Source organism: Streptomyces sp. NPDC046881 (assembly GCF_040645015.1).
GTDB lineage: Bacteria > Actinomycetota > Actinomycetes > Streptomycetales > Streptomycetaceae > Streptomyces.
On record NZ_JBEYXJ010000030.1, the window covers coordinates 1 to 57193 of the forward strand.

The following is a 57193-nucleotide window of genomic DNA, read 5'->3' on the forward strand; positions in this document are numbered from 1 at the left end:
CCCGCTAATACTTTTTTTTTTTGGGTTGTTTTTTTTTTATGTGTTTTGTTATCCGTTACCCCATCACCGCCGGCGGGGGGGGGGGCCCGCCCCCCCCCCCCGCGGACGTGTTGCGACCCTTGAAGCACAGCCCGCGAGGTCCCTCCCCACGAGGGCCCCGCCCGGGGCTCACCGGATGTTCGCCATGTCGTTCCTCCAGAACCGGGCATTCGACGGCCCTGCGGGCCGGCGGTGGACGAACTGCGGTGCGGATCAGGGCGGTTGGCCGGCCGCCCGACCCGCGATGGACGACGTCGTGCCTCCAGAGTTGCCCACCGGAACCCCGGCGAACCATCACAGAAGCCGTGATTCGCACGGACGCGTGACGCCGGGCCGATAAACCCACATAGATCTCTTTCGTCACTTCTGCCATGGAAACGAGCGGTACGGACGCCCGCCCGTGCAGGCCCCAGCAGAGATGAATCGTTACTGCACGATTCCGGCCATTCGCGCCCGCCCCCGCGCCCCGACTCGGCCCGCCCTTCCCTTTTTCGAACGCACGTACGAACATGGAGCCATGGCCACCACCGACCGGCAGGCCACGACGCTGGCCCTCGCACACGCCCTGTCAGCCGCCGAACGCGGTCTGGCCGTGATCCCCCTGTCCCGGACGAAGCTCCCGGCCCTGCGCTCCCCGCATCGCGACGACCCCGCACCGGGGCGCCCCTGCCACGGCGCGTGCGGACGCTTCGGCCACGGCGTGTACGACGCCTCCACCGACCCCGTCCGCATCCGCGAGCTCTTCGCCGCCGCGCCCTGGGCCACCGGCTACGGCATCGCCTGCGGGCTGCCCCCGTACCACCTGATCGGCGTCGACCTGGACACCAAGTCCGGCACGGACTCCTCGGCCGCCCTGCGCGAACTGGCCCTGCGCCACCTGTTCACGATCCCGGAGACGGTCGTCGTCCTCACCCCGAGGGGCGGCCGCCACCTGTGGCTGACCGGCCCGCCGGACACCGTCGTACCGAACTCGGCCGGTCGGCTCGCCCCCGGCATCGACATCCGGGGCGCCGGCGGCTACCTCGTCGGCCCTGGCTCCCGCACCGACCACGGCGTCTACACCACCGCGCCCGGCACCGCCCACCTGGCCCCGGCCGCCTGCCCGCCGTCCCTGCTCCGCCTGCTGCTGCCGCCGCCGCGCCCCCACCAGCCGGCGCCGCCCGCCCCCGGCGACCACGGCCGCGGCCTGGTCCACTTCGTCCTGACCGCCCACGAGGGACAGCGCAACACCCGCCTGTTCTGGGCGGCCTGCCGCGCCTACGAGAACGGCATCGGCCCCGCCCTGGCGGAGCCCCTCACCGAGGCGGCCCTGCACACCGGCCTGACCGAACGCGAGGCCCGCGCGACGATCGCCTCGGCGGCCCGCATGACGGGCCACCACCCCTGACGCCCCGAGCCGGGACCTACCGGGCGACCGGGTTCTGGACCCGCTCGGTCTCGTCCTGCACGAGCAGGGACAGCAGGGAGGCCACGGAGAGGCCGGCCTCCGCCGGGTGGCGCAGCACCTTGTCCGGCTCGATGCGGTAGGTGTTCGTGCGCCCGTCCCGGGTGTGGGAGAGGTAACCGTCCTGCTCCAGATCGGAGATGATCCGCTGGACGGCGCGCTCGGTGAGCCGGCAGCGCGCGGCGATGTCACGGATCCGGACGTTCGGGTTGTCGGCGATGGCCGCCAGTACGCGCGCGTGGTTGGTGATGAACGTCCATCCGGTGTGAGGTTCGGGCACTCCAACCATGCCCAGCATTTTAAGGTACTCCGTTGCCGGAACCCAGTTACATGACATATTTTTCACGTATTCGATGACCGGGTCCGCGATGGAGCGCCACGGAAGGAGCCTGAGGTGTCCTGGGATGAAGCCGTCATGCCAAGGCCCGCGAGCAACGCCGCCGGGAGACAGCGGTCCGACCGGGCCGGCGGGCAGGCCGCGGGGGCGGCCGTCGTTCAGTACGAACGGCGGGACGCCTGGGTCGTCGCCCCGCACGGCGCCTACGACCTGCACTCCATCCCGCCTCTGGCGGACGCCCTGGACGCCGCCGCCAGGAAGCATCCGAAGGTGGTCCTGGACGCCTCCGGTGTCGACTTCGCGGACTCGACGTTCCTCAACCTGCTGATCCTCACCCACCAGACGGGCACCCTGCGCGTGGCCGCACCGCCCCGGCAGCTCCAGCGGCTCTTCGAGATCACCGGAACCAACGCCGTCCTGGAGATACGCGAGACGGTGGACGAGGCCGCCGTCTCCTGAAGCCCGCCCCGGACCGGGGTCCCGGCCGGCCGGGGGCGACGCCCTCAGGGCCGTCGGCCGCGGCGCCGTACGATGCGGCGAGATCGGATGCCTGGCCTGTCCGGCCTCGGGTATCCGGATGGTGCACCACAGCACCAGCAAGGATCTTCGCCACTGGTAAGGCAACAGCAATGGCCATCCCGCTTGGGCAGAAGGCGGCAGATGACCGGGCCGGGGAGCGGCGTGAGCCCGTGCGGTTCAGTGCGGCCTTCGCCGCGGGCGCCGCGCGCGCGGCCGACGGGCGGAAGGCGCTCCAGGCCGTCCTGGCGCGCGCCGCGAACGTCGGGCACCCGCCCCTCTCCCCGACCGCGGTCATGGACGCCGAACTCGTGATCAGCGAGCTGCTGACCAATGCCATACAGCACGCTCCCGGCCCCTGCGGGGTCGTTCTGGAGCTGTCCGACGCCGAACTGTCGGTCACCGTGTGGGACACCTCGCCCAGGGAACCCGTACCCAGGCCGCCGGACGAGCGGCGTGTCGGCGGACACGGCCTCCACCTCGTACGCGTCCTCAGCCACCGCTTCATGACCGCGTCGCACGCGCTCGGCAAGCAGGTCGTCGCCCAGCTGCGCCTGCTCCCCGACCCGACGCGGGGTGCCCTCTCCGGTCCGTGACTTCCCCGGTGAGCCAGGAGGTCGGATCTCCGCCACGGGGGCATAAGGGAAGGGAAACCTGAAGCCGTCGCGCGGCGCTCCTCCTGCGGCACCGCGGACGGGGACCGATCTTCCGGAGGCGAGGACATGACGGAGCCGAAGACGGCGGAGACCGGCCCCGCCCGGGCACGGGGAGTTTCCGACGCCCGGCTCACCGACGCACTGAACGCCATCGGGACGGGCGCCTACGTCGCCGACGAGCAGGGCCGCATCATCGCCGTCAACTCCCTCGCCGAGCGCCTGCTGGACCGGCCCGCCGAAGACATGATCGGCCAGGACGCCCACGAGCTGCTGCACCGCGGGCCCCAGGGACAGCCGCTGCCCGCCACCCGGTGCGGCATGCGGCCGGCGTTCCACGCCGGGCGCCCGGCACAGGGCGAGGAGGACTACTTCGCCCGGGCCGACGGCTCCGTCCTGCGCGTCTCGTGGCTGATCGCTCCCTACGCCATCGCCGGCCCCGGAGCCGGCACCCTCGTGGTCTTCCACGTTCCCGAGGCGGTGCCGAGCACCGAGCCGCAGCCGGACCAGGCCGCCGAGCGGATGAGCGAGCTGGAGCGGCTGGCCCTGCTGGCCGAGACCACCACCCAGCTGACCTCCACCTTCGACGTCGACGAGGCGCAGCGCCGACTGGTGCGCCTGGTCGTGCCGCGGCTGGCGGACTGGGTCGTCATCGACCTGATCACCGAGCGCGACGAGGTGTGGCGCACCGCCGTGGTCCAGGCCGACGGCGACACCCTCGTGCACCACGAAGACCTTCAGGGACCGATGCCGCCGATCCCCCAGGAGTCCCCGATGCCCCTCTCCCGGGCCCTGCGCGGCGTCGCCTCCACCCTGGCGGGGCCCGAGACCTACCAGGGCGCCCCGGATTCCGGGATCGCGGTGGAGCAGCGCCGCCTGTTCGACGCCACCGGCATCCACTCCGCGGCCATCGCCCCCCTCCGCAGCACCCGCGAGGTCCTGGGCGCCCTCACCCTCGGCCGCGCCGAGAAGCCGGGCAACTTCACCAACGCCGACCTGCCGCTGATCGAGGACATCGCGCGCCGCGCCGGTGTCGCCCTGGACAACGCCCGCCTCTACCAGCGCCAGCGCGCGGTCGCCGAGACCATGCAGAACCACCTGTTGCCGCAGATGCCGAGCGTGCCCGGCCTGCAGATGACCGTCCGCTACCTGCCCGCCCCCGACGCCTCCCAGGTCGGCGGCGACTGGTACGACGCCTTCACCCTCTCCGACGGCGCCACGGCGCTGGCCGTCGGGGACGTCGTCGGCCACGACCTGGAGGCCGCGGCCGGCATGGCCCAGCTGCGCAACATGCTCCGCGCCTACGCCTGGTCCCAGCGGGAACCCGCCAGCCGGATCGTCGAACGCCTCGACGAGGCGGTCATGCCGATCACCGACGTCGGCATGGCCACGCTCATCTTCGCCCGGGTGACCGAGACGGACGACGGACACTGGCAGCTGTCCTGGACCAACGCCGGCCACCCCCCGCCCCTGCTCATCGACCGCAACGGCCTGGCCCACTACCTCACCGACGGCCACGGTCTCCTGCTGGGCACCGGGGTCTCCGCGCCCCGCCCCGACGCCACCGCACTGCTGCCGCCCGGATCCACGCTGCTGCTGTACACCGACGGCCTCATCGAAGCGCCCGGCCAGACCCTGGACGAGGGCCTGCACCGGCTCCGGCAGCACGCGGCCGCCCTCGCCCACCGGCCCCTGCCGTCCTTCACCGACCAGCTGCTGCGCCGCGTCCAGCCCCCCGGCATCGACGACGTCGCCCTCCTCGCCCTGCGCACACCTCCCCAGGGGAACGCCGGCTGACGGACGTGTCAGGAGGTGAGGACGGAGATCCCGTCTCCGAGCAGTTTCAGTCCGAGGACGAAGAACAGGACGGCCATCACGGCGACGTTGTGCCGAGCCGCCCAGTCCTTCCAGTTCCCGAGCGTGGTCCTGGCCCGTTCCCCGCCGAGGAGGAAGACACCGAGCGGGACCAGCAGGCCGAGCGTGGCGATCACGACGAAGACCGCCAGTGATGCGATCTGCTGCCCGAGAGGAAGACCGGCCGAGCCGATGGCGGCCCCCGCGGCGATGGTCAGCGGGGCGTTCTTGGCGTTGAGCACGGCCAGGGCCGCTCCGAGGCCGAAGACCTTGACCGGGGTGAGGCGGTCGATCGCGCCCATCCACTTCGGCAGCTTCGCCTGCGAGGGATCCTTCGGGCGCCGCCGCCACTGCCGGGCACCGAAGAAGAGGAGGAGCAGGCCCAGAGCGAGCTTGAGGGCCCCCACCCAGGTGGCCGGCTGCTGGTGCGCGGAGGCACCCGCCGGGGAGGCGATCGCCAGCATCACGGCGCCCAGGGCCGACAGTCCGAGGACCCAGCCGACGGTGAACAGGATTCCGTTGAGACGCCCCCGGGGCGTGGCGAGGACGAGGATGACGGCGATGACCGGAAGCGGGCTGACCGCGACGCCGGCCGCCAAACCCAGCACGTCACCGAGGACTGCGCCCATGGTTGCCTCCAGCTGGGATCAGGGTGACGATCCCGTGAGCAATGGTTCGACGGGGAGGAGACCCGGTCGCCTGCCCTGCGTGTGGGGTTCTCGTGCGGAGGTTGCGCCGCGGCTTCACGGCCGCGTGGAAGCGGCGGACCGAGAGATGACGACCCCGTGCTCAGCACGCACGGCCCCGTCCCATCTTCCTGCGCCCGGCTCGATCTGTCCTGGCAGCTTGGGCTCGTGCCGCATTCCTCAGCGGTCAGGATGCGAGGCTGTACATCCGTGGTGAGCATGGACCTGTGAGGGCGACGGTGCCCGGGGCGTGGGTGCTTGGTGACCCTCACACCGATCCGTGGCAGGGGAGTTTCACGATGACTGCAACGGCACAGGCGAATCAGTCGGCTCACCCCGAGCGTCCGGGCAGGGCGGATGGGGTCTGCAGCGAGTTCACCGTGTTCACGGAGATCAAGCCCGGCCATGCGGACGCGCTGCGGAGGGATCTCGCCGCAATGGCCGACGCGGCAGAGGACGAGAGGGTCCATGCGGCGGTGCGCCAGATCGGTACCCTGCACGACGCACGGCACGTGATCTTCGACAACGACACACGGTTCATGTTCGCCAGCGTCTTCGACGGCTCGTGGGACGCGTACATCGACGACTTCGCCAAGACGGTGGTCGGCGAGCGCTTCGACAAGGTCTTCTCGCACAGCGTGGGGTTCCCCGGCGTCAAGGACCCGGGGGCGAAGGACTGGTTCATCGCTCACCAGGCGCCCGCGAATGTCTTCGTCAGCGCCTATCCCGACCTGACCGTGCAACAGATCTACAAGGACCACCGCGTGGAAGAGGCGTTCGAAGAGGTGTTGGACACTCCCGAGTTCCGCGCGGCGCTGGAGAATCCGGCCAACGAGGAGCTGGTGAACACGCCTGCCTTCCAGAAGCTGCTGGAAGAAGCCTCGGCCTAGAACCGGCCACAGCTGTCCCACAGAGCTGCGGCCACTTGGGTGAGCAGCGCCGACGGGCGCAATCCAGCCCTTGGAGGGCTGTCCGGACAGGAACCGATGCGGAGGCCCCGACGGATTATGAGCACGGCAGACAGCGGCAGCGCGGCTGGTGTACGCGTGGAGATCGAGGACGTCCAGAGCGGGGCACTGCGCCCGCGCCCCGTCCCCTACGAGGGACAGTTCCTCTTCCTGCGCGTCGACGACCGCCACGCCGGACGGGCCCTGCTGCGGCGGTTGCTCCCGCTGACCTCCGGCGGCCTGCCGAGCGTGGACCGGAGCCGGGACGCCTGGGTGGCTGTGGCGTTCACCCATCAGGGGCTGCGGGCCCTGGGGGTGCCCCAGGAGTCGCTCGACAGTTTTCCGCAGGCCTTCCGTGACGGCATGGCCGCCCGGGCGGAACTGATCGGTGATGTGGGCGAGAACGCCCCGGCCCACTGGGAGGAACCGTTCGGGTCGGGCGACGTCCACATCGCGTTGAGCGCCCTCGCCTCGGACGCGGCGCAGCTCGGCCGTGAGCTGGAGCGGGCCCGGGTCGCCTACCAGGAAACGCCCGGTGTCCGGGTGATCTGGGAACAGGACGTCCACCAGCTGCCGACCGGACGCACCACCTTCGGGTTCCGGGACGGCATCAGCCATCCGAACATCGAGGGTGTCGGACTGCCCGGTTCCAATCCGCAGGAAGCCCCCATCAAGGCCGGCGAGTTCTTCCTCGGGTACCCGGACGAGACCGGCAATCTGCCTCCCATGCCCAGCCCTGACGTGCTGGGACGCAACGGCACCTACGTCGCCGTCCGCAAGATCCACACGAACGTGGCGGCCTGGCGCCGGTACCTGCGCGACAACAGTTCCAACGCAGAGGAGGAAGCACTCCTGGCGGCAAAGATGGTCGGACGCTGGCCGAGTGGCGCGCCGCTGACGCTGACGCCGGAGCACGACGACCCGGAGCTCGCCGCGGACCCGCAGCGCGTCAACAACTTCCTGTACCGGGAGCACGACGACCGCGGCCTGCGGTGCCCGGCCGGTGCGCACATCCGCCGGAACAACCCCCGGGATGCCACCATCATCGGCGACGCACGGATGCACCGGATCATCCGCCGCGGCACCACCTACGGGCCGCCGCTGCCCGAGGGCGTGCTGGAGGACGACGGCGCCGACCGAGGCCTCGTGGGCGTCTTCATCGGAGCCCACATCGAACGGCAGTTCGAGTTCATCAAGTCCGAGTGGGTCAACGACGGCAACTTCATCGGCTACCCCGGCGAGCAGGACCCGGTGGCCGGCCATCACGGCGGAAGCGGCAGCGTCACCCTTCCCGGCAAGCCGGTCCGCCGCCGCCTGCGGAACCTGCCGAGCTTCGTGGTCACCCGCGGCGGCGAGTACTGCTTCGTACCGGGGCTGCGTGCCCTGCGCTGGCTCGCCGAACTGGAGGACTGAAGGGCAAACCCACCCCCGAGGCGCGGTCTCGCTCTCCGACGAGAGGTCGAAGCCATGGCAGCACAGTTCGTCCCCTACACGCCTGACGTCGAGGTACAGGATCCGGACTTCGACCAGCACGTGCGGACGGTGATCGAGAGGACCGAGAAGTACATCGCCGAATCCGTCCAGGCGGGCGGCACGGGACAGGCCCTGCGTGACGCCCATGCCAAGGGGTACGGACTGGTCCGCGGGACAGTGGAGATCCTCGACGGACTGCCCCCCGAGTACGCCCAGGGCATCTACGCGACGCCAGGAACTCACGACGCACTCATCCGCTTCTCCAACGGCTCGCCGCACGCCGGAGCCGACGCGCGCCTGGGCGCCGCCACCGGCCTGGCGCTGAAGATGTTCGACATCCCCGGCCCGACCCTGCTGGAAGACGAACCGGACACGGGCACCTTCGACTACGCCAACATCAACGGACCGGTCTTCTTCTGCAACACGGTCGAGCACTACCTCTTCATCCAGGAACTGTTCCTGAACGCGCCGGCCTACTTCTCCCAGGGCCGGCCCGGCGCGCACCGCTTCTACACCGAGTTCGTGACCGGCAAGGGAACGCTGGACCGGGACGACTGGGCATGGGACGAGTTCCTGGCCTTCCTCCGCCTGTCGAAGACCCCTCCGGCAAATGTGCTGCTGTCGAGCTACTGGACGATGGGCGCGGTCAGGCACGGCGACTACATCGCCAAGGTGCGCATCACCCCCGACCCGTCCGCCGCCGCCGCGGTGGTCCGGCGCACCATCGACCCGACCTCGGCGGCCGAGGTCTTCCGGCCGGCCCTGCAAGCCGAACTGCAGGAGCGGCCCTACGCCTTCGACATCCAGGTCCAGCTCTGCATCGACCTGGAGCGCATGCCGGTGGAGGACACCACCGTGGAGTGGCCCGAGCAACTGTCGCCGCCCGTCACCGTGGCCAAGCTGCGGCTGGCACAGCAGGACATCTCCGGCCCGGAAAACCTGGCGAAGATGGACTCACTGTCCTACACGCCCTGGCGGGTCACCGCCGAGCACGCCCCCCTCGGCAACATCATGCGAGCCCGCAAAGAGGTCTACCGGCACTCCTCCATCGCCCGCCACAAACTCAACCAGCAACCGCGCACAGAGCCGCGCAGCGCCGACGAGGTACTCGGCCCGCCCCGATGACACCAGCCGCAGCCGCTGTCAGAGGTGAGCCGAGGTACGCGCAGAGGGGGTGCCCCTGAAGCTGGGGCACCCCCTCTGACCTGCAACATCTATGACCTGCGCGGAGGCGGTGGGATTTGAACCCACGGTGACATCGCTGCCACGACGGTTTTCAAGACCGTTCCCTTCGGCCGCTCGGGCACGCCTCCCCGCGCCACCGGAGATCGACGGCGCGGGTACAGATTACCGGCCCGCCGCCGGATCGCGGGGCGGTGGTAGCCGTACCGGGGCGGTCAGCTGTCGCCCTCGCGTGCGGCCAGCGTCAGTTGCGCCGTGTGCTCCTGGCCGCTCCGCTTGTAGGTGATCGTGACCTTGTCGCCCGGCTTGTGGGTCCAGATCTCGCCGATCAGGGTCGGGCCGCTGTCGATCACGTGGTCGTCGAGCTTGGTGATGACGTCGCCGGGCTTGAGGCCCGCCTTGTCCGCGGGGCCGCCCGACTCGACCGCGGCGGAGCCGCTCGTGCCCTGCTCGGTGATCTGGGCGCCGTCGCCGGAGTCCTCCAGGGAGACGGAGGCGCCGATCTTGGCGTACACCGGCTTGCCGGTCTTGATCAGCTGCTGGGCGACGTACTTGGCCTGGTTGATCGGGATGGCGAAGCCCAGTCCGATCGAGCCGGACTGACCGGAGCCGAAACCGCCGCTGCCGGTGGACTGGATCGCGGAGTTGATGCCGATGACCGCGCCGGAGGCGTCCAGCAGCGGGCCGCCGGAGTTGCCCGGGTTGATCGACGCGTCCGTCTGCAGCGCGCTCATGTACGACGCCTTGCTGGAGGAGCTGCCGTCGCTGGAGGCCACCGGGCGGTTCTTGGCGCTGATGATGCCGGTGGTCACCGTGTTGGACAGCCCGAAGGGGGCGCCGATGGCGATGGTCTCGTCGCCGACGGCCACCTTGTCGGAGTCACCGAGGGCGAGCGGCTTGAGGTCGGAGGGGGCGTTCTTCAGCTTGACGACCGCCACGTCGTAGCCCTGCGCGTGGCCGACGATCTCGGCGTCGTACTTCCTGCCGTTCGGGAAGGTGGCCGTCAGCTTGCCGCCGTCCACGGCGTCGGCCACCACGTGGTTGTTGGTGACGATGTGGCCCTGGGTGTCGAAGACGAAGCCGGTGCCCGTGCCGCCCTCGCCGTTGTTGCTCTCCGCCTCGATGGTGACCGTGCTGGGCAGCGCCCTGGCGGCCACGCCCGCGATCGTCCCCGGCGCGCGCTTGATCTGGGCGGCGCTGCTGTCGGAGGAGACGGTGGTGGAGCCGCGGTCGTCCCGGTCCTTGGCCAGGGTGTAGCCGAGGCCGCCGCCCAGGCCGCCCGCGACCAGCGCGGCCACCAGGATCGCCGCCACCAGGCCGCCGCGTCCGCTGCGCGGCTTGGGGGCGGGCTGCTGGTAGGAGGCGCCCCAGGCGGCGCCCGGGCCGCCCGCGCCGCCGTCGCCGTAGGCCGGGGTGGCCGGCGGCGGGGGCCAGGAGCCGTCGGGGGCCGCGGGGGTCTCCTGCGGGACGGGAGGCAGGGGGGCGGTCGGTGCGTTCCCCTCGGGCGCGTGTCCCTGCGGGGAAGCGGTGGGAGAGGCCATCGGCACGGGAGGTGCGGACGGCGCCGGGGGTACCGCGTTGCCCTCGTTCTCGGTGCTCACAGGTCTTCTCCTCGGTCCACGCCTGTTGTCGTCGGTCACGCCGGTCGCACTGTTCTGCAGTCAGCTTTTCCCACGGCCCGTCAGAGCACCATAAGCGGTGGCTGTGGGTCCGCCGGTCCCCTTTACATATGTTTATATAGGATCTTTCGCGCAAAGGTTTTATAAACGAGCGCCCAGCGTCCTGGGGAGCGTCCCGTGCCGCCACGTCTACCCGGTGACGGTGGCACCATGACGCGGTGACCCACGCACGACAGCACACCACCCAGGTCGTCGCCCACCGCGGCGCCTCCGAGGACGCTCCCGAGCACACCCTCGCCGCCTACCGGAAGGCGATCGAGGACGGCGCGGACGCCCTGGAGTGCGACGTACGGCTGACCGCGGACGGACATCTGGTCTGCGTCCACGACCGGCGGGTGAACCGCACCTCCAACGGCCGCGGCGCGGTCTCCGCCCTGGAGCTGGCCGATCTGGCCGCCCTCGACTTCGGCTCCTGGAAGACGCGCGAGGCCTGGCGCGGGCGGGACGAGGAGCCGGACTGGGAACACCGGCCGGAGGACCGCGAGGAGACCTCCGTCCTCACGCTGGAGCGGCTGCTGGAACTGGTCGCGGACGCCGGGCGGCGGGTGGAGCTGGCCATCGAGACCAAGCACCCCACGCGCTGGGCGGGCCAGGTCGAGGAGCGGCTGATCGCGCTGCTGGAGCGGTTCGGCCTGGAAGCGCCGGCCTCCGCCGCCGAGTCGCCGGTCCGGATCATGAGCTTCTCGGCGCGTTCGCTGCACCGCGTGCGGGCCGCGGCCCCGACGCTGCCGACGGTCTACCTGATGCAGTTCGTCTCGCCCCGGCTGCGCGACGGACGGCTGCCGGCGGGCGTGCAGGTGGCGGGTCCCTCGATCCGCATCGTGCGCAACCACCCCGCCTACATCGAGCGGCTGAAGCGGGCCGGGCACCAGGTCCACGTGTGGACCGTGAACGAGCCCGAGGACGTCGATCTGTGCGTCGGGCTGGGCGTCGACGCCATCATCACCAACCGCCCGCGCGCGGTGCTGCGGCAACTGGGCCGCTGAGCCGCCCGGACGCCGCCCCACAGCCGCCCCGAAGCGCACCGTACCGGTCACTTTCGGACAAGGTTCGTCACAGGGAGTGCACCGGCGCGTTCGCTGCGTGCACGGCCGTGCCGAGTGCGTCACCGGAAGGGGATTGGCCGGTTTCCGGTACAGGCCAAGAGGGCATCCACTCCGTGGCGTGGGGCGAAGGAGGTCTCGGGGGTGGCGTTGGTGGTGGCACAGGAGGTGCCCACGTCGTCGAGCATGGCCGTACCCCATGGCCCTGCGGGCGTGGGCAAGGCACGGCACCGGATGCGGGCGCAGCTCCGCAGCGGTGGCGTAGCGGAATCGGTCATCGACGACGCCGTACTGATCCTTTCCGAACTTTTGAGCAACGCCTGCAAGCACGGGCGCCCCTTGGGGGACGCGCCGGCCGGGGACGGGGACGTGCTCGCCGCATGGCGCGTCGACCCGCACGGGCGGCTCATCGTGGAGGTCACGGACGGCGGCGGCCCGACCCGCCCGGCGCCGGCCACCCCGTCGGTGACCGCGCACGGCGGCCGCGGGCTGAACATCATCACGGCCCTGGCCGACGACTGGGGCGTCCGCGACGACGTCCAGGGCGAGGTGACGGTCTGGGTGGTGGTCCACGAGGACGTCCACGACCCCGATGCCGGCTGCCACCGCGACGCTTTCGCTACGCGCGTCACGCACGCGGCGCTGCCGGGCCTCCCGGCGCTGCCCGGCCTGGACTTCACGGAGGCGTTCGAGGACATGGACTGAAGGCGCGCCCGCCCGGAAGGCGCCACCGACTTCACACCACCGGCGTCGAGCGCGCGTGCGTTGTCCACAGGTTCCCGTCGGTCATGGTCCGAACGGCTAGGCTCCCGACGTACGAGAAGAGCCGTAACCGGGAGACACCCACCATGGCCAAGAAGCGACCCCAGACGAAGGCCAAGCCGCAGCCGATCGACGGGGAGATCCCGGTTGTCGGCGCTCGCGAACCCTGCCCGTGCGGCAGCGGCCGGCGCTACAAGGCCTGCCACGGCCGGGCCGCCGCGCACGCCGCGACCGAGCTGGTGCAGCGCCCGTTCGAGGGGCTGCCCGGCGAGTGCGACTGGGTGGCGCTGCGCGAGCTGGTCCCGGCGGCGACGGCCGGGCTGACCCTGCGGGAGGGCCTGCCCGAGGGCGTCCCGTCGGTCACCCTGGCCACGGTGCTGCCGATGGCCTGGCCCGCGCTGCGCCGCGACGACGGCTCGGTCCTGATCGGCCTGCAGAACGACACGGCGTCCGGCGACATCAGCCGCGACCTGGCCGACACGCTGCTGCGCGCGCTGGAGGCCGAGCCCGGCACCCCGGTGCAGGGCCGCCGCGCCCCCGCCGACGGTCCGCGGCTGCAGGACCTGCTCGACCCGGAGGGCGCCTTCGAACCGGTCGTGCACAGCGGCTTCGAGTTCTGGGTGCCGGACGCGGAGAACGCCACCCCGGAGGTGGCCGCCTCCCTGGAGCGGGCCAACGCCGCCGCCATCCCGACCGTGAAGCTGGCCGGCGTGGACGCGGCCTACTGGTGCGAGACACCGGAGAAGAACCACCTGCGCTGGGTCATGCCGCACCCCGAGGAGCAGCTTCTGGACGCCCTCGCGCGCCTGCACGCGGCGGGCCGCTCCAGCCTCGGCGAGGGCACCCGGCTCGTCGGCTCCTTCCGTGCTCACGGCCTCACCGTGCCGGTCTGGGACCTGCCGAGCGGCACCTCCGCCGAGGACGTGGAGAAGCCGGCCGCCGAGTTCGCCGAGCGTCTCGCCGCGGCCCTCGCCGTCCGGGAGCCGCTCACCCCGGACGAGCGCCGGGCGCGCGGGGGGCTGACCAACCGGCAGGTCACGCTCAGCTGAGGGCCCGCGCGCGTCCGTCACGGCTGACCGGTCGGTCAGCCGTGACACCCGGTCGCGCGGCAGGTGACTCCTGTCACAACTCCCGGTTCGGTCAGGGAAATCGGTGTCCGAATAGCCAACCCGGAATTTGCGAACCGCGGATCTCTTGTTACCGTTCCAGTAGCCCGGTTGCTGGTGCATCCCCCGTCGCCAGCAACCGGGCCTTTCCATGCCCGCGTCCGGCACCCGGTGGCACCGGCGACAACTCCGGTGCGCGGATCAGGAGTTGCTGCCCGAGCGGAGCAGCAGCGCCCCGTCCGCGCCGCGCTCGGCGAACTCGGTGACGGCCGTGTAGCCGCCCGGTCCGCCCCGGCTGCGCTCGCGCGGTGTCTCGCAGGTGGCGGGCTCGTCGTCGGCCCCGGTGACGCAGCGCATCTGCACGCTCCGGCCGCCCGGGCCCATCAGGCTCAGCACGGACTCCAGCGACTCGCCGGTGGCGTTGCGGTAGTAGGTGCGTGCCCAGGTGTCCTCGCCCTGCGTCAGCACACAGGTCTGCGCCTCGATGCCGTCGGGCGAGGTCAGCTCGGGGCCGCAGCGGGCGGCGGTGGCCAGTCCCAGGCCGAGCGCGCGGGGGGAGCCGTGCGCGGTGCCCGGGCGGGGCCCGGCGTCACCGCGGGAAGCGACCGGTGCGGAGGCCCGGCCGGCGTCGCCCGTCTGCCCGGCGGACGCCACGGTCAGCGGCAGGGCGACCACGGCCGCCACGACGCTCACGAGGGTGAGCAGACGCAGCCGTCGGGGATCCCGCCGTGGGGCACGGTGGCCGCCGGAATGTCGCAGCATAGGCGGACGATAACGAGCGAGCGGGGCCCGGCCGCCCCGCCCGCGCCGACACCCCTACAACTCGGGCGCGCTCACACCCGTACGAGTGAGGGCGTCGACCACGGCGTCCACCACGGCCTCCACGTCCGGCACCCAGGGCGCGGCCGAGCCGGGCAGCGGGGCCCGCTCCCAGCGGACGGCGCCCTGGCCGGTCTCGGACGGGGGCAGCGCGACGTAGCCGCCCTCGCCGTGGAAGCGCAGCGAGCCGGGGACGAAGTCCTTGGCGTACAGCAGTTCGCCGAGCTGTTCCATGGAGTACGGCTTCACGAGCAGCGACCAGCGGGTCGGCGCGGCGATCACCGGGCCGAGCCGCATGCCGCGCCGGTCGAGCAGGGCGAGGGCGCGGGAGGCGGCGAGCGCCGGCAGGCTGACCGCGCAGGGCGCGTTGCCCCCGGTGGCCAGGATGATGGGGGCGCTCGGCCGGTTGGTCCACCACCAGCGCACCATGCGCGCGTCGGTGGTGGCCGCGAGCAGGCCGGGGTCGAAGGGGTGCGCACCGGGCACCGTGCACTCGGGGTCGGGGCAGGCGCAGCGGGCCCGCCCTTGCGGGTCCGGCGCCACACCGGGGAGAACCGGCCACTGCCATTCCGCCGCGAAGGTCAGGGCCGCGCCGATCAGCTCGGGCCTCCCGCCGTTCCGCCTGGACAGAAGCCTGCGTCGCCTTCCGAGGATCTCGCGCATGAGCGCTCGTTCCTTTCCGTTGCACCGCTGGCAACACCGTGGGCCACATCACACCATGTGTCGATCACTTCACTGTGCGTACCTGTTGGCGCATCACACCCCTGCGCACGGCATGGGGAACCCCGAGGGGTCGAGCGTTGGCCGCGTCCACGTCCATAGTGCGTCTATCAAAAGCACGGGCGTGGCGTGGGGGTGGCGAAGTCTGGCGTTTTGCCGTCGCGCGTATTTCTCTCCGCCTCCGCCACGGGAGGATGGGGCTCGGTCGTCGGTGGCTATGACGCCCGGGTCCGTCGCCAGGTTCCGGGTGGTCCCCAACCACCCCTGGCCTTCTCCGAGTACGTACCCATCACGACCGCTGTGACGCTCCGTCGAGCAAGGCCAGTCGACCGCAATGGACCGATACCTAAGGCAGTTTTTAGCCAACTTGGCAGTAAGGCAAGGGGTTCGGGAAAACCCTTCCCCGACCCATGGACACCAGGAATCCCCGCAGGACAATGCTGGACATCCCCTCACGAGTGCGTGTACATGTGGAGACACTGCTAGCGGCGCAGAATGACATGGGGGTTCGCGATGCTTTTGAGCAATACGCACCGGTCTGAAGGCCGGACGCCATGAACGCCCCGCACCCTCCGAAAGTGGCTGGAATCGATCCCACGGTCCCGACGCCCGCCCACACTGCGCCCGCCTCTTCCGCCGCCGGCGCCGCCTCCGTCCCCGCCCCCCACGCACCCGCCCCCGGCGCCCTGCTGCAGGACCGGCTGGCCGGCTGGGTCTCCGATCTCACGACCCTCCACGAACTCACCGAGCGCCTCTCCCGCACCCACGCCCTCGACCCCGCCCTGCACGAGCTGCTGCGCGCCGGAGCCGCCCTGGTCGGTGCCCGCCGCGGCCTGGTCGTCCTGGAGCCCGCCGACGGCTCCGGCCCCCGCACCACCCTCGGTCTCGGCCTCGGCCGCGCCGACCTCGGGCACCTCGAGACCGTGCCGCGCCGCGCCCTGCCGTACGACACCCGCGCCGAGACCGTCCACCCCGACCTGTTCGCCGAGGACGGCCTGGACCCGCGCCACCGCGAGGTGGCCGCCCGCCTCGGCTACGCCGCCAGCTACGCCCTCCCGCTCGCCACCGAGTCCGCCGGCCGCCTCGGCGCCGTCGTCTGGCTCTACGACGAGCCGGCCGAGCCGGACGCACGCCGGCGCCACCTCGCCGGGCTGTACGTCCGGCACGCCACCGAGCACCTGGCCCGGCTGCTGGAGGTGGAACGCACGCGCGCGTGCATGGCGATCATCACCGGGGAGCTGCTGCCGTCCCGGCTGCCCCGGGTGGCCGGCGTCCAGCTCGCCGCCCGGCACCGCACCGGCCCGCGCGGCGGCGGCGACTGGTACGACGCCCTGCCGCTGCCGGACGCCGCCCTCGGCCTGTCGGTCGGCTCGGTCACCGGCTCCGGGCCCAGCGCGGTGGCCGCCATGGGCCGGCTGCGCGCCTCCCTGCGCGCGTACGCCGTGATGGAGGGCGAGGACCCGGTCGCCGTCCTGTCCGACCTGGAGCTGCTGCTGCGGCTGACCGAGCCCGCCCGCTGCGCCACCGCCCTGTTCGCCTACTGCGAGCCCGCCCTGCGCAAGGTCACGCTGGCCGGTGCCGGGCACAGCCCGCCGCTGCTGGTCGGCGAGCGGCGCACCGAGTTCGCCGAGACCTCCGTCTCGGCCCCGCTCGGCATGCTCGCCTGCTGGGAGGCGCCGAGCGTGGAGATCCAGGCCGAGGCCGGAGAGACGGTTCTGCTCTACACCGACGGGCTGCTGCACCGTACCGGCGACCCGATGGACCGCGCCTTCGCCCGGCTGCACGCCGCCGCCGCGGGCGTCCCGCGCGCGGTGCGGCACGATCCGGGCGCCGTCGCCGACCACGTCCTGCGCGCGGTCCTGCCCGACGGCCTGGACGCCGCCGACAGCAAGGAGGACGTGGTTCTGCTCGCGGCCCGCTTCGACTGAGGGGGCCCCGGCCGAGCGGTCCGGCCTGCCGGCATGACCGGGCATAACAGGTCATCCGGCCCCGCCCGCTCGCGGTACGACCGTACGATGATGGAGGTCCCCGCTCGGCCACAAGCAGGAGCGTCGCGGGCCCCGGGGGAGATCAATGGCGTATCGAGGAGGATCACGTGTCCGACGAGCTCAACCCGGCTGTCCCTGACTCCGCCACCGCGGAGGGCCCGGAGACCGAGGCCGAGGAGACCGTCAAGCAGCGGAAGAACGGCCTGTACCCGGGCGTCTCCGACGAGCTGGCCGAGAACATGAAGTCCGGCTGGGCCGACACGGAGCTGCGTGACCTGGAGCCGATCCCGCAGGCCGCCGAGACGGCGCGCCGGCGCGCCGCGCTCTCCGCCCGCTTCCCGGGCGAGCGCCTGGTGATCCCGGCGGGCAACCTGAAGACCCGCTCGAACGACACCGAGTACCCCTTCCGCGCCTCCGTCGAGTACGCCTACCTCACCGGCAACCAGACCGAGGACGGCGTCCTGGTCCTGGAGCCCGGGGACGGCGGCCACCAGGAGACGATCTACCTCCTGCCCCGCTCCGACCGCGAGAACGGCGAGTTCTGGCTCTCCGGCCAGGGCGAGCTGTGGGTCGGCCGCCGCCACTCGCTCACCGAGTCCGAGGCGCTCTACGGCATCCCGGCCGCCGACGTGCGCGAGCTGGCCGACAAGCTCCGCGAGGCCACCGGCCCGGTCCGCGTGGTGCGCGGCTACGACGCCGGCATCGAGGCGGCCCTGACCGACAAGGTCACCGCCGAGCGCGACGAGGAGCTGCGCGTCTTCCTCTCCGAGATGCGGCTGGTGAAGGACGGTTTCGAGATCGGCGAGCTGCAGAAGGCGGTCGACTCGACCGTCCGCGGCTTCGAGGACGTCGTCAGGGTCCTCGACAAGGCCGAGGCGACGAGCGAGCGCTACATCGAGGGCACGTTCTTCCTCCGCGCGCGCGTGGAGGGCAACGACGTCGGCTACGGCTCCATCTGCGCGGCCGGCCCGCACGCCTGCACGCTGCACTGGGTGCGCAACGACGGCCCGGTCCGCTCCGGCGACCTGCTGCTGCTGGACGCCGGCGTGGAGACGCACACGCTGTACACCGCCGACGTCACGCGCACGCTGCCGGTCAACGGCACGTACAGCGAGATCCAGAAGAAGATCTACGACGCCGTGTACGACGCCCAGGAGGCCGGCATCGCGGCCGTGCAGCCGGGCGCCAAGTACCGCGACTTCCACGACGCCGCGCAGCGCGTGCTGACCGAGCGGCTCGTCGAGTGGGGCCTGGTCGAGGGCCCGGTCGAGCGCGTGCTGGAGCTGGGCCTGCAGCGCCGCTGGACCCTGCACGGCACCGGGCACATGCTCGGCATGGACGTCCACGACTGCGCCGCCGCGCGGACCGAGACGTACGTGGACGGTGTTCTGGAGCCCGGCATGGTGCTCACCGTCGAGCCGGGGCTGTACTTCCAGGCCGACGACCTGACCGTGCCGGAGGAGTACCGGGGCATCGGCGTCCGGATCGAGGACGACATCCTGGTGACGGAGGACGGCAACAGGAACCTTTCGGCGGGCCTGCCCCGCCGCTCCGACGAGGTCGAGGCGTGGATGGCCGCGCTGAAGGGCTGATTTGCGTTTGAATGGCCGGGTACCGGGAGGTGCCCGGCCATTCGGCGTGCTGGTTTCGTCGGGGGTGGCCGGTCGTGCCCGGGCGGCGGAGCCGCATATCGACACAGTCCCGCGCCCCGAGGGGCGCGGGCACTGACGGGGGTGGGATACGTGGACGACTTCTGGTCCGGGGTCGGTGTCGACCTGCATCTGGAACCGGACTCGGTGGACGGCCGCCGAGTGGGTCTGGAGCGGGCGCTCAGGGACGCCGTGCGCGACGGGCGGCTCGGCCCCGGTACCCGGCTGCCCGCCACCCGGCGCCTCGCGGCCGACCTGGGCATCTCCCGGGGGACCGCCAAGGCGGCGTACGACCAGCTGGTCGCCGAGGGCTATCTGACCGCCCGCCAGGGGTCCGGCACCCGGGTCGCCGAACTGCCGGTCGTGGACGCCGAGGCGCCGCAGGCGCACGCCCACGCGCGGGCGCCGCGTTTCGATCTGCGCCCGGGCAGCCCGGACGTCGGCGCGTTCCCGGCGGCCGCCTGGCTGCGCGCGCTGCGCCGGGCCATAGCGACGGCCCCCTCGCTGGCGTACGACTACGGCGACCCGCGCGGCCGGATCGAGCTGCGCACCGCGCTCTCCGGCTACCTGGGCCGGGCCCGCGGGGTGCTCGCGCCGCCGGAGCGGATCGTCATCACCTCCGGGTACGTGCAGGGCCTCGCGCTGCTCACGCGCGTGCTGGACGGCGCCGCCGTCGCCATGGAGGACCCGGGGCTGCCCTTCCACCGGCAGGTGGTGCGGCACAACGGCGGAACGGTCCTGCCGGTCCCGGTCGACTCGCGCGGGGTGCGCCCCGAGGAGCTGGGCGGGGCGGCGGCCGTGGTGGTCACGCCGGCCCACCAGTACCCGACCGGGGTGACCCTGCACCCCGAGCGGCGCCGGGCGCTCACCGACTGGGCCCGCGCGCGGGGCGGCCTGATCGTCGAGGACGACTACGACGGCGAGTTCCGCTACGACCGGCAGCCGGTCGGCTCCCTGCAGGGCATGGCACCGGGCCAGGTCGTCTACCTGGGCACCGCCTCCAAGACGCTCGGTCCCGCGCTCCGCCTCGGCTGGATGGTGCTGCCCCCGGACCTGGTCGACGCGGTCGCCGACGCCAAGCTGCACAGCGACCACCACACCGAGACCATCGGCCAGCTCGCCCTCGCCGAGCTGATCGACAGCCACGCCTACGACCGCCATGTGCGCGCGTGCCGGCTGCGCTACCGGCGGCGCCGGGACCAGCTGCTGGACCGGCTGGGGGCGCGGCGGAGCGTGCGCGGGATCGCGGCCGGGCTGCACGCGCTGATCGAGGTGCCGGACGAGAGCGAGGCGCTGGCCCGCGCGGAGGCGGAAGGCCTGGCACTGGGCACGCTCGGCGAGCACTGGCACGCCCCGGACCCCGGCCGGCCGCAGGGCCTGGTCGTCGGCTACGGCACCCCCCGGGAGCGGTCGTACCCGGAGGCCCTGGAGGCGCTGGCGCGGGTGCTGGAGCCCGCCCGCCGGCCGTCACGCCGTGAGCAGTGAGGGATCCTTCTTCCACTTGAGGATCTTGTCGAAGCTGACCACCGTCCCGCCCCGGCCGGGCCTGGCCCCTACGTGGACGTGGTCGGCGAGTTCGCGGATCAGACACAGACCGCGGCCGTGCTCGGCGTCCGGGCGGGCCGGCCGGGGGTCCGGGGGGCGCGCGAAGCCGGGACCGGAGTCGGAGACCTCGATACGGCACGTCTCGCCGTCGAGATACGCGGTCACCCGGTACGCCTCCGAGGTGCCGGGCCCCGTGTCCCCGCCGTGCTCGACGGCGTTCGCGCAGGCCTCGCTCAGAGCGACGGACAGGTCGTAGGAGATGTCCGGGTCGACGCCCGCCGTCTCCATCGTGCCGATCAGCAGCCGCCGGGCGAGCGGCACGCTGGCGGCCTCGCGCCGCAGATGGAGTGACCACCAGATGCTCATGCTCCAGCCTCCTGGCCGGCTCGACATACCGTTACGTATTGCCGCCCGTAGGCGGTCATAAGCACTCCGTCGACGTGAGTCCGCCCATACGGCCGATGCGCCATGCGAGGAATCGGTGTATGAGACGCGGTGCGCACGGGCCGGACCGTGCGCCCCTGCCGTGGGCGGCGGGCCGGGGCAGTGCGATGATGAGGCCGCCATGTCTGCCCCCCACCCGCGCACGGCGCGTCCCGGAGCCGGGCTCCGGATCCTGCGGGCCGCGGTGTTCGCCGCGGTCTGCGTCGCGCTGGCCGCGTGCGGGCACACCCTGGCCTCCTGCGCGGGCGTCCCGCTGTGGTCGCTCGGCGCGGGCTTCCTCGGCACGCTGCTGGTCGCGGCACCGCTCGCCGGGCGGGCCCGGTCGCTGCCGGGCATCGCCGCGCTCCTCGCCCTCGGCCAGACCGTGCTGCACACCCTGTTCGGACTGGGCCAGCACCAGGTCACGACGGCCGGGACGCCGACCGGGGCGATGGGCGGGGTGCTGAGCGACAGCGCGCTGGTCGAGCGAGCCACCCGGCTGCTGTGCGGGTCGGCCCCGGCCTCCGTCACCCCGGGGCACGCCTTCCGGCTGCTGCTCGACGCGCGTCTCATCGACCGCGCCGGCCGGCCCACGGCCGCCCTGGGCACCCTGGAGCACGCGCACGACGTCACCGGCGCCTCGGCCGGCCTGCTGCCCTCGCTGCCGATGCTGCTCGGCCATGTACTCGCGGCCCTCGCCGCGGGCTGGCTGCTGCGCCGCGGGGACCTGGCCGTGCTGCGGCTGATCGAGCTGTCGGCGCATGGAGTCGCGGAGGGGGCGCTCGTACGGTCCCTGCGCGCTGCGCTCGCGCTGGCTCGCGCCCTGTGCGCCGGGCTGCTCCCCGCCGCCGGGACCGCGCCGCGCGGCCCGCGCCCCGACCGGGACGAGACACCGGCCCCGCACACCGCCGTACTCCAGCACACGGTGATCCGGCGCGGCCCGCCCGCCGCCGCCCTCCTCCTCGCCGCCTGACGCGGCCACCGCTCCCCTCCACGGACACGGACCCCGGTGCGCCGCCGTCGCGCGGCACGCGCGCGTGCGCGTTTTTCCAGGTACGGCCAACACGCCGGCCCCGCTCGCGCGTATCCCTCTTCACCACCGGACCTCACTCAGAGTGGAGTGCTTCCTTCCATGAAGGCTTCTCGTATCGCCGCCGCCGCTGCCGCCGCGGGTACGGCCGTTCTGGCCCTGTCCGCCCCCGCCTTCGCGCACGTCTCCGTGCAGCCCGAGGGCCCCGCGGCCAAGGGCGGTTACGCGGTCGTCGACTTCAAGGTCCCCAACGAGCGCGACAACGCCTCGACCACCAAGGTCGAGGTGAACCTCCCGGCCGACCACCCGATCGCCTCGGTGATGCCGCAGCCGGTCCCCGGCTGGAAGGTCGAGGTCACCAAGTCCAAGCTGGCCAAGCCGCTCACCATGCACGGCGAGAAGATCGACGAGGCCGTCACCAAGGTCACCTGGACCGCGGACGGCAAGGGCATCGAGCCCGGCTACTTCCAGAAGTTCCCGCTCTCCCTGGGCGCCCTGCCCGAGAACACCGACGAGCTGGTCTTCAAGGCGGTCCAGACGTACTCCAACAAGGAGGTCGTGCGCTGGATCGAGGTGCCCCAGGAGGGCAAGGACGAGCCGGAGAACCCGGCCCCGGTCCTGGAGCTGTCCGCCGCCACCGGCGACCACCACGGCACGGCGAGCGCCGAGAACACCGCCGAGAAGACCGAGAAGACGGCCGCCGCCAAGGACTCCGGCGACGACAGCGACACCACCGCCCGCGTGCTCGGCGTGGTCGGCATCGTCATCGGTGTCGCCGGCGTGGCCTACGGCGTCCTCGCGGGCCGTCGCCGGACCGCCGCCTGAGCCTTTCTTCCGCCGCGCGCACCGGGCGTCGCGTGATGCCGTCACCCGACGGCACGCCCGACCCCGGTGCGCGCCGGAGTTCACACATCTGGGACATTTTTCTATGCGCACCAAGACGCTCACCGCGGCCGCACTGCTCGCCGCCGCCACCCTGACCCTGTCCGCCTGCGGCTCCGGGGACGACTCCGGGTCGCCGGTCTCCGTGGTCTCGGGAGGATCCGGCGCGGGCAAGGCCGCCACCGTCCTCGACCAGCCCTTCACCAAGCCGGACCTGGTCCTCACCGACACCCGCGGCAAGCAGTACGACCTGCGCAAGGAGACCGAGGGCCACCCGACCCTCGTCTACTTCGGCTACACCCACTGCCCCGACATCTGCCCGACGACGATGAGCAACATCGCCGTCGCCAAGAAGGCACTGCCCAAGGCCGAGCAGAACGACCTGCGGGTGGTGTTCGTCACCACCGACCCCGGCCGCGACACCCCCGCCGAGATGGGCAAGTGGCTCAAGGGCATCGACCCCCAGTTCATCGGCCTGACCGGCGACTTCGCCAAGATCCAGGCCGGCGCCCGGACCCTGGGCATCTCCGTGGAGCCGACCACGAAGGACAAGAACGGCAAGCTCGTCTCCGTGCACGGCACCCAGGTCGTCGCCTTCTCCCCGAAGACCGACGCCGGTTACGTCCTGTACGGCGAGGACACCTCGGTCGACGACTACACCAAGGACCTGCCCAAGCTCGTCCAGGGAGCCAAGCCGTGAGGCGTCGGGCCGCCTTCCTGGCCGCGGGCGCGCTCACCGGCGCCCTGGCCCTCACCGGCTGCTCGGGCTCCGGACCGGGCCCGGAGCGGGCCGAGCTGTCCGTCAGCGCCTCGTACATGCCCCAGCCCGTCTCCGCCGACATGGCCGCCGGGTTCCTGACGATCACCAACAAGGGCGGCACCGGGGACGAGCTGACCTCGGTCAGCAGTGACGTCGCCGGCGAGGTCACCATGCACAGCACGACCGGCGGGGCCATGGCGGAGAAGTCCTCCTTCGCCATACCGGCCCACGGACGGCTCGTGTTCCGCAGCGGCGGCAACCACCTGATGTTCGAGCAGCTGAAGCGGGCGCCGAAGCAGGGCCAGAAGGTCACCCTGCACCTCGGCTTCGCCAAGTCCGGGCCCCTCACCGTCGAGATGCCGGTGAAGGCCACCACGTACAACCCGTCGACCGGCCACTGAGGGAGGGACCACCGTGACCCGGACCATCACCCCCCGCCTGCGGATCCTGGTGCTGCTGTTCATCACCGTCACCGGCGCACTGCTGGCGGGCGCGGGACCGGCCTCCGCCCATGCGGCGCTGACCGGCAGCGACCCCGCACAGGGGGTGGTGGCCGACAAGGCGCCCACCCAGGTGTCGCTCACCTTCTCCGAGAAGGTGGCGTTGAACGACGACTCCCTGCGCGTCCTCGACCCCAAGGGCAGGCCGGTGCAGACGGGCAGCCCCGCCAACGTGAGCGGGACGACGTACGCCGTGCAGCTCAAGAGCGGCCTCGCCAAGGGCACCTACACCGTCACCTACCAGGTCGTCTCCGCCGACAGCCACCCCGTCGCCGGCGCCTACACCTTCTCCATCGGGGCGCCCTCGCAGACCGTCGTCTCCGGCACCGGGCCGGCCGCCGGCGGCGGAGTCGTGGGCGGGCTCTACGCGTTCGGGCGGTACGTGTCGTACGCCGGCTTCATCGTGCTCGCCGGCGGCGCCGCCTTCGTGCTCGCCTGCTGGCAGCGCGGCGCTGGCGTACGGCCCCTGCAGCGGCTGGTCGTCGGCGGCTGGGTCGCGCTGACCGCGGCCACCCTGTGGCTGCTGCTCCTGCGCGGCTCCTACACCGGCTCCGGGAAGGTCGCCGACGTCTTCGACCTCGACCTGCTCGGCCAGGTGCTCCAGACCAAGACCGGTGCCGCCCTGGTCTCCCGGCTGCTGCTGCTCGCCGCCGCCGCGCTGTTCGTCGCCGTCCTCTTCGGCACCTACACCCGCCGCGAGGACGGAGAGGACAAGCGCGACCTGACCTTCGGGCTCGCGGTCGGCGGAGTGGTCGTCGCGGCCGGGCTCGCGGCCAGCTGGGCCATGGCCGAGCACGCCTCCACCGGGCTCCAGCCGGGCCTCGCCATGCCGGTCGACGTCGTCCACCTGCTGGCCGTGGCCGCCTGGCTGGGCGGCCTCACCGCCCTGCTGACCGCCCTGTACCGGGCACCCGCCGACATCCCGGTCGAGGCCGCCGCCGTGCGGCGCTACTCCCGGGTGGCCTTCGGTTCCGTCCTCGCCCTCGTGGTCACCGGCGTCTACCAGTCCTGGCGGCAGCTCGGCTCCTGGTCGGCGTTCACCGAGACCCGCTACGGACAGCTGCTGCTGGTCAAGATCGCCCTGGTGGCGGTGCTGGTCGGCATCGCGGCCGTGTCCCGGCGCTGGACCGGCCGGCTCACCGACCCGGTCGCCCGTACCGGGAAGGCGACGCGCAGGACCCAGGTCCAGGCCCGCAAGGAGCAGGTCGCCGCCTCGCAGAAGGCCGGCGGCGGCAAGGGCGGCGGCACCGGCGCCCCCGACTCCGGACGTGCCGCCCAGCTCGCCCGGCAGCGCGCGGCCGTGGACGCCGCCCGCGAGAAGCGGCTGCGCGACGCCGACCCGAACCGCTTCGGCCTGCGCCGCTCGGTGCTCGCCGAGGCCGGCGTCGCCCTCGTGCTGCTCGCCGTCACCACCGCGCTCACCCAGACCGAGCCGGGCCGCACCGAGCAGGAGGCCAAGGCGGCCACCTCCGCGTCGGCCGGCTCCGACACCTCGGCGACGTCCGGCGCGCTCACCCTGGACATGCCGTTCGACACCGGCGGCGCCGACGGCAAGGGCGTCGTCAGCATCGACCTCGACCCCGCGCGCGTCGGCGGCAACGAGATGCACGTCTACGTCCAGCGGCCCAACGGCCGGGCCTTCGACGTCCCCGAGGTGAAGCTCTCCTTCACCCTGGAGGCGAAGAAGATCGGCCCGCTCCCCGTGAACCCCGACCACATCGCCACCGGCCACTGGTCGGCGAACGGCGTGCAGATCCCCATGGCCGGCGACTGGAAGATCGCCGTCACGGTCCGCACCTCCGACATCGACCAGGTCACCGTCTCCAAGAACGCGCAGATCGGCTAACCGCACCATGCCCGACCAGTCCGTCCCCCAGGCCCGTACGCCCGAGGCGCCGCCGGCGCGGCCCGCACCCGTCCCCGGCACCGGCGGCATTTCGCGGCGCGCCCTGCTGGGCACCGCCGGCGCCACCGGCCTCGTGCTGGGCGCCGCCGGCGGGGCCGTGGGGTACGCCGCCGCGCCCGCCGGGGCCACCCCGCTGACCTCGGTGGGCTCCGACCGGGCGATGTTTCACGGGAAACATCAGCCCGGCATCACCGAGGGCCTCCAGGCGCGCGGCCATCTCGTCGCCTTCGACCTGGCGCCGGGCGCGGGCCGCAAGGAGGCAGCGGCCCTGCTGCGCCGCTGGTCGGCGACGGCCGAGCGGCTGATGGCGGGCGAGGACGCCCCGCACGGCGACACCGGTGTGGCCCGGGACGCGGGCCCGTCCTCGCTGACCGTCACCTTCGGCTTCGGCCACGGTTTCTTCGGCCGGACCGGCCTGGAGAAGCAGCGGCCGGCCGCCCTGGACCCGCTGCCGGCCTTCTCCTCCGACCAGCTCGACACGTCCCGCAGCGACGGCGACCTGTGGGTGCAGATCGGCGCGAACGACGCCCTGGTCGCCTTCCACGCGCTGCGCGCGATCCAGAAGGACGCGGGCTCGGCCGCGCGGGTGCGCTGGCAGATGAACGGCTTCAACCGCAGCCCGGGCGCCACCGCCCACCCCATGACGGCCCGCAACCTCATGGGCCAGGTCGACGGCACCCGGAACCCGAAGCCCGCCGACGCCGACTTCGACCGGCAGATCTTCGTGCCCGCCTCGGGCGCGCCGGCCTGGATGGCGAACGGCTCCTACGCCGTCGTACGCCGGATCCGCATGCTCCTGGACGACTGGGAGAAGCTGTCGCTCGCCGCCCAGGAGCAGGTCATCGGGCGCCGCAAGGCCGACGGGGCACCGCTGTCCGGCGGCGACGAGACCACCCCGATGGACCTGGAGAAGACCGACGCGCACGGCGACTACGTCGTCCCGCGGAACGCGCACGCGCGGATCACCCGGCCCGACCAGAACGGTGGCGCGGCCATGCTGCGGCGCCCGTTCTCCTACCACGACGGCATCGACGCGGACGGCACGCCCGACGCCGGTCTCCTCTTCGTCTGCTGGCAGGCGGACCCGCTGCGCGGCTTCGTACCGGTGCAGCGCAAGCTCGACCGGGGCGACGCGCTGTCGAAGTACATCCGGCACGAGGCCAGCGGCCTGTTCGCGGTGCCGGGCGGGGCGGCGAAGGGCGAATACGTGGGTCAGCGGCTGCTGGAGGGGTGAACCGGGTTCAAACCACCCGGTCGAGTGGCATTCATGAGACACGTGCAACGGGTCTCCCCGCGGCCATTAGGGTGAGTGACATGCCAGCGAGCTATGCCTATCTCGGCCCGGAGGGCACCTTCACCGAGGTCGCTCTGCGCACGCTTCCGGAGGCGGCCACCCGGGAGCTGATCCCGTACGTGTCGGTGCAGTCCGCGCTGGACGCGGTGCGGGCCGGCGAGGCCGAGGCCGCGTTCGTGCCGATCGAGAACTCCGTCGAGGGCGGCATCACCACCACCCTGGACGAGCTGGTCGCCGGCGAACCGCTGATGATCTACCGCGAGGTGCTGCTGTCGATCACCTTCGCGCTGCTGGTCCGCCCCGGCACGAAGCTCACGGACATCAAGACGGTCTCCGCGCACCCGGCGGCCCAGCCCCAGGTGCGCAACTGGCTGCGCGCCAACCTCCCGGACGCCCTGTGGGAGTCGGCCGCCTCCAACGCGGACGCCGCCCGGCTGGTCCAGGAGGGCCGCTACGACGCCGCCTTCGCGGGCGAGTTCGCCGCCGCCCGGTACGGCCTGGAGGCGCTGGAGACCGGGATCCACGACGCGGAGAACGCGCAGACCCGGTTCGTGCTGGTCGGCCGCCCGGCCCGGCCGGCCGCGCCCACCGGCGCCGACAAGACCTCGGTGGTGCTGTGGCAGCGCGACGACCACCCCGGCGCGCTGCGCGACCTGCTCGGCGAGTTCGCCTCGCGGGGCATCAACCTGATGCTGCTCCAGTCCCGGCCGACCGGCGCCGGCATCGGCAATTACTGCTTCTGCATCGACGCCGAGGGCCATATCGCCGACCGGCGGATGGCGGAGGCACTGACGGGACTGCGGCGGATCTGCCTCCAGGTCCGCTACCTCGGTTCCTATCCCCGTGCCGACATCGCACCGGGCGAGGCCGGACCGACGCCGCCGGGCACGTCGGACGAGGAGTTCATGGCGGCGGCGGACTGGGTGGCGCGCTGCCAGGACGGCCGGTTCTAGCCCCTCCACCCTCGGTCCGCACCCGGTCGTACCTGCATACGAACGTTATCCACAGGAGTTATCCACAGGCGCCCTTCTCGACCTGGGGACAAGTCGACAGGACAGGGCCACCGGGTCGACAAATCGCCCTGGAACCCCCGACGGAGGCCATCCGCCCCTGGGTCACCCTTCGTCCACCTGTTTCCTTTGGTTCATCTTTTGGGGCGACCGTTTTCCACCCGAACGTGGGTGTCGACAGGGTTTGACCCGGGAATTCTTCAGCGCGTTCGCGCTTTCCGGAGTGATCAATTCCGAAATCCACAGACCTTCCACACAGCCTGTGGATAACTCTTGGGAGGGTGTGGATTCCTGTGGACAACCGGGCCGCCAAATCCCGTTTCCCCCAAGGGAATCGGGTCAACCGGGCGCCTGGGGCCTGCTCCGTCCCAGGGAGTGAGACACTTTTCCCTTGACGCACACCGTGGACGTACGGGGCCTGACGGAGTGACACGCTCGGCAATTAACGCATAACGGACGGTAAGCCGCGAATCAGAACTCCCCGGAATAGTGATTCGTGAGCCACGACCCCGCACCGGTAGCCTTGGCCACGTGATTGACCTTCGCCTGCTCCGTGAGGACCCCGACCGTGTGCGCGCGTCCCAGCGCGCCCGTGGAGAGGACGTCGCGCTCGTCGACGCCCTCCTGTCTGCCGACGAGCGGCGCAGGTCCTCCGGCGTCCGCTTCGACGAACTGCGCGCCGAGCAGAAGCAGCTCGGCAAGCAGATCCCCAAGGCCACCGGCGACGAGAAGGCCGAGCTGCTCAAGCGCGCCGAGCAGCTGAAGGCCGACGTCAAGGCCGCCGACGCCGAGCGCGACGCGGCCGACGCCGAGACCCAGGAGCTGCTGCTCCGGCTCGGCAACCTCGTCCACCCCGACGTGCCCGTCGGCGGCGAGGAGGACTTCGTCACGCTGGAGACGCACGGCACGATCCGCGACTTCGGTGCCGAGGGCTTCGCGCCCAAGGACCACCTGGAGCTGGGCCAGCTGCTCGGCGCCATCGACGTCGAGCGCGGCGCCAAGGTCTCCGGCTCCCGCTTCTACTTCCTCACCGGCGTCGGCGCCCTGCTGGAGCTGGCCCTGGTGAACGCGGCCATCGCCCAGGCGACCGCCGCCGGCTTCACGCCGATGCTGACCCCGGCGCTGGTCCGCCCGCAGTCCATGGCCGGCACCGGCTTCCTCGGCCAGGCCGCCCAGGACGTCTACCACCTCGACAAGGACGACCTGTACCTGGTCGGCACCTCCGAGGTCCCGCTGGCGGCCTACCACATGGACGAGATCATCGACGCCGACCGGCTGCCGCTGCGGTACGCGGGCTTCTCCCCGTGCTTCCGCCGCGAGGCCGGCTCGCACGGCAAGGACACCCGGGGCATCTTCCGCGTGCACCAGTTCGACAAGGTCGAAATGTTCTCGTACGTCGCGCCCGAGGACTCCCAGGCCGAGCACCAGCGCCTGCTGGAGTGGGAGAAGCAGTGGCTGACCTCGCTGGAGCTGCCGTTCCGCGTCATCGACGTCGCCTCCGGTGACCTCGGCTCCTCGGCCGCCCGCAAGTACGACTGCGAGGCGTGGATCCCGACCCAGGGCAAGTACCGCGAGCTGACCTCGACCTCGGACTGCACCGAGTTCCAGTCCCGCCGGCTGTCCATCCGGGTCCGCGACGGCAAGCAGGTCAAGCCGCTCGCCACCCTCAACGGCACGCTGTGCGCCGTACCGCGCACGATCGTGGCGATCCTGGAGAACCACCAGCAGGCCGACGGCTCCGTCCGGGTCCCCGAGGTGCTGCGCCCGTACCTGGGCGGCCGCGAGGTCCTGGAGCCGGTGTCCCGGTGAGCTTCCCCTACGGGCTCGTCGCCACCGACCTCGACGGAACGCTGCTGGGCCCGGACGAGACGATCTCGCAGCGCACCCGTGACGCGCTCGCCGCGGCCACCGCGGCGGGCGCCGCGCACATCGTCGTCACCGGCCGCGCGGTCCCGTGGACCCGGCACATCCTGGACGACCTCGGCTACGACGGCCTCGCCGTCTGCGGCCAGGGCGCCCAGGTCTACGACGCCGGGTCGCACCGCCTGCTGACCTCGGTCACCCTGGACCGGCAGCTGGCGGGCGTGGCCCTGGCGAAGATCGAGGCCGAGGTGGGTCCGCTGTATCTGGCGGCCAGCCGGGACGGCCTCGACGGCGAGGTGCTGGTGGGCCCGGGGTACGCGGTCACCGGCTCGCTGCCCGCGACCCCGTTCACGGACGCCTCCGACCTCTGGACGGCGCCGCTGAACAAGATCTACATCCAGCACCCGACGCTGAGCGACGACGAGCTGGCGGACGCGGCCCGGCGGACGGCCGGCGGCTTCGTCACGGTGGCCATGGCGGGCGCGGGCATCGTCGAGCTGCTGCCGCTCGGCCTGTCCAAGGCCACGGGCCTGTCGCTGGCGGCCCGCAGGCTGGGCCTGAAGGCCGCCGACACGATCGCCTTCGGCGACATGCCCAACGACATCCCGATGTTCGCCTGGGCCTCCCACGGCGTGGCCATGGCCAACGCCCACGAGGAACTGAAGGCGGTGGCCGACGAGGTCACGTCGTCCCACGAGGAGGACGGCATCGCGGTGGTGCTGGAGCGGCTGCTCGGCTAGCGGGGCAGCGCGCCGCCCGCCCGGTCACGGCAGGTAGCGGGCCAGGGCCAGATAACTGTCGGCGTCCCCGGCGGCCACGATCCTGCCGTCGGCCTGCACCGCGACGTCGCGCGCGTGGTCGGACGCCCCGGGGGAGAAGTCGGTGACCACCTTGCCGTCACCGGAGAACCCGGTGTCCAGGCCGCCGTCCGTGGTGTAGCGCGCCAGGGCCCAGTCACCGCCCCGGGTGCCGGCGGCGACCAGCTCGCCGTCGGACTGGAGTGCCAGGTCGTGTGCGCGAGCGCCCGCCGCGAACGTCGTCGTCACCTTGCCGTCCCCGTCGAACCCGGAGTCCAGGGAGCCGTCGGAGTTGAGCCGGGCCAGCGCGAACCGGCTGCTGCCGCCGGAGGGCGTGACGTACCCGGCGACCGCCATGTCACCACCCGGGACGAGCACCAGCCCGTACCCCTGGGCCTCCCCGCTGAAGCTCACGACCCGCTTGCCGTCGCCGTCGAACCCGGAGTCCAGGCTGCCGTTCGCGTTATAGCGGACCAGGGCGAAGCCCGGCCGGTAGCCGGGGTTGCCGAGTCCGACACCGCCGGCGACGACGATCCGGCCGTCGGACTGCACCGCCACGTCCTGGGCGATCGAGATGTCGCCCCCGGAGAAGTGCGTGGTCAGCCGGCCGTCGCCGCTGAAGGTGGGGTCCGGGTTGCCGCCGGAGTCGTAGCGGGCCACCGCGATGTCACCGCCGGACTGGCCGACGGCGACGATCCGGCCGTCGGACTGCACGGTGACCGCGTAGGCGTCGGCGGCGCCGTCGTCGCCGAAGTCGGTGATCGTACGACCGCCGTCGCCGAAGCCGGTGTCCAGATCCCCGTCGGGCTGGAAGCGGGCCACCGTGAACCAGCAGCAGCCCTCGGACCCGGGCCGTTGCGAGGTGCCCACGACGACGATCTTGCCGTCCGGTTGCAGCGCGACACCGCGGGACACTTCCTCGCCCTGCTGGAAGTCGGTGGTGACGACGCCCTGGTTTCCGAAGCCGCTGTCCAGGGTGCCGTCGGGGTTGTACCGCTCCATCGCGAAGTCGGGACCGGTGCCCTCGCCGTAGAAGCTTCCGAGCACGACCAGCTTGCCGTCGTCCTGTACGGCGAGACCGTGCCCGTCCTCCGGGGCGGAGAGGTTGAGGCTGACCACTCTTCCGCTGCCGCCGAACGAGGGATCGAGGTCACCGGAGGCGGCCTGCGCGGGACCGGGCGAGGCGAGCAGGAGCGCCAGCGCCGCGGCGGCCGCGGTGCCGGCCCGGACCGGCAGCCGCCGGAGCCGAGGGAGACGACCCCGAAGAGGGCCACGAAGGGAGGAGAACATGCCCGCACATGCTAGAAGCGGCAAAACTGCCTGTACCAGGACACGCTGACCATACGGCCGTACGGGTCCTTCGTCGCGCGACATGCCCCGGCCGGACACCCCCGCGCGGCACATACGCTCATACTTCGGTCCGACCGGCCCGCCCGGACGGCCTGGTTCCGTGCCGGTTGCTAGATTCGGCGGCCATGCGATCACGCGACTACGACCTCGACTTCCGCGACCGCGCCAGCCGGATACGCGCCTGGGGCATCGGTCTGCTCGCCGTGGCGGGGCTGCTGTGGACCTGGTGCGCCGTCCTGCTGCTCACGCCGTACGAGGCGGAGCGCAAGCCGGACGACCAGTACCCCAGGCAGTGCGAGTCCCGTCTGCTCACGGACCGCGGCACCGCCAACGAGGGCCTGTACAAGGGCGATTACTGCGCGAACGAACGCGACTGGCCCGAGGTCCTGGCCGTTCTCGGCCTGTCCGTCCCGGTCTCCCTCGCCGGCGCGGTCCTCCTCACGACCGGCATGGTCCAGCGCACGATGAGCGCCCACGCGGAGGCGATGCGGGAACTGGACAGGATCGCGGACGCACGGGGCGCCTAGCGCCGCGGGGCGGCGACGTCTCGCGGAGGATGCACGGATCGAACGTGCGCGGGCGTTTCCGCGCCCGACCACGACTCGCTCGTGCGGGAACACAGAGCGAGCCGGTGCCTTACCACTCGGCCAATCCTCCGGGTGGGCGGTCCACGCGAGAGCGACATCGCGTGCTCGAAGCGACCGCCCCGGGCAGCTTCCGTGGCTCCACGGAGCGGTAGGGAATCACCCCGGAGCCGGCCTCGGGCTGCCCTGTCGGGAGCTGGGCGTACTGCCGTGCATGGACATCGCCCACCTCCGCTCCCAGTCGGTGACGCCGGGACGATCCCGGCGGATGGTGCACAACCACTGTGCCTCGCCACCGAGTTGGGCGCCACCGAATAAAACCGAACAAACGGCCGCTACCGGCGGCGCCATCTGCGGCGCCGCGCCTTGCCGAAGAACCAGCCGGCCGGAGGCTCCTCGGAGCGCCAGGGCTGCGGCTCCGGCGCCTCGGCCCGCCAGCGCGCGGCGAGCATCCGGGCCCGGGCGGACGGCTCGGAGGTCTCGGCCGCCCGGACGAACGCCTCGTCCAGGACGACGTCGTTCCAGACGTCCTCGCCGGCGGGCCCCCGTCCTTCCTGCGGCGTCTCCTCAGCCATTCCGTGGCCTCCCAGCCGTGATCCGTCCTGCCCAGTGTGCCCGGGGCGGGGTCAAGTCCCCGTCAAGGCCGCAGCGGTCCCTCGGGGCTCACTCCTCGCCCGCCAGCGTCAGCGAGCGCAGCTTCTGCCCGGCGTACCAGGTGGCCAGCACGGTGACCGCCACCAGCAGCACGGTGGCCGTCGGCAGGCCCACCTCGGAGGTCACCAGGTCCCCGCCGGCCAGCTTGTGGGCGACGGCCAGCGACCACTGCTGGACGCTCAGGGTGCGCGCGCCCGGCACCAGGGAGCCGAACAGCGCCTCCCAGACCAGGGCGTAGACCAGCCCGAAGACCACCGCGTGCCGGGAGACCGTGCCGAGCAGCAGGAAGAGCGCCGAGTAGGCGATGGAGGAGACCAGCGCGGCGACCATGTAGGCGACGGCGATCTGCTGGCCGTTGCCGTTCAGGATCAGGCCCGCGATCAGGGTCGGCACCGCCGAGAAGACCATGGTCACGGCGATGGCGACGATCAGCTTGGTGAAGATGATCGCGGGTCGCTTGAGCGGCTTGGACAGCAGGTAGACCACGGAGCCGTCGTCGATCTCCGGGCCGATCGCGCCCGTACCCGCGATGACACCGATGATCGGCACCATGGTGGCGAGCGCGAACCCGCCGAGGACGTCGGCGGCCGTCTGGTCGTCGGCCCCGGTCAGGGCGCGCACGGCCACGGAGATCACGATGAGCAGCAGCGGCAGCGCGCCGAGGATGAGGGCCCGGCGACGGCCGAGCAGGGCCCGGTAGGTGAGCCGGGCGACGGTGGGGTCGTACATCTTCGGCCTCCTACGCCGCGACCAGATACGAGAAGACGGACTCCAGTGACTCGTCGGACGGCGAGACCGTGTGGAGCCGGATGCCGTGGTCACGGGCGACCTTCGGCAGCAGGGCGGTGAAGCGGCCGAAGTCGACGGCCTGGATGCGCAGGGCGCCCTCGGCGTGGTCGACCTCGATGCCGGCCGTGGAGGGGTCGGCGATCAGCGCGGCCGCGAGGGCGCGGTCGTCGCTGGAGCGCACCAGGTAGCGGTGCGGGCGGTCGGTCATCAGGCGGCGGATGCGGCGGAAGTCGCCGCTGGCCGCGTGCCGTCCGGCGACGACGACCTCGATGTGCCGGGCGAGCTGCTCGACCTCCTCCAGGATGTGCGAGGAGAACAGCACCGTGCGGCCCTCGTCGCCCATCCTGCGCAGCAGGTCCATCAGTTGCATGCGCTGGCGCGGGTCCATGCCGTTGAACGGCTCGTCGAGCAGCAGCAGCGAGGGGTCGTGCACGAGGGCGCTGGCCATCTTCACGCGCTGCCGCATGCCCTTGGAGTACGTGGAGATCTTCCGGTCCTGCGCGTACTCCATCTCGACCGTGGCGAGGGCGCGCCGGGCGGCCTTGTCGCCGAGGCCGTGCAGTTCGGCGTTGGCGACGACGAACTCGCGGCCGGTGAGGAAGTCGTACATCGCCTCCCGCTCGGGGACGATGCCGATGTGCTTGTAGATGGACTCGTTGCGCCACACCGGCCGGCCGTCGAGGGTGACCGTGCCGGTGGAGGGGGCGAGGAAGCCGCCCATCATGTTGATCAGGGTGGACTTCCCGGCGCCGTTGGGGCCGAGCAGGCCGGTGACGCCGGGGCCGATGGTCATGGTGATGTCGTTGACGGCGACGACGTTGCCGAACCAGCGGGAGACGTGGTCGATGGAGAGCGTGGTCATCACAGGCCCACCTTCCGGTAGCGGCGGACCAGGAGGCCGTAGCAGGCGGCGGTCAGGCCGAGGACGAACAGGACGTAGACCGCGCCCTCGCCGCCGGACGGGCCGGTCCCGCCGGGGAAGGCGGAGCTGCCGCCGAGGAAGGCGGACTGCACGCCGTCGATCAGTGTGATGGGCGAGAACAGGCCGATCCACGGGACGGCGCTGCTGCTGCCCTGGGTGTCGGCGATGGCCTGGAGGGTGGACACCGCGCCGTAGGAGATGGTCAGTACGGCGATCACGGCGGCGATGCCGAAGCCGCGGCGCGGGGTGAACGCGGCGATGACCAGGCCGATACCGGCGAAGAGCAGTGAGAGCAGGGCCACGGCGACCAGTCCCTGGGCGAATTCCTTGGTCTGGTGGGCAAAGCCCATCTTGGACAGCAGCGCGCCCGCGTACATCACGAGCAGCGGGGCGCCGGTGAGCACGAAGAGCGCCGAGGCGAGCGCCGCGAACTTGGCGCGGACGTAGTCGGCGGTCTCGATGGGCCGCGAGAAGTACAGCGGTACGGTCTTGAAGCGCAGGTCGCGGGAGACCGCCTGGGGTGCCTGCGAGGCGACGTACAGGCTGATCACGGCCTGCATGATGATCGCGTACCGGGTGTAGGCGACCGGCAGTTCGTGCGCCTTGGTGGCGACGGCGACGGCGACCATGATGGCGGCGGGCACGCACATCACCGCGAACAGCAGCATCGGCAGCACCTTGGACTTCACCGAGCGGCCGAGGCCGTAGGAGCCGCGCAGGGACTGCGAGTACAGCGAGCGGCGGGCGTAGGCGCGGCCGAGGCGCGGGCCGTCGTAGCCGCGGTAGCCGATGTCGTGGATGCGGGTCTGGTCGCCGGCGGGCGTCGCCGCCGCGTACGTGGGCTGCTCAACCGCCATGGCCGACGGCCTCCTTCCGCTGTTCGTCGCTGCTGCCGGTGAACACCTCGGAGATGTGGTGCCGGCGCTGTTCCATGCGGACCAGGCCGAGGCCGAGGTCGGCGACCACGTCCCGGACGAGGTCGTAGGTCTCGTCGCCCGTGGCGGTCAGCAGCAGGATGTGGCCGGCGCCGGGCAGGCCGCCGGCCTCCGCGTGCGTGTCGGCCCCGCGCGCGTGGAGCGCCTCGCGGACCGCGCGGGTGCCGTCCGGGTGGGTGTCGCTGTCGGTGACCTCGATCGCGAGGGTCGTCGTGGTCTGGGTGAAGTCGGTGGTGGAGCTGGAGCGCAGGAGCTTGCCGCCGTCGATGACGACGACGTGGTCGCAGGTGCGTTCCAGTTCGCCCAGCAGGTGCGAGGTGACCAGCACGGAGATGCCGAAGTCGGTGTGGATGCGGCGGATCAGGCCGAGCATGTCGTCGCGGCCGACCGGGTCGAGGCCGTTGGTCGGCTCGTCCAGGAAGACCAGCTGCGGGTCGTGCACCAGCGCCTGGGCGAGCTTGACCCGCTGCTTCATGCCGGTCGAGTAGCCGCCGATGGGGCGGTACCGCTCCTCGTACAGGCCGACGTGGCGCAGCGTGTCGGCGGTGCGCTCGCGGGCGGCGGTGGGCGGCAGGCCGGACATGCGCGCCATGTGGACGACGAACTCGGTGGCCGAGACGTCCGGCGGCAGGCAGTCGTGCTCCGGCATGTAACCCACGCGCTCGCGGATGGCGGCGCCCTTGGTGGCGACGTCCAGGCCGAGCACCTCGGCGCGGCCCTCCGTGGCGGGGGCCAGCCCCAGCAGGATCTTGATCAGGGTGGACTTGCCGGCGCCGTTGGCCCCGACGAGTCCGGTCACACCGGGTCCGATGTCCACGGACAGCCGGTCGAGAGCGGTCACCCGGGGGAACCGCTTGCTCAGGCTTTCGGTCGCGATCACAGTCACGTCTTCGACGGTAGTGATCCGGACCACGTCCGTCGTCAGACCTCAGAGCCGTTTGCCCCTCCGCCCCAGGTATTACGGGGCCTTAGGGGTTGCCCACCCACGGGTGGGGCCGGGGACGTCGGAACCGCCGTCGTCCACCGCCCTTGATCCCGCCTATTGACGCCGCCTCTAACAACTGCCAGATTCGCCTGTGTCACGTTACGGACAAGTAGCTTGCTCGACGGACGGAGCGGCATGACGACGGCAGTGAGCGGCGAACCCTCCGTGGACCTGCGGGGGTTCCGGCGGGTGCAGCGCCTCGCCTACGAGTGCGCGGAGGCGGTCGCGGCCCGCCTGGAGCCGGGCGTGACCGAGCGCGAGGCGGCGCGGATGCAGCGCGAGTGGCTGCGCGAGCGCGGGGTGCGGGACTGGTTCCACCTCCCCTTCGCCTGGTTCGGGGACCGCACGGCGTTCGTGAACTTCCGCATCCCGCTGCAGTTCTTCCCGACCGACCGCGCGCTGGCGCCGGGGATGCCGTTCATCCTCGACATGGCCCCGGTGTACGAGGGATACACGGCGGACATCGGCTACTCCGGCTCGCTGGGCGTGAACCCCGTGCAGGACCGGCTGATGGCCGACCTGGAGGCCCACCGCGAACTGATCCTGCGCGAGGTGCGCGAACGGCGCCCGCTGCGGGAGATCTACCAGGACGTGGACCGGCTCATGGTCCGCCAGGGCTACGCCAACCGGCACCGCGCCTACCCCTTCGGGGTGATCGCCCACAAGGTGGACCGGGTGAAGCAGCGCCGCTTCTCCCCGCACCTGTTCGGGTTCGGCACGCAGTCCCTCAAGGGGCTCGCCGCCGACGCGCTGCACGGCCACCGCGAGGGCTGGTCGCCGCTGTGGTCGCCGTACCGCTTCTCGGACCATCCGCCGCAGCCGGGCCTGTGGGCGGTCGAACCGCACCTCGGCTTCCGTGGCACGGGCGCGAAGTTCGAGGAGATCCTGGTGGTCACCGACTCCCGGGACCCCGGGGAGAGCGCGTTCTGGCTGGACGACGATCTGCCGCACGTGCGGCGCTGGGCGGAGGAGAAGTGACACTGCGAGACGCGCGCGAGCGCTGGGTGCGCACCGGCGGGGTCGAGCTGTGCGTGGCCGAACTGGGCGACCCGGAGCAGCCGACGGTGGTCCTGGTGCACGGCTACCCGGACAGCAAGGAGGTCTGGTCGGAGGTGGCCGCCCGGCTCGCCGACCGCTTCCACGTCGTCCTCTACGACGTCCGGGGCCACGGCCGCTCCACGGCACCCCGGCCGCTGCGCGGCGGCTTCACCCTGGCCAAGCTCACGGACGACTTCCTGGCCGTCGTCGACGCGGTCAGCCCGGACCGGCCGGTGCACCTCGTCGGGCACGACTGGGGCTCGGTGCAGTCCTGGGAGTTCGTCACGGTGGCCCGCACGGAGGGCCGTATCGCCTCCTTCACCTCGATCTCCGGCCCGTCCCTCGACCACTTCGGACACTGGATCGACGCGCGCGTGAAGCGGCCGACGCCCCGCCGGGTGGGCCAGCTCCTCGGGCAGGGCGCCAAGTCCTGGTACGTCTACCTGCTGCACACGCCGGTCCTGCCGGAGCTGGCCTGGCGCGGCCCGCTCGGCAAGCGCTGGCCGAAGCTCCTGGAGCGGGTCGAGCGGGTCCCCGGCGGCGACTACCCGACCGGATCCCTCCCTTCCGACGCGGCCCACGGCGCCTGGCTCTACCGGGACAACGTCCGCGCCCGGCTGCGCAGGCCGCGCCCGGACGCGTACGCCCACGTGCCCGTGCAGCTCATCACGCCCCAGGGGGACGCGTTCCTCTCCGAGCGGCTCTACGACGACCTGGACCGGTGGGTGCCGCAACTGACCCGCCGCACGCTCCCGGCCAAGCACTGGGTCCCGCGCACCCGGCCCGACCACGTGGCCGCCTGGATCGAGGAGTTCGTGACCTCGGTGGCCGGCGGACGTCCCGCCCCGGCCGCCACCGGCCGCCATGCCGACCGGTTCGCCGGGCAGTTGGTGCTGGTCACCGGCGCGGGCAGCGGGATCGGCCGGGCGACCGCGTTCGCCTTCGCGGAGGCCGGCGCGCGCGTGATCGCCGTCGACCGCGACGCCGAGGCCGCGGCCCGCACCGCGGAACTGGCCCGGCTGACCGGGGCGGCCGAGGCCTGGTCCGAACCGGCCGACGTCTCCGACGAACAGGCCATGGAGAAACTCGCGGAGAAGGTCCACCACGCATACGGCGTGCTGGACGTGCTGGTCAACAACGCCGGCATCGGCCTGTCGGGCTCCTTCTTCGCCACGACGACCGACGACTGGCGCAAGGTGCTGGACGTCAACCTGTGGGGCGTGATCCACGGTTGCCGGCTCTTCGGGGCGCGCATGGCCGAGCGCGGCCAGGGCGGCCACATCGTCAACATCGCGTCCGCGGCGGCCTACCAGCCCTCGCGCGCCCTGCCTGCCTACAGCACCTCCAAGGCGGCCGTGCTCATGCTCTCCGAGTGCCTGCGCGCCGAACTGGCCTCCCAGGGCATCGGCGTCACCGCCGTCTGCCCGGGCTTCGTCAACACCGACATCACCGCCACGGCCCGCTTCGCCGGCGTGGACGAGGCGGAACAGCTCCGCCGCCGGCAACGCTCCGCCCGCCTGTACGCGCTGCGCAACTACCCGCCGGAGAAGGTGGCGACCGCCGTCCTGGACGCGGTGGCCGACAACAAGGCGGTGGTCCCGGTGACCCCGGAGGCCAGGGGAGCGCACCTGCTGTCCCGTTTCGCGCCGGGGCTGTTGCGGCGGATCGCCCGCGTGGAGCCGAGGCTGTGACCACCGCTGCCCGGCGGCCCGCACCCGCCGGTTGTCCACAGCTTCGCCAATTCCCCTGTGGATAACCGCACTTGCTTGTGGATCAAACCTCCGGAGAAAAACAACCTGCGTGATCCGCGTCTCTCCCCCACCCTGGTCCCATGGACGAACGCCGCACCGTGAAGGTGTCGAAATACCTCTCCCGACACCTGCGCCACCAGCCCGAGCGGATCGGACTCACCCCGGACGCGGGCGGCTGGGTGGAGATCGAGGCGCTGATCGCCGCGGCCACGGCCCACGGCTTCCGGTTCACCCGCGAGGAACTCGATCACGTCGTCGCCACGAACGACAAACGGCGCTTCGTGATCGAGGGCGGCAGGATCCGCGCCAGCCAGGGCCACAGCATCGAGGTCGACCTCGGCCTGCCCCCGGCGGCCCCACCGCCGTACCTCTACCACGGCACGGTCGCCGCGCACCTGGGCGCCATCCGCGCGGAGGGCCTGCGGCCCATGACCCGGCACGCCGTCCACCTCTCCGCCGACCGGGAGACCGCCACCCGCGTCGGCGCCCGCCGGGGCCGTCCCGTGGTGCTGGCCGTCGACGCCGGTGCCATGCACCGCGACGGCCACGTCTTCCAGGTCAGCGCCAACGGCGTCTGGCTGACGGCCGCCGTACCCCCGCGCTACCTGCGCTTTCCCGGCGCCCGCTGAGGGAGTACGGCCCCGGCTCCCCCGCGCACCGCGTGGCCCTACGGCCGCGTACCGTGACCGGTTCGTCCGGCCCCGGCAACGCCGCTTACGCTCGGACCCATGAGTCTGCGTCTGAGCACCGTGATCCTGCCGTACCGCCGCTGGCACGAGGGCGCCCGTGCGGCCTGGGTGCGCGCCGAGCAACTCGGCTTCCACACGGCGTACACCTACGACCACCTGTCCTGGCGCAGCTTCCGTGACGGCCCCTGGTTCGGCGCGATCCCGACGCTGACGGCGGCCGCGGCGGCCACCGACCGGCTGCGCCTCGGCACGCTGGTCACCTCGCCGAACTTCCGCCACCCGGTGACCCTCGCCAAGGAGCTGATCTCCCTGGACGACATCTCCGGCGGCCGGATCACCCTCGGCATCGGCGCGGGCGGCACCGGGTTCGACGCCACCGCCCTCGGCCAGGAGCCGTGGACCCCGCGCGAGCGCGCCGACCGGCTCGCCGAGTTCGTGCCCCTGCTGGACCGGCTGCTCACCGAGGACGCGGTGTCGTACGAGGGCCGGTTCTACTCGGCGCACGAGGCCCGGAACATCCCCGGCTGTGTGCAGCGCCCCCGGCTGCCGTTCGCCGTGGCGGCCACCGGCCCGCGCGGCCTGAAGCTCGCCGCGCGCCACGGCCAGGCGTGGGTGACCACCGGCGACCCGAAGCTGTACGAGAACGGCACGCCGGAGCAGTCCGTCGAGGCCCTGCGCGGGCAGATCGGCAAGCTGTCCGAGGCGTGCGAGGCCGCCGGGCGGGACGTCGCCGGGCTGGACAAGGTCCTGCTCACCGGCTTCACCCCGGACCGCGGCCGGCCGCTCGCGTCCCTGGACGCCTTCGTGGACTTCGCCGGCCGCCACCGGGAGCTGGGCTTCACCGAGATCGTGATCCACTGGCCCGTCCCGGACTCCGACTTCGCCGCGGACGAGAAGGTCTTCGAGCGGATCGCCATGGAGGCCCTCGCCCAGCTGGACTGAGCGGGCCGGGCCGGGCGTCCCGAGCCGCGCCGACCCTGCCGGACGTCATCTGTGTCTCATCCGTGCGCAGTCCCGCACGGCCGTGCGGGCATATGCGCGAGAATGATCGGGTGACCTCAGCGACCAGACAGCCCGGGACCCCTGCCGCCGCCACGCCCGCGCGGCTGATCGCCACCGACCTCGACGGCACTCTGCTGCGCGACGACAAATCGGTCTCCCCGCGGACCGTCGCCGCCCTGGCCGCCGCCGAGGAGGCCGGCATCGAGGTCTTCTTCGTCACCGGCCGGCCGGCCCGCTGGATGGACGTGGTCAGCGCCCACGTCCACGGCCACGGCCTGGCGATCTGCGGCAACGGCGCCGCCGTGGTCGACCTGCACGGCGGCCCCGGCGCCCACCGGTTCGTGAAGGTCCGCGAACTGTGCCGGGACAACGCGCTGAAGGCCGTACGGCTGCTGCGCGACGCGGCACCCGACACGGTGTTCGCGGTCGAGCAGACGTACGGCTTCCACCAGGAGCCGGACTATCCCAAGCTGCACATGGAGATACCCGACAACCTCCTGCCCGCCGAGGAACTGCTCGCCCCGGACGGCCCCGACGCCGACCAGCCCGTCCTCAAGATCCTCGCCTACCACCCCTCCCTCGACCCCGACGCCTTCCTCACCCTGGCCCGGCCGGCCGTCGCCGAACACGCCAACGTCACCCGCTCCAGCCCCAGCGCCCTGCTGGAACTGAGCGGCCCCGGCGTCTCCAAGGCCAGCACCCTCGCCCTGTGCTGCGCCGAGCGCGGCATCTCGCCCGAGGAGGTCGTGGCCTTCGGGGACATGCCCAACGACGTCGAGATGCTGACCTGGGCCGGCCGGTCCTACGCGATGGGCAACGCCCACCCGGACGCCGTCGCCGCCGCGTCGGGCCGCACGGTCGCCAACAACGACGACGGTGTCGCGGTGGTGATCGAACAACTGCTGGCGGAGCAGGGGCGGTAGCGCCGCAGGGCCGGGCGCGACGCCTCGCGCACTCCTCACACCGCCTGCAGCGACTCCGTCTCGGCCTCCCGGCGTGCCATCTCCCGCAGCGGCCCGTCCGCGACGATCAGCTCCTCGTACGGCCCCCGCTGCACCACCCGGCCCACGTCGAGCACGATCACCTCGTCCACCGCGTCCAGCCCGGCCATCCGGTGGGTGATCAGCAGCGTCGTACGGCCCTCCGTGGCGGCCAGCAGATCGGCGGTCAGCGCGTCGGCCGTCGGCAGGTCCAGGTGTTCGGCGGGCTCGTCCAGGACCAGCACCGGGAAACCGGCCAGCAGCGCGCGGGCCAGCGCCAGCCGCTGCCGCTGCCCGCCGGACAGCCGCGCCCCGTGCTCGCCGACGAGCGTGTCCAGGCCGTCGGGCAGCGAGTCCACCCAGTCCAGCAGCCGGGCCCGGGCCAGGGCGCCGCGCAGGTCGGCCTCGGTCGCGTCCTTCCTGGCCAGCAGCAGGTTCTCGCGCACCGAGCTGTCGAAGAGGTGCGCGTCCTGCGCGCACAGCCCGACGAGCCGCCGAACGTCGTCACCGGCCAGCGCGCACGCGTCCACACCGGCGAGCGTGTACGAACCCGCCTGGAGGTCGAGGAACCGCAGCAGCACCTGGGCGAGGGTCGTCTTGCCGGAGCCGGACGCCCCCACCACCGCGACCCGGCGCCCCTGCTCCAGCGTCAGGTCCAGCCCGGCCAGCGCGTCCTGCCGCTGCCCCTCGTACCGCGCGACCACCCCCTTGACGACCACGGGGAACGGCGAGGCGGGCGCCTGCCGGGGCGACTCCGGCTCCCGTACGGGCTCGGGGGCATCCAGCACCTCGTACACGCGCTCCGCGCTGCGCCGCACCCGCTGCCGGTACCGCACGGCGAGCGGCAGCCCGAGTACGGCCTCGAAGGCGGCCAGCGGGGTCAGGACCACCACGGCCATCGCCACGCCGCCCAGCCGGCCGGACGCCACCGCCTGGGCGCCGGACACCGCGGTGGCCGTGACGGTCAGCCCCGAGAACAGCGCGGTCAGCCCGTCGCCGAGCCCGGTGACGGCGGCGGCCCGCGCGGCGATCCGGGTGAGGGCGCCGTCGGCCCGCCGGGCCGCGTCCGCACGGGCCGGCAGCGCACCGGCGACGGCCAGCTCGGCCGTGCCGGTGAGCAGGTCGGTCACCCGGGTCGCGAGTACGCCCCGGGCGGGCGCCAGCCGCTGCTCGGCCCGCCGGGCCACGGTCGCGGTCAGCAGGGGGACACCGGCACCGGCCGCCAGCAGGCCCACGGCGAGCACGGCACCGGCCTCGGGCAGCAGCCAGGTGGTGAAACCGACGGAGGCGACGGAGACGGTCAGGGCGACTCCGGCGGGCAGCAGCCAGCGCAGCCAGTAGTCCTGGAACGCGTCCACGTCCGCGACCAGCCGGGTGAGCAGATCACCGCGCCGGGCGCCGCGCAGCCCCGCGGGAGCCAGGCGTTCCAGCCGGCGGTACACCGCCACCCGGGTGTCGGCCAGCATCCGCAGCACGGCGTCGTGCGACACCAGCCGCTCGGCGTACCGGAACACGGCCCGCCCGATCCCGAAGGCCCGGGTCGCGGTCACCGCCACCATCAGATACAGCACCGGCGGCTGCTGCGAGGCCCGCGAGATGAGCCACCCGGAGGTCGCCATCAGCCCGACGGCACTCCCGACCGCCAGACTCCCCAGCCCCAAGGCCCCGGCCAACCGCCCCGCCCAGCGCCCCCCGTCCCCTCGAACCCGCCCCAGCACACGCCGGCTCCCCCCGGAACCCCTCCGAAACCCTGTCGGGTCACTGTCGAGCCCATCGAGCCGGGATCCTGCAGGCTCGCCGCCGAGCCCGGCCCGCTCCGGCTCACGGGGGCAAAGCTCTCTGGGAGGTGCGCCTTCCCCCGGGCGCCGCACGAGCTCGGCACCTCCCAGCCGTACCACCCTGTCGGCCACCTCCAACAACGCCGGCCGGTGCACGACGAGCAACACGGTCCGCCCCACGGCAAGCCTCCGCACCGCGGCTACGACGTCTCCCTCCGTCCCCCCGTCCAACGCAGCCGTCGGCTCGTCCAGCACCAGCACAGGCCGATCCGCGAGAAACGCCCGGGCCAACGCCAGCCGCTGCCGCTGCCCCGCCGACAGCCCCGCCCCGTCCTCCCCGAGCACGGTGTCGGCACCCTCCGGCAGCCCCGCCACGAATTCCCACGCCCCCGCGTCCCGCAGAGCCCGGCGCACAGCACCGTCGTCGGCCTCCGGCCGGGCCAGCCGCACGTTCTCCGCGATGGTCCCGGCATACAGATGCGGCCGCTGCGGCACCCACGCGATCCGCGACCGCCACTCCGCCAGGTCGATCCCGGCGAGATCCGCGCCCCCGATCCGCACCCGCCCCTCGGTGGGCCGTACGAACCCCAGCAGCACACTCAGCAGCGTCGACTTGCCCGCCCCGCTCGGCCCGACCAGCGCCACCGTCTCCCCGGGCTCCACGGTGAACGACACACCGGTCACCGCATCCGAACCCCGCCCCGGATAGCGAACGGTGACCCCTTCGAAGGCCACGGCACCCGTAGGCACCGCACCGGCACCCGACACCGGCACCGGCGTCTCCAGAACCGTGAAGATCTCCTGAGCCGCGGCCAGCCCCTCCGCCGCCGCGTGGTACTGCGCCCCCACCTGCCGCAGCGGCAGATAGGCCTCGGGTGCCAGCACCAGGATCACCAGCCCGGTATACAGATCCATCTCGCCGTGCACGAGCCGCATCCCGATCGTCACGGCCACCAGCGCCACGGACAGCGTGGCCAGCAACTCCAGCGCGAAGGAGGAGAGGAAGGCGATCCGCAGGGTCCGCAGCGTGGCCTGCCGGTACTCGCCGGTGATCCGCCGGATGGACGCGGCCTGCGCCTTGGCCCGGCCGAACACCTTCAGCGTGGGCAACCCCGCGACGACGTCCAGGAAGTGACCGGACAACCGCGACAGCAACCACCACTGCCGGTCCATCCGGGACTGGGTCGCCCAGCCGATCAGCATCATGAAGACCGGAATCAGCGGCAGCGTCCCCACGATGATCGCCGCCGACACCCAGTCCTCGGTGACGATCCGCGCCAGCACCGCCACCGGCACGACCACGGCGAGCCCCAACTGCGGCAGGTAACGCGAGAAGTAGTCGTCCAGGGCGTCGACCCCACGCGTGGCCAGGGTGACCAGCGAGCCGGTCCGCTGACCGCTCAGCCACCCCGGCCCGAGCGCCGCCGCCCGGTCGAGCAGCCGCCCGCGCAGTTCGGACTTCACGGCCGCACTCGCACGGTGAGCCGCGAGTTCGGTGAGCCACGCGACGACCGCTCGCCCCACGGCCACGGCGGCCAACAGCAGCAGGGGAGTGCGCAGTTCAGCGGCCGACTGCCCGTGCTGGAACGCTCCGACGACGATCTCGGCGACGAGCATCGCCTGGGCGATGACCAGCCCGGCACCCACGGCACCCAGCCCGACGACCGCCACGAGGAAGAGCCGGGTGGCGCGGGCGTACCGCAGAAGGCGTGGATCGATTGGTTTCACGTGAAACAGGCCCTTCGGTCCAGAGGGTGTGTTTCACGTGAAACACACCCTCGGCGGACTCAGTGCGAGGCGCCGGCAGCAGCGTCGGCAGCGAGGTGCTGCGTGCCGATCCGCTTGCGGAACACCCAGTAGGTCCAGCCCTGGTAGAGCAGGACGACCGGTGTGGCGATCACCGCCAGCCACGTCATGATCTTCAGGGTGTACGGGCTCGACGAGGCGTTGGTGACCGTCAGACTCCAGTTCCCGTCCAGCGTGGACGGCATGACATTCGGGAAGAGCGACAGGAAGAGCATCGCCACGGCGGCCACGATGGTGACGCCGGACAGCGTGAACGCCCATCCCTCGCGCCCGAGCTGGTTGGCCCCGAGGGCGGCCACCAGGGCGACGACGGCCACGACCAGGGCGATCAGGCTGGTGCCGTCACCGCTGTCGGCCTGGGTCCACAGCAGGAAGGCGAGCGCCACGACGGCCGCGACCAGCCCGACCCACCGGGCCAGCTTCCGTGCCCGCACCCGGATGTCCCCGACGGTCTTGAGCGCGGTGAACACCGCTCCGTGGAAGGTGAACAGCGTGAGCGTCACCAGACCGCCGAGCAGGGCGTAGGGGTTGAGCAGGTCCCCGACGCTGCCGGCGTACTCGAAGTGCCGGTCGATCTTCACACCCCGCACGATGTTCGCGAAGGCGACGCCCCACAGGAACGCCGGGAGCAGCGAGGTCCAGAAGATCGCCGTCTCCCAGTTCCGCTGCCAGGTCTCCTCCGGCCGCTTGGCCCGGTACTCGAAGGCGACACCCCGGACGATCAGGCAGACCAGGATGACGAGGAACGGCAGGTAGAAGCCGGAGAAGAGGGTGGCGTACCACTCCGGGAAGGCGGCGAAGGTCGCACCGCCCGCGGTGAGCAGCCACACCTCGTTGCCGTCCCAGACCGGGCCGATGGTGTTGATCAGCACTCGGCGCTCGGGCCGGTCGCGAGCCAGCAGCTTGGTGAGGATGCCGACTCCGAAGTCGAATCCCTCCAGGAAGAAGTAGCCGGTCCACAGGACGGCGATCAGGACGAACCAGACGTCGTGAAGTTCCATGGCTGTTCCCTCGGCCTAGTACGAGAAGGCCATCGGCTTGTCGGCGTCACTGGTGTCGCCGCCGATCTTCGTGGGCGGGTTGAGGTCGGCCTCGGTCAGTTCGGGCGGGCCGGCCTTGACGTACTTCGCGAGCAGCTTGACCTCGACGACGGCGAGGATCGCGTACAGCGCGGTGAAGACGGCCATCGAGGTGAGGACCTCGCCCTGGGAGACACCGGGGGAGACCGCGTCCCGGGTCCGCAGGACGCCGTAGACGACCCACGGCTGACGGCCCATCTCGGTGAAGATCCAGCCCCAGGAGTTGGCGATCAGCGGGAAGGCCATGGTCCAGGTCGCGATGCGCCAGAACCAGGGGCTGAGCGTGGGGCTGAGCGCCTGGTTCCTGAACAGCACCAGGTGCGGCACCTCGTCGTCGCCGACCCGCAGGTGCTGCGGCAGCAGGAACTTCTTGCGGGTGAGCCAGAGTCCGGCCAGGCCGATGGCGAAGGACGCCATGCCGAAGCCGATCATCCAGCGGAAGCCCCAGAAGGCGACCGGGATGTTGGGCCGGTAGTCACCGGGCCCGAACTTCTGCTGCTCGGCCTTGTTGACGTCGTTGATGCCGGGCACGTACGAGGTGAAGTCGTCGTTGGCCAGGAAGGACAGCAGGCCCGGGATCTCGATGGCCACGCTGTTGTGGCCCTTGTCCACGTCGCCGTAGGCGAAGATCGAGAACGGCGCCGGCTTCTGCCCGTCCCACAGCGCCTCGGCGGCGGCCATCTTCATCGGCTGCTGCTTGAACATCACCTTGCCGAGGGTGTCGCCGCTGACCGCGGTGAGCAGACCGGCGATGACCACGGTGACCAGGCCCAGCCGCAGCGAGGTCTTCATCTCGCGGATGTGCTTCCTGCGGGCCAGGTGGTAGGCGGAGATGCCCACCATGAAGGCGCCACCGGTCAGGAAGGCCGCGGAGAGGGTGTGGAAAGCCTGGCTGAGGGCGGTGTTCTGGGTCAGCACGGCCCAGAAGTCGGTCAGCTCGGCCCGCCCCTTCACCTTGTCGATCTTGTAGCCGACCGGGTGCTGCATCCAGGAGTTGGCCGCGAGGATGAAGTACGCCGACAGGATCGTGCCGATCGAGACCATCCAGATGCAGGCCAGGTGGATCTTCTTGGGCAGTTTGTCCCAGCCGAAGATCCACAGGCCGATGAAGGTGGACTCGAAGAAGAACGCGATCAGCGCCTCGAACGCGAGCGGGGCACCGAAGATGTCACCGACGAAGCGCGAGTAGTCCGACCAGTTCATGCCGAACTGGAACTCCTGCACGATGCCGGTGACCACGCCCATCGCGATGTTGATCAGGAAGAGCTTGCCCCAGAACTTCGTCGCCCTGAGGTACTTCTTCTTCTCCGTGCGCACCCAGGCCGTCTGCAGCCCGGCCGTGAGGGCGGCCAGGGAGATCGTCAGCGGAACGAACAGGAAGTGGTAGACGGTGGTGATGCCGAACTGCCAGCGCGCCAGTGTCTCGGGCGCCAAGGCCAGATCCACGTCGTCACTCTCCTTACTACGCCGTGATACAGCGGCGGTTTGCCCCGTTTGTTACACACATAAGGAGCAAACGGGATGCGCTTGTGAACGCGTTCACATTCACAAGCCATTATGACGCACTGATTTTCGGCCGCGGAAGGGGGGTCCGCCCTTCGCCTCCGCGTCAAGACCTTGGCAGCGACTTCAACATCTTGTTGAATTGCGCGCCATGCAGATACGCATTTCCTGGCCCGCGGGCAACATCACCGCGACCCTCGACGCAAGCACCCCGACCACACAGGCCCTCGCCAAGGCCCTCCCCCTCGCTTCGACCGCGCGCACCTGGGGCGAGGAGGTGTATTTCGACACAGGCGTCTCCGTTTCACGTGAAACGGACGCCCGGCAGGTCGTGGAACCGGGCACGGTCGCCTTCTGGACGGACGGCGACGCACTCGCCCTCCCCTACGGACCCACGCCGATCTCGCGAGGCGAGGAGTGCCGCCTCGCGAGCCCGTGCAACATCCTCGGCAGCGTGGACGGGGACGCCGGCCTCCTGGCGACCGTGCGGGCCGGCGACCCCATCCGGGTGGAGCTGATCGAGGAGTAGAGCCGAGCGCCGAGCTAGATCTCCTTGCGGAATCCCTCGGCCACCTTCAGGAAGATGTCGTTCGCCTCGGCCTCGCCCACCGTGACCCGCACACCCTCGCCCGGGAACGGCCGGATCACCACACCGTGCTCCTCACAGGCCTGCGCGAACGGGACCGTACGCTCCCCCAGCCGCAGCCACACGAAGTTGGCCTGCGTCTCCGGCACCGTCCAGCCCTGGGACCGCAGCGCGTCGACCACGCGTGTGCGCTCGCACACCAGCGAGCCGACCCGGCCCAGCAGCTCGTCCTCGGCCTGCAGCGAGGCGATCGCCGCGTCCTGCGCCAGCTGGCTCACCCCGAACGGCACCGCCGTCTTGCGCAGCGCCGCCGCCACCGGCTCGTGGGCGATCGCGAAACCGACGCGCAGCCCGGCCAGCCCGTACGCCTTGGAGAAGGTCCGCAGAACGCAGACGTTGGGCCGCTGCCGGTACAGCTCGACACCGTCGGGCACCTCGGTGTCACGGATGAACTCCCGGTAGGCCTCGTCCAGCACCACCAGCACGTCCTCGGGCACCCGGTCGAGGAACCGCTCCAGCTCGGCCCGCCGCACCACCGTGCCGGTCGGGTTGTTGGGGTTGCAGACGAAGATCAGTCGCGTCCGGTCGGTGATCGCGTCCGCCATCGCGTCCAGGTCGTGCACATCGCCCGGCGTCAGTGGCACCTGCACCGAGCGGGCGCCGCTGATCTGCGTGATGATCGGGTACGCCTCGAACGACCGCCAGGCGTAGATCACCTCGTCGCCGGGGCCGCTGGTGGCCTGGATCAGCTGCTGGGCGACTCCCACCGAACCGGTGCCGGTGGCCAGGTGGGAGAGGGGCACACCGAAGCGGTCGGACAGCTCGTTCATCAGTCCGGTGCAGGCCATGTCCGGGTAGCGGTTGAAGTCGCAGGCCGCCGCCGTCACGCTCTCCAGCACGCCGGGCAGCGGCGGGTACGGGTTCTCGTTGGAGGACAGCTTGTAGGCGACCGGGCCGCCGGTCGCGGCCGGCTTGCCCGGCTTGTAGGTGGGGATCCCCTCCAGCTCGGCGCGCAGCTTGGGGCTCGTCTCGCTCACCGCAGTCCTCCTCGCGACCACCGGCGGCCCGTCGACACCACCGGCTTCCAATACTCCTCACCTTAAGAGGATTCGGCCCCGCTGCGAACAGGTCCGGGGCACCCGGCAGCGCGGGGCACCGTCGCGGGGAGCGGTGGATCTCACATCGCCCACCGGCATCCAGGGCATGGCCGTACGAAGGCGTACGTTTCGGGGGGCGCGCCGTACATATATCTATGCGCCGGTGGCTTGCGCCGTGGCGCGCGTCCCTCGTGAAGGTGAGTTGAGACCTCTTCGAGACATCGGGCACTTGGCAGGCCCATCCGCGTCGACAAGTAACGTCTTACTATTGGATCGCTCAACTGCCTTACTTTCTAAGGCAGTTGACCTCCCTTGACCATGCAGAAACGTGCCTGTCAACGCGTGCATATGCGTCCGCACTACCCCACCACATGAGCCCTACTATCGGCTCGCCATGACAGCAGCAGGGAAGCACCAGGTGAGCCGCGCGGAAACCTCACGTCGAGGCAGTCGGCCGGGCCGTGCGGGCATCAGAGACGTTGCCGCCGCCGCCGGGGTCTCCATCACGACCGTGTCCGACGCCCTCAACGGCAAGGGCCGGCTCCCGGATGCCACCCGGCGCCATGTCCGCGAGGTGGCCGACCGGCTCGGGTACCGACCCTCGGCCGCCGCCCGCACCCTCCGTACCGGCAAGTCGGGACTGATCGGCCTGACCGTGACGACGTACGGGGATGAACCTTTCACCTTCACGGAGTTCGCGTACTTCGCCGAGATGGCCCGGGCCGCCACCTCGGCCGCGCTCGCCCGCGGCTACGCCCTCGTCATCCTGCCCGCGACCTCCCGCCACGACGTCTGGTCCAACGTCGCCCTGGACGGCACGGTCGTCATCGACCCCTCCGACCAGGACCCGGTGGTCAGCGAACTCGTCCGGCAGGGCCTGCCGGTCGTCTCCGACGGCCGCCCGGCCGGCTCGCTGCCCGTGACCGCCTGGGTCGACAACGACCACGAGGCCGCCGTCCTCGGCATCCTCGACCACCTCGCCGACGCCGGCGCCCGCCGCATCGGCCTGCTCACGGGCACCACGACGGACACCTACACCCACCTGTCGACCACCGCCTACCTGCGCTGGTGCGAACGCGTCGGCCAGGACCCGGTCTACGAGGCGTACCCGGCGCACGACCCGTGCGCGGGCGCCGTCGCCGCCGACCGGCTGCTCGCCCGCCCCGACCGGCCCGACGCGGTCTACGGCCTGTTCGACCCCAACGGCACCGACCTGCTCGCCGCCGCCCGCCGCTACGGCCTCCGCGTCCCGGACGACCTGCTGCTGGTCTGCTGCAGCGAGTCCACCGTGTACGCCAGCACCGAGCCGCCCATCAGCACGCTCTCCCTGAAGCCGCGCCGTATCGGCACCGCCGTCGTCCAGCTCCTCATCGACGCCATCGAGGGCGTCGAGTCCGATCAGCCGGTCGAGCAGGTGATACCGACGGAGCTGATCGTGCGCACCTCCTCCCAGCGGCGGCCCCCGCGCACGACGGTCAGCCCGCCGCGGACACCGGACGACACGTAGCGCCGCCGCCGCACCGGCCGCCCCGGGGAGACCCCGGCAGGTGCGGCGCGGACCGACCGGCGCGGCGCGCGGAGGACACGGGGGCGCACCCGGCCGGCCGGGCACCGGCAGGACGTGACATCGCCCGGCCGACGCTCCGATCGGCCGACAGCCGGTCGAACATCTGCCCAAACGGGGCGAAAGCCGCGGTGAACCGGAGTCTCGTTCCGATTCACCACCCCTGGGTCATCACACGGCGCGACGCGCATTCCTATGATGGGCCCACGACACCGCGGACCGCTGCGACCAGGCAGTCCGAAGCGGTGCAGATGCGGCGCGATGGTGGAGGGGTCTGATGACTCAGGGGGCCGGTCAGGGACCCGAGGCGGAGCGGACGGCGACGCTGCGCGACTTCCGGGTACCCGCGTACGTCCATGAGACCGGTCCGTACGTCCGCAGCATCCACCCCGGCGACGTCGTGCCGCCCGCCGACGAGGCGTACCCCGAGGGCTACACGCCCACCCAGCGCGACCTGCCCGTCATCAACCGCGGCGACACCGTCCAGGTCCCCGTCGAACCCGCCCCCGCGCCCGCCGCCCCGGCGCCGCAGCCCGCGCCCGGACCCGGGCCGCTCTACGTCGTCGGCGACGTCCACGGCTACCTGGACGAGCTGGTGGCCGCCCTGCAGGAGCAGGGGCTGATCGACGCCTCGGGCCAGTGGTGCGCCGGCACGACCCGGCTGTGGTTCCTCGGCGACTTCACCGACCGCGGCCCGGACGGCATCGGCGTCATCGACCTGGTCATGCGGCTGTCCGCCGAGGCCGCGGCGGCAGGCGGCTACTGCAAGGCCCTGATGGGCAACCACGAGCTGCTGCTGCTCGGCGCCAAGCGGTTCGGCGACACCCCCGTCAACTCCGGCGCGGGCACCGCCACCTTCCAGGCGGCCTGGCTGCTCAACGGCGGCCAGAAGACCGACATGGACCGCCTCCAGGACCACCACCTGCAGTGGATGGCCCGCCTCGACGCCGTCGAGGAGGTCGACGGCTATCTGCTGCTCCACTCCGACACCACCGCCTATCTCGACTACGGCGACTCCATCGAGGCGGTCAACGACACCGTCCGCGAGACGCTGACCCGCAACGACGCCGACGAGGTCTGGGACCTCTTCCGCAAGCTCACCAAGCGCTTCTCCTTCCGCGACGAGGGCGGCGCCGACGCCGTGCGCTCCCTCCTCGATACGTACGGCGGCACCCGGGTCGTTCACGGGCACAGCCCCATTCCCTACCTGCTCGGCGAGGTCGGCTCCGAGGACGGCGAGGAGAACAGCGGCCCGGTCGTCGAGGGACCGCACATCTACGCCGACGGGCTGGCCATCGCCATGGACGGCGGCGTGACCATGGCCGGAAAGCTGCTGGTCCAGCAACTGCCGCTGGACCTCTGACCGTTCGACGGGCAGGCGTTCCCCCGGCTGCCCGCGCGCAGGCGGAAACGCAATTTCCGGCAATCCCCTGTCGACGCGCGCCGTCACGGCTCTACCATCGGCTTATCCGTCGCAGGCTCCCCTCCGTTTCTGCCCGACGGCTCGCCGGCGTGCGAGTCCCAAGCCCTACGGAGCATCGGGGGATGCACATGAACAGCGTTCCGCAGCACCTGCAGAGCGAGGACCGCCAGGAATTCGAGCGGCTCCTCGATGAGGCGCTGCGCTCCGCACCGCACCGACCGGAACTGGCCGCCGTCGGCCAGCGGCTCAATATCGAACAACTGCGCACCATGGCACTCAGCGCCTCCGCCCTGATCACGGCGGCCGCGGCGGCCGAGTACCAGCACTACGTCACGCTCCGGGCCGAACTGCGCCAGCCGGCGCTGTCCGTTCCGCCCACCGCCGAGAACTCCGGCACGGTGGACCCCGGTTCGACCACCACGGGCCTCGCCGCCTCCCTCGGCGAAGCCGCCGAGAGCACCGGCGCGGGCGCCGTCGCGGTCGTCGCCGTCCTGGCTCCCGTCCTCTCCGGCACCGCCGCGGTGATCTTCCTACTCGTCGGCTACATCCTGAAGATGCTGGACCCCGGGCACACCCTCGCCCGGACCCTGCTCACCACCGGCTGGGTGTTCGGCGCCATCACCGCGGCGGCGATCCTCGTCGCCGCCGTCGGACTGCTGCTCACCGCCCTGCGCAACAGCACCCCGGCGGACGAGCGGGCCCGGGACGCGGCCCACGAGGAGCTGGCCAGGGCCCGGGAGGAGTGGCGGGACGCCCTGCTGGAGCGCGGCATCGTGCCCTTCCTCCAGGAGGCACTCACCGAGCCCGGCACGACCGCCGTGCCGCACCCGGCCCCGCCCGCGCCGACCGGCCGCATGCCGCGCCTGGGCTACGACCGTCCCGGCTTCAGCAGCCCCGACGACGGCACCGGCTCCGGCCGCCCCAGCTTCACCAGTCCCGACTACACGAGCCCGGACTTCGGCGGCCCCGAACACCAGCCCGAGTGACGAGCTCGACTCAGAGGATGCCGGCCTGACGGGCGGCAGTCATCCAAGCCGGGAACTCGGACAGAAGCCGGTCGTACAGTTCCGGGTCGGAGACCTTACTGATGTCGTCGACGGCGAAGAAGCCGACGTTGTCGACCCGTCGGCCCGGCATGGTGTCGAATCGCTCCAGCACGCCGTAGTTGGACCGTCCCATACCCACGAACTGCCAGAAGATCGGTTCCTCCACGGCTTCACGAAGCTCCCGCTCGATCTCCGCGTTGCGGTAGACGCCTCCGTCGGAGAAGAACAGCACGAGCGTGGGGGCAGTGGTCGGATGCTCACGAACGTACTGCCGGACCTGAGCGATGGCTTTCTGCTCCTCGTTCTGGATACCGACCGCCCGCATGTCCACCTGACCGGCTTGCAGTCCCTTCTTGGGTTTCCTGCTCCGGCCGAAGAGACTCAGCTCACCCACCCTGACGTGGAGCCGTAGCCATTCCGGGAGTTCCCCCAGGCGTAGATCAGGCAGTCGGGCCGCGTGCGAAGCGAACGTCCAGGCCTGCATCTCGCCGTCGTCGTCCAACTGTGCGGCGACCGCGGCCATGCGCTCCACCACGTCGGCCACCACGCCCTTCGAGTACAGGAAGGACATGGAGCCGGAAGCGTCGAGTACCAGGATGACGCGCGCCGTCACACCGGCGGCACCGTGCTTTCTGAGGCTGACCGCCACCTGCTCCTTGCGCAGGGACAGCCTCTTACGCATGTCCACGGGCAGTAGTTCCTCGCCCTTACCGGAGTGCGCGTCGAGTGTCGGCGCGGACTGGGCAGGCGGTGCCGGCGCGGGAGCCGGCGACAGACCGGGGGCGGCTGTGGCCGAGGCATCGTCGTCAACGGTGATCCCGAAGTCGGTGGCCAAGCCGGCAAGCCCGGCAGCATATCCCTGTCCGACCGCACGGAACTTCCACTGACCGCCTCGCACATAGAGCTCGCCACCGATGAGCGCCGTCTCCGTCGTGGCCTCCATGTCGAACCGGGCCAGTTCTCCCTGCGTGCCTGCGTCGAACAGCCTCAGGGTCAGTCCCGACATCTGCCCGAACGTCCCGCCGTCAGTGGACGCACACAGCACAATCCTTTCGACTTCCGGTTCCAGCGCGCGCAGATCCACCTCAAGCGTGTCCGTCGTGACGCCGGCACCCTTCTGCTTTCCGAGGTGCCTCACGGAGCCGGATGCATGCTGCGGTTGGTTGTAGAAGACGAAGTCACCGTCGCTGCGAACCCGTCCGTCACCACTGAGCAGCAGCGCCGAGGCATCGGCGTCCGGCGCTCCGGGTGTTTCGGACCAAGCAAGCTCAGCGCGCACCGCCCGGGAACCGATCGGAAGGTTGGCGCCCTTGCTCATTGATCTCGCTGTCATGCAGCAAGTCTGGGGCCGGCACGGGACGGACACCACCTCCTCGTCCCGGGGAGCGATGGTCCGGGGACCGGACCATCGCTCCCTGCTCCGTCAGTCGGCCAACGGCAGGTACACCCGGTTCCCGCCGGCCGCGAACTCCTTCGACTTCTGGAGCATCCCCTCGGCGATCTCCTCGGGTGAAGCCCCTTCAGCCGCCGCACCACCGAACCGCTCCGTGATGCTTTGGCTGATCTTCATGCTGCAGAACTTCGGGCCGCACATGGAGCAGAAGTGGGCCGTCTTTGCGGGCTCGGCGGGCAGGGTCTCGTCGTGGAACTCCCGTGCCGTGTCCGGGTCCAGAGCGAGGTTGAACTGGTCCTCCCACCGGAACTCGAAGCGGGCGTCGGACAGTGCGTCGTCCCACTCCTGCGCACCGGGGTGCCCCTTGGCGAGATCGGCGGCGTGTGCGGCGATCTTGTAGGTGATGACACCGGTCTTGACGTCGTCCCGGTTGGGCAGGCCCAGGTGCTCCTTGGGCGTGACGTAGCAGAGCATCGCCGTGCCCCACCAGGCGATCATCGCGGCACCGATGCCGGAGGTGATGTGGTCGTACGCCGGCGCGACGTCCGTGGTCAGCGGGCCGAGCGTATAGAACGGAGCTTCATCGCAGATCTCCTGCTGAAGGTCGATGTTCTCCTTGATCTTGTGCATCGGGACGTGTCCCGGGCCCTCGATCATGGTCTGTACGTCGAAACGCTTGGCGATCCGGTTGAGTTCCCCGAGCGTCCGCAACTCCGCGAACTGGGCCTCGTCGTTGGCGTCCGCGATCGACCCCGGCCGCAGGCCGTCGCCCAGCGAGTACGTGACGTCGTAGGCGGCGAGGATCTCGCACAGCTCCTCGAAGTTCTCGTACAGGAACGATTCCTTGTGGTGGGCCAGGCACCACGCGGCCATGATGGAGCCGCCCCGCGAGACGATGCCGGTCTTGCGGTTGGCGGTGAGCGGGACGTACGCCAGCCGGACGCCCGCGTGGACGGTCATGTAGTCCACGCCCTGCTCGGCCTGCTCGATGACGGTGTCCTTGTAGATCTCCCAGGTCAGCTCCTCGGCCCTGCCGTCGACCTTCTCCAAGGCCTGGTAGAGCGGCACCGTGCCGATGGGGACGGGGGAGTTGCGCAGGACCCACTCGCGGGTGGTGTGGATGTTGCGCCCGGTGGACAGGTCCATGACCGTGTCGGCGCCCCAGCGGGTCGCCCAGGTCATCTTCTCGACCTCCTCCTCGATGGAGGACGTCACCGCGGAGTTGCCGATGTTGGCGTTCACCTTCACCAGGAACCGCTTGCCGATGATCATCGGCTCGATCTCCGGGTGGTTGACGTTGGCCGGCAGCACGGCCCGGCCCGCCGCGATCTC

50 protein-coding genes and 2 tRNA genes (1 of these 52 cut by a window edge) are annotated in these 57193 nt (G+C 71.8%); 32 read left to right on the forward strand and 20 right to left on the reverse strand.

The window, feature by feature from the left end:
- Positions 1–556: 556 nt before the first annotated feature.
- Positions 557–1426, forward strand: coding sequence for a bifunctional DNA primase/polymerase (locus tag ABZ923_RS16925; protein WP_361471699.1), 870 nt, complete (start codon positions 557–559; stop codon positions 1424–1426).
- A 16-nt stretch (positions 1427–1442) separates the two neighbouring features.
- Here the strand turns inward: ABZ923_RS16925 and ABZ923_RS16930 are convergent, their stop codons facing one another.
- Positions 1443–1772, reverse strand: coding sequence for a helix-turn-helix domain-containing protein (locus ABZ923_RS16930; RefSeq protein WP_361471702.1), 330 nt, complete (start codon positions 1770–1772; stop codon positions 1443–1445).
- A gap of 105 nt (positions 1773–1877) precedes the next feature.
- Between ABZ923_RS16930 and ABZ923_RS16935 the strand changes: the two genes are divergently transcribed.
- From ABZ923_RS16935 to ABZ923_RS16945, 3 genes are all read left to right on the forward strand, one after another.
- On the forward strand, positions 1878–2279 hold the full coding sequence (locus ABZ923_RS16935; protein ID WP_361471705.1) for an STAS domain-containing protein: 402 nt from the start codon (positions 1878–1880) through the stop codon (positions 2277–2279).
- Positions 2280–2449: 170 nt separating this feature from the next.
- Entirely contained in the window at positions 2450–2932 is a 483-nt protein-coding gene (locus ABZ923_RS16940; protein ID WP_361471707.1) for an ATP-binding protein, read from the forward strand.
- A 126-nt stretch (positions 2933–3058) separates the two neighbouring features.
- Positions 3059–4786 (forward strand): SpoIIE family protein phosphatase, encoded by a 1728-nt coding sequence (locus ABZ923_RS16945; RefSeq protein WP_361471710.1) that lies wholly within the window; start codon positions 3059–3061, stop codon positions 4784–4786.
- A gap of 8 nt (positions 4787–4794) precedes the next feature.
- On the opposite strand, the gene ABZ923_RS16950 is transcribed toward ABZ923_RS16945, so the two are convergent.
- Positions 4795–5472 (reverse strand): GAP family protein, encoded by a 678-nt coding sequence (locus tag ABZ923_RS16950; RefSeq protein WP_361471713.1) that lies wholly within the window; start codon positions 5470–5472, stop codon positions 4795–4797.
- Positions 5473–5828: 356 nt separating this feature from the next.
- Between ABZ923_RS16950 and ABZ923_RS16955 the strand changes: the two genes are divergently transcribed.
- From ABZ923_RS16955 to ABZ923_RS16965, 3 genes are all read left to right on the forward strand, one after another.
- On the forward strand, positions 5829–6419 hold the full coding sequence (locus tag ABZ923_RS16955; protein ID WP_361471715.1) for a hypothetical protein: 591 nt from the start codon (positions 5829–5831) through the stop codon (positions 6417–6419).
- Between the two features lie 117 nt (positions 6420–6536).
- Positions 6537–7889 carry a Dyp-type peroxidase gene (locus ABZ923_RS16960; RefSeq protein ID WP_361471718.1) on the forward strand — a complete coding sequence of 451 codons (1353 nt, stop codon included), beginning with the start codon at positions 6537–6539 and terminating at the stop codon, positions 7887–7889.
- A 54-nt stretch (positions 7890–7943) separates the two neighbouring features.
- The gene (locus ABZ923_RS16965; RefSeq protein ID WP_361471721.1) at positions 7944–9074 is read left to right on the forward strand and encodes a catalase family protein; all 1131 of its coding nucleotides are present in this window, start codon (positions 7944–7946) and stop codon (positions 9072–9074) included.
- Positions 9075–9175: 101 nt separating this feature from the next.
- Here ABZ923_RS16965 and ABZ923_RS16970 read toward each other — a convergent pair.
- Positions 9176–9262 (reverse strand) — tRNA-Ser (locus ABZ923_RS16970).
- 84 nt (positions 9263–9346) lie between these two features.
- Positions 9347–10732: a trypsin-like peptidase domain-containing protein gene (locus ABZ923_RS16975; RefSeq protein ID WP_361471723.1), complete on the reverse strand. Its 1386-nt coding sequence runs from the start codon at positions 10730–10732 to the stop codon at positions 9347–9349.
- Positions 10733–10968: 236 nt separating this feature from the next.
- Here ABZ923_RS16975 and ABZ923_RS16980 point away from each other — a divergent pair, with 236 nt between their 5' ends.
- The 3 genes from ABZ923_RS16980 (at position 10969) to ABZ923_RS16990 (ending at position 13664) form a co-directional block, all read left to right on the forward strand.
- A complete protein-coding gene (locus tag ABZ923_RS16980) occupies positions 10969–11796 on the forward strand; it encodes a glycerophosphodiester phosphodiesterase (RefSeq protein WP_361471726.1) in 828 nt (275 codons plus the stop codon).
- Positions 11797–11910: 114 nt separating this feature from the next.
- Positions 11911–12558 (forward strand): ATP-binding protein, encoded by a 648-nt coding sequence (locus ABZ923_RS16985; protein WP_361471729.1) that lies wholly within the window; start codon positions 11911–11913, stop codon positions 12556–12558.
- Positions 12559–12701: 143 nt separating this feature from the next.
- Positions 12702–13664: a DUF5926 family protein gene (locus ABZ923_RS16990; protein WP_361471732.1), complete on the forward strand. Its 963-nt coding sequence runs from the start codon at positions 12702–12704 to the stop codon at positions 13662–13664.
- A 258-nt stretch (positions 13665–13922) separates the two neighbouring features.
- Here ABZ923_RS16990 and ABZ923_RS16995 read toward each other — a convergent pair whose 3' ends face one another.
- Complete coding sequence (locus ABZ923_RS16995) at positions 13923–14483, reverse strand: hypothetical protein (protein WP_361471735.1); 561 nt, start codon at positions 14481–14483, stop codon at positions 13923–13925.
- Between the two features lie 54 nt (positions 14484–14537).
- The gene (locus ABZ923_RS17000; RefSeq protein WP_361471738.1) at positions 14538–15203 is read right to left on the reverse strand and encodes a bifunctional DNA primase/polymerase; all 666 of its coding nucleotides are present in this window, start codon (positions 15201–15203) and stop codon (positions 14538–14540) included.
- A 611-nt stretch (positions 15204–15814) separates the two neighbouring features.
- Between ABZ923_RS17000 and ABZ923_RS17005 the strand changes: the two genes are divergently transcribed.
- The 3 genes from ABZ923_RS17005 (at position 15815) to ABZ923_RS17015 (ending at position 20382) form a co-directional block, all read left to right on the forward strand.
- The gene (locus ABZ923_RS17005) at positions 15815–17188 is read left to right on the forward strand and encodes a PP2C family protein-serine/threonine phosphatase (protein ID WP_361471741.1); all 1374 of its coding nucleotides are present in this window, start codon (positions 15815–15817) and stop codon (positions 17186–17188) included.
- 167 nt (positions 17189–17355) lie between these two features.
- Complete coding sequence (locus tag ABZ923_RS17010; RefSeq protein ID WP_361471744.1) at positions 17356–18840, forward strand: aminopeptidase P family protein; 1485 nt, start codon at positions 17356–17358, stop codon at positions 18838–18840.
- 150 nt (positions 18841–18990) lie between these two features.
- Positions 18991–20382 (forward strand): PLP-dependent aminotransferase family protein, encoded by a 1392-nt coding sequence (locus ABZ923_RS17015; protein WP_361471746.1) that lies wholly within the window; start codon positions 18991–18993, stop codon positions 20380–20382.
- Here the strand turns inward: ABZ923_RS17015 and ABZ923_RS17020 are convergent.
- Entirely contained in the window at positions 20365–20808 is a 444-nt protein-coding gene (locus ABZ923_RS17020; RefSeq protein ID WP_361471749.1) for an ATP-binding protein, read from the reverse strand. The genes ABZ923_RS17015 and ABZ923_RS17020 overlap by 18 nt on opposite strands.
- A gap of 199 nt (positions 20809–21007) precedes the next feature.
- Between ABZ923_RS17020 and ABZ923_RS17025 the strand changes: the two genes are divergently transcribed.
- The 9 genes from ABZ923_RS17025 (at position 21008) to ABZ923_RS17065 (ending at position 30850) form a co-directional block, all read left to right on the forward strand.
- Entirely contained in the window at positions 21008–21838 is an 831-nt protein-coding gene (locus ABZ923_RS17025; protein WP_361471751.1) for a hypothetical protein, read from the forward strand.
- Positions 21839–21997: 159 nt separating this feature from the next.
- The gene (locus ABZ923_RS17030; RefSeq protein ID WP_361471754.1) at positions 21998–22720 is read left to right on the forward strand and encodes a YcnI family protein; all 723 of its coding nucleotides are present in this window, start codon (positions 21998–22000) and stop codon (positions 22718–22720) included.
- Between the two features lie 103 nt (positions 22721–22823).
- Positions 22824–23477 carry an SCO family protein gene (locus tag ABZ923_RS17035; protein ID WP_361471757.1) on the forward strand — a complete coding sequence of 218 codons (654 nt, stop codon included), beginning with the start codon at positions 22824–22826 and terminating at the stop codon, positions 23475–23477.
- Entirely contained in the window at positions 23474–23938 is a 465-nt protein-coding gene (locus tag ABZ923_RS17040) for a copper chaperone PCu(A)C (RefSeq protein WP_361471760.1), read from the forward strand. The genes ABZ923_RS17035 and ABZ923_RS17040 overlap by 4 nt, the downstream gene beginning before the upstream one ends.
- Before the next feature lie 13 nt (positions 23939–23951).
- Positions 23952–25883: a copper resistance protein CopC gene (locus tag ABZ923_RS17045; protein ID WP_361471762.1), complete on the forward strand. Its 1932-nt coding sequence runs from the start codon at positions 23952–23954 to the stop codon at positions 25881–25883.
- A gap of 7 nt (positions 25884–25890) precedes the next feature.
- The gene (efeB, locus tag ABZ923_RS17050) at positions 25891–27177 is read left to right on the forward strand and encodes an iron uptake transporter deferrochelatase/peroxidase subunit (RefSeq protein WP_361471764.1); all 1287 of its coding nucleotides are present in this window, start codon (positions 25891–25893) and stop codon (positions 27175–27177) included.
- A gap of 80 nt (positions 27178–27257) precedes the next feature.
- Positions 27258–28190: a prephenate dehydratase gene (gene pheA / locus ABZ923_RS17055; RefSeq protein ID WP_361471767.1), complete on the forward strand. Its 933-nt coding sequence runs from the start codon at positions 27258–27260 to the stop codon at positions 28188–28190.
- A gap of 588 nt (positions 28191–28778) precedes the next feature.
- Entirely contained in the window at positions 28779–30056 is a 1278-nt protein-coding gene (gene serS, locus ABZ923_RS17060; protein WP_361471770.1) for a serine--tRNA ligase, read from the forward strand.
- Positions 30053–30850, forward strand: coding sequence for an HAD family hydrolase (locus ABZ923_RS17065; RefSeq protein ID WP_361471772.1), 798 nt, complete (start codon positions 30053–30055; stop codon positions 30848–30850). Before serS ends, ABZ923_RS17065 begins: the two co-directional genes overlap by 4 nt.
- A gap of 24 nt (positions 30851–30874) precedes the next feature.
- Here the strand turns inward: ABZ923_RS17065 and ABZ923_RS17070 are convergent, their stop codons facing one another.
- Positions 30875–32197, reverse strand: coding sequence for a delta-60 repeat domain-containing protein (locus ABZ923_RS17070; RefSeq protein ID WP_361471775.1), 1323 nt, complete (start codon positions 32195–32197; stop codon positions 30875–30877).
- 185 nt (positions 32198–32382) lie between these two features.
- Between ABZ923_RS17070 and ABZ923_RS17075 the strand changes: the two genes are divergently transcribed.
- The gene (locus ABZ923_RS17075; RefSeq protein WP_361471778.1) at positions 32383–32784 is read left to right on the forward strand and encodes a hypothetical protein; all 402 of its coding nucleotides are present in this window, start codon (positions 32383–32385) and stop codon (positions 32782–32784) included.
- Between the two features lie 23 nt (positions 32785–32807).
- Here the strand turns inward: ABZ923_RS17075 and ABZ923_RS17080 are convergent.
- The 6 genes from ABZ923_RS17080 to ABZ923_RS17105 all read right to left on the reverse strand — a co-directional run bounded on the left by ABZ923_RS17080 (position 32808) and on the right by ABZ923_RS17105 (position 37021).
- Positions 32808–32914, reverse strand: a tRNA-OTHER gene (locus ABZ923_RS17080).
- Positions 32915–33176: 262 nt separating this feature from the next.
- On the reverse strand, positions 33177–33416 hold the full coding sequence (locus ABZ923_RS17085) for a hypothetical protein (RefSeq protein ID WP_361471780.1): 240 nt from the start codon (positions 33414–33416) through the stop codon (positions 33177–33179).
- Between the two features lie 88 nt (positions 33417–33504).
- Positions 33505–34224 carry an ABC transporter permease gene (locus ABZ923_RS17090; RefSeq protein ID WP_361471783.1) on the reverse strand — a complete coding sequence of 240 codons (720 nt, stop codon included), beginning with the start codon at positions 34222–34224 and terminating at the stop codon, positions 33505–33507.
- 10 nt (positions 34225–34234) lie between these two features.
- Entirely contained in the window at positions 34235–35146 is a 912-nt protein-coding gene (locus tag ABZ923_RS17095; RefSeq protein ID WP_361471785.1) for an ABC transporter ATP-binding protein, read from the reverse strand.
- Positions 35146–36063: an ABC transporter permease subunit gene (locus ABZ923_RS17100; RefSeq protein WP_361471788.1), complete on the reverse strand. Its 918-nt coding sequence runs from the start codon at positions 36061–36063 to the stop codon at positions 35146–35148. The genes ABZ923_RS17095 and ABZ923_RS17100 overlap by 1 nt, the downstream gene beginning before the upstream one ends.
- Positions 36053–37021 (reverse strand): ABC transporter ATP-binding protein, encoded by a 969-nt coding sequence (locus ABZ923_RS17105; RefSeq protein WP_361471886.1) that lies wholly within the window; start codon positions 37019–37021, stop codon positions 36053–36055. The genes ABZ923_RS17100 and ABZ923_RS17105 overlap by 11 nt, the downstream gene beginning before the upstream one ends.
- Before the next feature lie 240 nt (positions 37022–37261).
- On the opposite strand from ABZ923_RS17105, the gene ABZ923_RS17110 reads away from it, so the two are divergent.
- The 5 genes from ABZ923_RS17110 (at position 37262) to ABZ923_RS17130 (ending at position 42529) form a co-directional block, all read left to right on the forward strand.
- The gene (locus tag ABZ923_RS17110; protein ID WP_361471790.1) at positions 37262–38104 is read left to right on the forward strand and encodes a M24 family metallopeptidase; all 843 of its coding nucleotides are present in this window, start codon (positions 37262–37264) and stop codon (positions 38102–38104) included.
- On the forward strand, positions 38101–39855 hold the full coding sequence (locus ABZ923_RS17115) for an SDR family oxidoreductase (RefSeq protein ID WP_361471793.1): 1755 nt from the start codon (positions 38101–38103) through the stop codon (positions 39853–39855). The genes ABZ923_RS17110 and ABZ923_RS17115 overlap by 4 nt, the downstream gene beginning before the upstream one ends.
- A gap of 140 nt (positions 39856–39995) precedes the next feature.
- Positions 39996–40544: an RNA 2'-phosphotransferase gene (locus tag ABZ923_RS17120; protein WP_361471795.1), complete on the forward strand. Its 549-nt coding sequence runs from the start codon at positions 39996–39998 to the stop codon at positions 40542–40544.
- 99 nt (positions 40545–40643) lie between these two features.
- The gene (locus ABZ923_RS17125; protein ID WP_361471798.1) at positions 40644–41546 is read left to right on the forward strand and encodes an LLM class flavin-dependent oxidoreductase; all 903 of its coding nucleotides are present in this window, start codon (positions 40644–40646) and stop codon (positions 41544–41546) included.
- A gap of 92 nt (positions 41547–41638) precedes the next feature.
- On the forward strand, positions 41639–42529 hold the full coding sequence (locus ABZ923_RS17130) for an HAD hydrolase family protein (protein WP_361471801.1): 891 nt from the start codon (positions 41639–41641) through the stop codon (positions 42527–42529).
- A gap of 35 nt (positions 42530–42564) precedes the next feature.
- Here ABZ923_RS17130 and cydD read toward each other — a convergent pair whose 3' ends face one another.
- Genes cydD through ABZ923_RS17145 form a run of 3 tightly spaced genes read right to left on the reverse strand, consistent with a single transcriptional unit; the run spans position 42565 to position 48695 of the window.
- Positions 42565–46092 (reverse strand): thiol reductant ABC exporter subunit CydD, encoded by a 3528-nt coding sequence (cydD, locus tag ABZ923_RS17135; protein WP_361471804.1) that lies wholly within the window; start codon positions 46090–46092, stop codon positions 42565–42567.
- Between the two features lie 59 nt (positions 46093–46151).
- Positions 46152–47171, reverse strand: coding sequence for a cytochrome d ubiquinol oxidase subunit II (gene cydB / locus ABZ923_RS17140; protein WP_361471807.1), 1020 nt, complete (start codon positions 47169–47171; stop codon positions 46152–46154).
- 15 nt (positions 47172–47186) lie between these two features.
- Positions 47187–48695: a cytochrome ubiquinol oxidase subunit I gene (locus ABZ923_RS17145; protein WP_361471810.1), complete on the reverse strand. Its 1509-nt coding sequence runs from the start codon at positions 48693–48695 to the stop codon at positions 47187–47189.
- A gap of 208 nt (positions 48696–48903) precedes the next feature.
- Here ABZ923_RS17145 and ABZ923_RS17150 point away from each other — a divergent pair, with 208 nt between their 5' ends.
- A complete protein-coding gene (locus ABZ923_RS17150; RefSeq protein ID WP_361471813.1) occupies positions 48904–49281 on the forward strand; it encodes a cyclophilin-like fold protein in 378 nt (125 codons plus the stop codon).
- A gap of 14 nt (positions 49282–49295) precedes the next feature.
- Here the strand turns inward: ABZ923_RS17150 and hisC are convergent, their stop codons facing one another.
- Positions 49296–50375, reverse strand: a complete 1080-nt coding sequence (gene hisC / locus ABZ923_RS17155; protein WP_361471816.1) for a histidinol-phosphate transaminase — start codon at positions 50373–50375, stop codon at positions 49296–49298.
- Positions 50376–50829: 454 nt separating this feature from the next.
- On the opposite strand from hisC, the gene ABZ923_RS17160 reads away from it, so the two are divergent.
- The 3 genes from ABZ923_RS17160 (at position 50830) to ABZ923_RS17170 (ending at position 54408) form a co-directional block, all read left to right on the forward strand.
- Complete coding sequence (locus ABZ923_RS17160; RefSeq protein ID WP_358635691.1) at positions 50830–51942, forward strand: LacI family DNA-binding transcriptional regulator; 1113 nt, start codon at positions 50830–50832, stop codon at positions 51940–51942.
- Between the two features lie 334 nt (positions 51943–52276).
- The gene (locus ABZ923_RS17165) at positions 52277–53362 is read left to right on the forward strand and encodes a metallophosphoesterase (protein ID WP_361471819.1); all 1086 of its coding nucleotides are present in this window, start codon (positions 52277–52279) and stop codon (positions 53360–53362) included.
- 182 nt (positions 53363–53544) lie between these two features.
- Entirely contained in the window at positions 53545–54408 is an 864-nt protein-coding gene (locus ABZ923_RS17170) for a hypothetical protein (RefSeq protein WP_361471822.1), read from the forward strand.
- A gap of 10 nt (positions 54409–54418) precedes the next feature.
- On the opposite strand, the gene ABZ923_RS17175 is transcribed toward ABZ923_RS17170, so the two are convergent.
- Positions 54419–55801: a VWA domain-containing protein gene (locus ABZ923_RS17175; protein ID WP_361471824.1), complete on the reverse strand. Its 1383-nt coding sequence runs from the start codon at positions 55799–55801 to the stop codon at positions 54419–54421.
- Between the two features lie 90 nt (positions 55802–55891).
- Positions 55892–57193, reverse strand: partial view of a phosphomethylpyrimidine synthase ThiC gene (gene thiC, locus ABZ923_RS17180; RefSeq protein ID WP_361471827.1) — the 3' portion only. The gene runs 501 nt beyond the window's last position; the window shows 1302 of its 1803 coding nt (coding positions 502–1803); its start codon lies beyond the right edge, outside the window; the stop codon is at positions 55892–55894.

What these genes read in the sequence shown, in the direction of transcription:
- ABZ923_RS16925 (WP_361471699.1), top strand. Translation starts at nt 557, where the DNA reads ATGGCCACCACCGACCGGCAGGCCACGACGCTGGCCCTCGCACACGCC.
- ABZ923_RS16930 (WP_361471702.1), bottom strand. Translation starts at nt 1,772, where the DNA reads ATGGTTGGAGTGCCCGAACCTCACACCGGATGGACGTTCATCACCAAC.
- ABZ923_RS16940 (WP_361471707.1), top strand. Translation starts at nt 2,450, where the DNA reads ATGGCCATCCCGCTTGGGCAGAAGGCGGCAGATGACCGGGCCGGGGAG.
- ABZ923_RS16945 (WP_361471710.1), top strand. Translation starts at nt 3,059, where the DNA reads ATGACGGAGCCGAAGACGGCGGAGACCGGCCCCGCCCGGGCACGGGGA.
- ABZ923_RS16950 (WP_361471713.1), bottom strand. Translation starts at nt 5,472, where the DNA reads ATGGGCGCAGTCCTCGGTGACGTGCTGGGTTTGGCGGCCGGCGTCGCG.
- ABZ923_RS16955 (WP_361471715.1), top strand. Translation starts at nt 5,829, where the DNA reads ATGACTGCAACGGCACAGGCGAATCAGTCGGCTCACCCCGAGCGTCCG.
- ABZ923_RS16960 (WP_361471718.1), top strand. Translation starts at nt 6,537, where the DNA reads ATGAGCACGGCAGACAGCGGCAGCGCGGCTGGTGTACGCGTGGAGATC.
- ABZ923_RS16965 (WP_361471721.1), top strand. Translation starts at nt 7,944, where the DNA reads ATGGCAGCACAGTTCGTCCCCTACACGCCTGACGTCGAGGTACAGGAT.
- ABZ923_RS16990 (WP_361471732.1), top strand. Translation starts at nt 12,702, where the DNA reads ATGGCCAAGAAGCGACCCCAGACGAAGGCCAAGCCGCAGCCGATCGAC.
- ABZ923_RS16995 (WP_361471735.1), bottom strand. Translation starts at nt 14,483, where the DNA reads ATGCTGCGACATTCCGGCGGCCACCGTGCCCCACGGCGGGATCCCCGA.
- ABZ923_RS17000 (WP_361471738.1), bottom strand. Translation starts at nt 15,203, where the DNA reads ATGCGCGAGATCCTCGGAAGGCGACGCAGGCTTCTGTCCAGGCGGAAC.
- ABZ923_RS17005 (WP_361471741.1), top strand. Translation starts at nt 15,815, where the DNA reads ATGAACGCCCCGCACCCTCCGAAAGTGGCTGGAATCGATCCCACGGTC.
- ABZ923_RS17020 (WP_361471749.1), bottom strand. Translation starts at nt 20,808, where the DNA reads ATGAGCATCTGGTGGTCACTCCATCTGCGGCGCGAGGCCGCCAGCGTG.
- ABZ923_RS17025 (WP_361471751.1), top strand. Translation starts at nt 21,008, where the DNA reads ATGTCTGCCCCCCACCCGCGCACGGCGCGTCCCGGAGCCGGGCTCCGG.
- ABZ923_RS17030 (WP_361471754.1), top strand. Translation starts at nt 21,998, where the DNA reads ATGAAGGCTTCTCGTATCGCCGCCGCCGCTGCCGCCGCGGGTACGGCC.
- ABZ923_RS17035 (WP_361471757.1), top strand. Translation starts at nt 22,824, where the DNA reads ATGCGCACCAAGACGCTCACCGCGGCCGCACTGCTCGCCGCCGCCACC.
- efeB (WP_361471764.1), top strand. Translation starts at nt 25,891, where the DNA reads ATGCCCGACCAGTCCGTCCCCCAGGCCCGTACGCCCGAGGCGCCGCCG.
- pheA (WP_361471767.1), top strand. Translation starts at nt 27,258, where the DNA reads ATGCCAGCGAGCTATGCCTATCTCGGCCCGGAGGGCACCTTCACCGAG.
- ABZ923_RS17070 (WP_361471775.1), bottom strand. Translation starts at nt 32,197, where the DNA reads ATGTTCTCCTCCCTTCGTGGCCCTCTTCGGGGTCGTCTCCCTCGGCTC.
- ABZ923_RS17075 (WP_361471778.1), top strand. Translation starts at nt 32,383, where the DNA reads ATGCGATCACGCGACTACGACCTCGACTTCCGCGACCGCGCCAGCCGG.
- ABZ923_RS17085 (WP_361471780.1), bottom strand. Translation starts at nt 33,416, where the DNA reads ATGGCTGAGGAGACGCCGCAGGAAGGACGGGGGCCCGCCGGCGAGGAC.
- ABZ923_RS17090 (WP_361471783.1), bottom strand. Translation starts at nt 34,224, where the DNA reads ATGTACGACCCCACCGTCGCCCGGCTCACCTACCGGGCCCTGCTCGGC.
- ABZ923_RS17095 (WP_361471785.1), bottom strand. Translation starts at nt 35,146, where the DNA reads ATGACCACGCTCTCCATCGACCACGTCTCCCGCTGGTTCGGCAACGTC.
- ABZ923_RS17100 (WP_361471788.1), bottom strand. Translation starts at nt 36,063, where the DNA reads ATGGCGGTTGAGCAGCCCACGTACGCGGCGGCGACGCCCGCCGGCGAC.
- ABZ923_RS17110 (WP_361471790.1), top strand. Translation starts at nt 37,262, where the DNA reads ATGACGACGGCAGTGAGCGGCGAACCCTCCGTGGACCTGCGGGGGTTC.
- ABZ923_RS17120 (WP_361471795.1), top strand. Translation starts at nt 39,996, where the DNA reads ATGGACGAACGCCGCACCGTGAAGGTGTCGAAATACCTCTCCCGACAC.
- ABZ923_RS17125 (WP_361471798.1), top strand. Translation starts at nt 40,644, where the DNA reads ATGAGTCTGCGTCTGAGCACCGTGATCCTGCCGTACCGCCGCTGGCAC.
- ABZ923_RS17130 (WP_361471801.1), top strand. Translation starts at nt 41,639, where the DNA reads ATGCGCGAGAATGATCGGGTGACCTCAGCGACCAGACAGCCCGGGACC.
- cydB (WP_361471807.1), bottom strand. Translation starts at nt 47,171, where the DNA reads ATGGAACTTCACGACGTCTGGTTCGTCCTGATCGCCGTCCTGTGGACC.
- ABZ923_RS17150 (WP_361471813.1), top strand. Translation starts at nt 48,904, where the DNA reads ATGCAGATACGCATTTCCTGGCCCGCGGGCAACATCACCGCGACCCTC.
- ABZ923_RS17160 (WP_358635691.1), top strand. Translation starts at nt 50,830, where the DNA reads ATGACAGCAGCAGGGAAGCACCAGGTGAGCCGCGCGGAAACCTCACGT.
- ABZ923_RS17165 (WP_361471819.1), top strand. Translation starts at nt 52,277, where the DNA reads ATGACTCAGGGGGCCGGTCAGGGACCCGAGGCGGAGCGGACGGCGACG.
- ABZ923_RS17170 (WP_361471822.1), top strand. Translation starts at nt 53,545, where the DNA reads ATGCACATGAACAGCGTTCCGCAGCACCTGCAGAGCGAGGACCGCCAG.
- ABZ923_RS17175 (WP_361471824.1), bottom strand. Translation starts at nt 55,801, where the DNA reads ATGACAGCGAGATCAATGAGCAAGGGCGCCAACCTTCCGATCGGTTCC.